The 45,589-nt window shown below is 39.4% G+C and carries 40 protein-coding genes and 1 pseudogene; all 41 read right to left on the reverse strand.

The window, feature by feature from the left end:
- Nucleotides 1-273: 273 nt before the first annotated feature.
- Complete coding sequence (locus tag ACTQWB_RS17150; RefSeq protein WP_416330348.1) at nucleotides 274-861, reverse strand: sigma-70 family RNA polymerase sigma factor; 588 nt, start codon at nucleotides 859-861, stop codon at nucleotides 274-276.
- Nucleotides 862-1,421: 560 nt separating this feature from the next.
- A complete protein-coding gene (locus tag ACTQWB_RS17155) occupies nucleotides 1,422-2,147 on the reverse strand; it encodes an ImmA/IrrE family metallo-endopeptidase (protein ID WP_002594700.1) in 726 nt (241 codons plus the stop codon).
- Between the two features lie 130 nt (nucleotides 2,148-2,277).
- Nucleotides 2,278-2,853: a transcriptional repressor LexA gene (gene lexA / locus ACTQWB_RS17160; RefSeq protein ID WP_229027227.1), complete on the reverse strand. Its 576-nt coding sequence runs from the start codon at nucleotides 2,851-2,853 to the stop codon at nucleotides 2,278-2,280.
- Nucleotides 2,854-3,368: 515 nt separating this feature from the next.
- Nucleotides 3,369-4,382: a PDDEXK nuclease domain-containing protein gene (locus ACTQWB_RS17165; protein ID WP_441502722.1), complete on the reverse strand. Its 1,014-nt coding sequence runs from the start codon at nucleotides 4,380-4,382 to the stop codon at nucleotides 3,369-3,371.
- Between the two features lie 108 nt (nucleotides 4,383-4,490).
- On the reverse strand, nucleotides 4,491-5,585 hold the full coding sequence (locus ACTQWB_RS17170; RefSeq protein WP_441502721.1) for a helix-turn-helix transcriptional regulator: 1,095 nt from the start codon (nucleotides 5,583-5,585) through the stop codon (nucleotides 4,491-4,493).
- A 222-nt stretch (nucleotides 5,586-5,807) separates the two neighbouring features.
- Nucleotides 5,808-6,932 carry a cysteine desulfurase family protein gene (locus tag ACTQWB_RS17175; RefSeq protein ID WP_055062753.1) on the reverse strand — a complete coding sequence of 375 codons (1,125 nt, stop codon included), beginning with the start codon at nucleotides 6,930-6,932 and terminating at the stop codon, nucleotides 5,808-5,810.
- Nucleotides 6,933-6,941: 9 nt separating this feature from the next.
- Entirely contained in the window at nucleotides 6,942-7,139 is a 198-nt protein-coding gene (locus ACTQWB_RS17180; protein WP_055062752.1) for a hypothetical protein, read from the reverse strand.
- Nucleotides 7,139-8,575: a BREX system Lon protease-like protein BrxL gene (gene brxL, locus ACTQWB_RS17185; RefSeq protein WP_055062751.1), complete on the reverse strand. Its 1,437-nt coding sequence runs from the start codon at nucleotides 8,573-8,575 to the stop codon at nucleotides 7,139-7,141. Before brxL ends, ACTQWB_RS17180 begins: the two co-directional genes overlap by 1 nt.
- 12 nt (nucleotides 8,576-8,587) lie before the next feature.
- On the reverse strand, nucleotides 8,588-10,876 hold the full coding sequence (gene pglZ / locus ACTQWB_RS17190; RefSeq protein ID WP_055062750.1) for a BREX-4 system phosphatase PglZ: 2,289 nt from the start codon (nucleotides 10,874-10,876) through the stop codon (nucleotides 8,588-8,590).
- A 17-nt stretch (nucleotides 10,877-10,893) separates the two neighbouring features.
- The gene (locus ACTQWB_RS17195) at nucleotides 10,894-15,078 is read right to left on the reverse strand and encodes a hypothetical protein (protein ID WP_055062749.1); all 4,185 of its coding nucleotides are present in this window, start codon (nucleotides 15,076-15,078) and stop codon (nucleotides 10,894-10,896) included.
- A 13-nt stretch (nucleotides 15,079-15,091) separates the two neighbouring features.
- On the reverse strand, nucleotides 15,092-17,521 hold the full coding sequence (locus ACTQWB_RS17200; protein WP_081023751.1) for a phosphoadenosine phosphosulfate reductase domain-containing protein: 2,430 nt from the start codon (nucleotides 17,519-17,521) through the stop codon (nucleotides 15,092-15,094).
- Nucleotides 17,522-17,526: 5 nt separating this feature from the next.
- Nucleotides 17,527-20,268 (reverse strand): hypothetical protein, encoded by a 2,742-nt coding sequence (locus ACTQWB_RS17205; protein WP_055062748.1) that lies wholly within the window; start codon nucleotides 20,266-20,268, stop codon nucleotides 17,527-17,529.
- 1 nt (nucleotide 20,269) lies between these two features.
- Complete coding sequence (locus ACTQWB_RS17210) at nucleotides 20,270-20,473, reverse strand: helix-turn-helix domain-containing protein (RefSeq protein ID WP_055062747.1); 204 nt, start codon at nucleotides 20,471-20,473, stop codon at nucleotides 20,270-20,272.
- Nucleotides 20,474-20,693: 220 nt separating this feature from the next.
- The gene (locus ACTQWB_RS17215; protein WP_441502720.1) at nucleotides 20,694-22,397 is read right to left on the reverse strand and encodes a lysozyme family protein; all 1,704 of its coding nucleotides are present in this window, start codon (nucleotides 22,395-22,397) and stop codon (nucleotides 20,694-20,696) included.
- A 39-nt stretch (nucleotides 22,398-22,436) separates the two neighbouring features.
- On the reverse strand, nucleotides 22,437-23,204 hold the full coding sequence (gene srtB, locus ACTQWB_RS17220) for a class B sortase (RefSeq protein ID WP_055062745.1): 768 nt from the start codon (nucleotides 23,202-23,204) through the stop codon (nucleotides 22,437-22,439).
- A gap of 6 nt (nucleotides 23,205-23,210) precedes the next feature.
- Complete coding sequence (locus ACTQWB_RS17225) at nucleotides 23,211-23,612, reverse strand: DUF6075 family protein (RefSeq protein ID WP_002594682.1); 402 nt, start codon at nucleotides 23,610-23,612, stop codon at nucleotides 23,211-23,213.
- 13 nt (nucleotides 23,613-23,625) lie between these two features.
- On the reverse strand, nucleotides 23,626-25,956 hold the full coding sequence (locus ACTQWB_RS17230) for a VirB4-like conjugal transfer ATPase, CD1110 family (RefSeq protein WP_055062744.1): 2,331 nt from the start codon (nucleotides 25,954-25,956) through the stop codon (nucleotides 23,626-23,628).
- Nucleotides 25,957-26,030: 74 nt separating this feature from the next.
- The gene (locus ACTQWB_RS17235; protein WP_055062743.1) at nucleotides 26,031-26,681 is read right to left on the reverse strand and encodes a hypothetical protein; all 651 of its coding nucleotides are present in this window, start codon (nucleotides 26,679-26,681) and stop codon (nucleotides 26,031-26,033) included.
- Between the two features lie 102 nt (nucleotides 26,682-26,783).
- On the reverse strand, nucleotides 26,784-27,152 hold the full coding sequence (locus tag ACTQWB_RS17240) for a PrgI family protein (RefSeq protein WP_118049505.1): 369 nt from the start codon (nucleotides 27,150-27,152) through the stop codon (nucleotides 26,784-26,786).
- Nucleotides 27,136-27,273, reverse strand: a complete 138-nt coding sequence (locus ACTQWB_RS17245; RefSeq protein ID WP_017144064.1) for a hypothetical protein — start codon at nucleotides 27,271-27,273, stop codon at nucleotides 27,136-27,138. Before ACTQWB_RS17245 ends, ACTQWB_RS17240 begins: the two co-directional genes overlap by 17 nt.
- A gap of 14 nt (nucleotides 27,274-27,287) precedes the next feature.
- Nucleotides 27,288-28,124, reverse strand: coding sequence for a hypothetical protein (locus tag ACTQWB_RS17250; RefSeq protein WP_002594677.1), 837 nt, complete (start codon nucleotides 28,122-28,124; stop codon nucleotides 27,288-27,290).
- A 73-nt stretch (nucleotides 28,125-28,197) separates the two neighbouring features.
- Entirely contained in the window at nucleotides 28,198-28,560 is a 363-nt protein-coding gene (locus ACTQWB_RS17255) for a hypothetical protein (RefSeq protein ID WP_055215118.1), read from the reverse strand.
- Between the two features lie 19 nt (nucleotides 28,561-28,579).
- Nucleotides 28,580-30,388 (reverse strand): VirD4-like conjugal transfer protein, CD1115 family, encoded by a 1,809-nt coding sequence (locus ACTQWB_RS17260; protein ID WP_441502719.1) that lies wholly within the window; start codon nucleotides 30,386-30,388, stop codon nucleotides 28,580-28,582.
- Nucleotides 30,375-30,578 (reverse strand): hypothetical protein, encoded by a 204-nt coding sequence (locus ACTQWB_RS17265; protein ID WP_008789327.1) that lies wholly within the window; start codon nucleotides 30,576-30,578, stop codon nucleotides 30,375-30,377. Before ACTQWB_RS17265 ends, ACTQWB_RS17260 begins: the two co-directional genes overlap by 14 nt.
- A 12-nt stretch (nucleotides 30,579-30,590) precedes the next feature.
- Nucleotides 30,591-31,475: a hypothetical protein gene (locus tag ACTQWB_RS17270; protein WP_055215114.1), complete on the reverse strand. Its 885-nt coding sequence runs from the start codon at nucleotides 31,473-31,475 to the stop codon at nucleotides 30,591-30,593.
- A gap of 6 nt (nucleotides 31,476-31,481) precedes the next feature.
- On the reverse strand, nucleotides 31,482-32,276 hold the full coding sequence (locus ACTQWB_RS17275; protein WP_055215113.1) for a PcfB family protein: 795 nt from the start codon (nucleotides 32,274-32,276) through the stop codon (nucleotides 31,482-31,484).
- Nucleotides 32,260-33,645: a relaxase/mobilization nuclease domain-containing protein gene (locus ACTQWB_RS17280; RefSeq protein ID WP_044681629.1), complete on the reverse strand. Its 1,386-nt coding sequence runs from the start codon at nucleotides 33,643-33,645 to the stop codon at nucleotides 32,260-32,262. The genes ACTQWB_RS17275 and ACTQWB_RS17280 overlap by 17 nt, the downstream gene beginning before the upstream one ends.
- Nucleotides 33,636-33,977 (reverse strand): plasmid mobilization protein, encoded by a 342-nt coding sequence (locus ACTQWB_RS17285; protein ID WP_002594670.1) that lies wholly within the window; start codon nucleotides 33,975-33,977, stop codon nucleotides 33,636-33,638. Before ACTQWB_RS17285 ends, ACTQWB_RS17280 begins: the two co-directional genes overlap by 10 nt.
- On the reverse strand, nucleotides 33,940-34,098 hold the full coding sequence (locus tag ACTQWB_RS17290; protein WP_087203228.1) for a DUF3789 domain-containing protein: 159 nt from the start codon (nucleotides 34,096-34,098) through the stop codon (nucleotides 33,940-33,942). Before ACTQWB_RS17290 ends, ACTQWB_RS17285 begins: the two co-directional genes overlap by 38 nt.
- Nucleotides 34,099-34,233: 135 nt before the next feature.
- Nucleotides 34,234-34,653, reverse strand: a complete 420-nt coding sequence (locus tag ACTQWB_RS17295; RefSeq protein ID WP_441502718.1) for a DUF3846 domain-containing protein — start codon at nucleotides 34,651-34,653, stop codon at nucleotides 34,234-34,236.
- Entirely contained in the window at nucleotides 34,650-35,612 is a 963-nt protein-coding gene (locus ACTQWB_RS17300) for a DUF3991 and toprim domain-containing protein (protein ID WP_441502717.1), read from the reverse strand. The genes ACTQWB_RS17295 and ACTQWB_RS17300 overlap by 4 nt, the downstream gene beginning before the upstream one ends.
- A gap of 20 nt (nucleotides 35,613-35,632) precedes the next feature.
- Nucleotides 35,633-37,198 carry a helicase-related protein gene (locus ACTQWB_RS17305; RefSeq protein WP_441502716.1) on the reverse strand — a complete coding sequence of 522 codons (1,566 nt, stop codon included), beginning with the start codon at nucleotides 37,196-37,198 and terminating at the stop codon, nucleotides 35,633-35,635.
- Between the two features lie 61 nt (nucleotides 37,199-37,259).
- Nucleotides 37,260-37,448: a hypothetical protein gene (locus tag ACTQWB_RS17310; protein ID WP_015533651.1), complete on the reverse strand. Its 189-nt coding sequence runs from the start codon at nucleotides 37,446-37,448 to the stop codon at nucleotides 37,260-37,262.
- A 122-nt stretch (nucleotides 37,449-37,570) separates the two neighbouring features.
- Nucleotides 37,571-38,836, reverse strand: a complete 1,266-nt coding sequence (locus tag ACTQWB_RS17315) for a plasmid recombination protein (protein ID WP_347991143.1) — start codon at nucleotides 38,834-38,836, stop codon at nucleotides 37,571-37,573.
- Nucleotides 38,837-39,017: 181 nt separating this feature from the next.
- Nucleotides 39,018-40,037 (reverse strand): AAA family ATPase, encoded by a 1,020-nt coding sequence (locus ACTQWB_RS17320; RefSeq protein WP_195371352.1) that lies wholly within the window; start codon nucleotides 40,035-40,037, stop codon nucleotides 39,018-39,020.
- Nucleotides 40,018-40,209, reverse strand: coding sequence for a hypothetical protein (locus tag ACTQWB_RS17325; RefSeq protein ID WP_195371354.1), 192 nt, complete (start codon nucleotides 40,207-40,209; stop codon nucleotides 40,018-40,020). The genes ACTQWB_RS17320 and ACTQWB_RS17325 overlap by 20 nt, the downstream gene beginning before the upstream one ends.
- Nucleotides 40,210-40,486: 277 nt before the next feature.
- On the reverse strand, nucleotides 40,487-41,572 hold the full coding sequence (locus tag ACTQWB_RS17330; protein WP_195371356.1) for an SdpI family protein: 1,086 nt from the start codon (nucleotides 41,570-41,572) through the stop codon (nucleotides 40,487-40,489).
- On the reverse strand, nucleotides 41,565-41,840 hold the full coding sequence (locus tag ACTQWB_RS17335) for an autorepressor SdpR family transcription factor (protein WP_177964253.1): 276 nt from the start codon (nucleotides 41,838-41,840) through the stop codon (nucleotides 41,565-41,567). Before ACTQWB_RS17335 ends, ACTQWB_RS17330 begins: the two co-directional genes overlap by 8 nt.
- A 307-nt stretch (nucleotides 41,841-42,147) precedes the next feature.
- A complete protein-coding gene (locus ACTQWB_RS17340) occupies nucleotides 42,148-42,525 on the reverse strand; it encodes a TnpV protein (protein ID WP_302198862.1) in 378 nt (125 codons plus the stop codon).
- Entirely contained in the window at nucleotides 42,450-44,570 is a 2,121-nt protein-coding gene (locus tag ACTQWB_RS17345; RefSeq protein ID WP_195371360.1) for a recombinase family protein, read from the reverse strand. The genes ACTQWB_RS17340 and ACTQWB_RS17345 overlap by 76 nt, the downstream gene beginning before the upstream one ends.
- A 194-nt stretch (nucleotides 44,571-44,764) precedes the next feature.
- A pseudogene (locus ACTQWB_RS17350) lies at nucleotides 44,765-45,478 on the reverse strand (hypothetical protein); the annotation flags it as partial.
- Nucleotides 45,479-45,589: the final 111 nt, after the last annotated feature.

The raw sequence follows: 45,589 nt of genomic DNA on the forward strand, positions 1-45,589 counted from the left end.
CCTATACCTGAATAATCATCCATGCACTGATGACCGGAAAGCGTGCACTGTATCGGCGGAAGCCATGCACTGAAACGCCGTGCAGTGTGCTCTATCTGGTCGGTATATACAGTTATCTCCAAAGTCATAGTAGAATAAATCCCCACGACAAATCATTTTTTCTTTCATATACATAACCTCACAAGAATCAAATTTTTAAAGTGTCATTCGTATCCGGAATGAAATAACCCCTTCACTCATTTGGACAAAGGGTGCTGAAATGCACACCCAAAATCAGAGATTTTCATAAAATTTGATAAAGTTTTTCTTTGCCGCTGCAATAGACTTATCTACGGAGCTGTAATATACACCCTCCTGCTTTGCAATCGCTCTGGAACTCAGACCGCAACACACATTCTTCATAAGGCGTTCCCTTTGAAGTGGCTGCAACATTGAAAGTGCTATTCTTGCTTTTCTAATTTCACACTGACACAATTCTTCTCTTTCCAGTTCAAGCCTTTCTTCTTCTGCTCTTTCAAACGGGTCGTCAAACATAATGGCAAGTTCTTTATGGAACTGTGATGACATTTCATCGTCATATCCATAGCAGTCAAGTGTGCGACTGCTTCTCTTTGCATACTTGTCCTCATTTCGGTTTGCATCATCAATTACCTCTCCCTGTGCAATGGAAAGATGAACAAACGGAGAATATCTTTCTATAACAAGTGGATACTTCTCCCAAAGCTCTTTTACCGATAATTCCGTAATAATCGCCCATCTCTCATCTCCGGTATAACCGTTATATTCGTATTTAAGATTTATCAGTTTACAATCCTTTGCAAATAATTCTTCTTGTTCTGTTAATGTAAGTTTGTTTGTCATTTTCGTAATCTCCTTTGAATTTTCTAAAATTGCTTTTTTATATAGAAAATTCGGAGATTACGGGTACTCAGCTATCTGGCACTGCCATGCGTTATAAAACATAAAAGTCCTTTCCCAAGTAAGGGAAAAGACCTAATACTGCACGAAGCATAATCGAATAAAACAGCAACAAAAAAAGCACCGTCGAATCTGGACAGCAAAGAATACTTCTATTCTTCACTTATCCGGCTTCGTACGGTGCTTGGTAGTTTAGCAAATAAATTGCTTATCTCCGCTTACTCGATTAGAAATCGTTTCGATATTTACTTGTAATATTCATCGCCTGCAATTCCTACTATATCCGTTCCTGCGGATTCTGCGGAAGTAAGCGAGATTTAAGATATGGACATTCTTGCATTTCTGACACTTCACACTCAAATGTCCGGTTGCATCTGAAAAAACTCTTTGTATCCTGAACCCGCAAGTCGGGCAGAGAATATCACGCTCCTTCAGACTTTCTGCTTCCACTCTTGACAGAAGCAATCTCTTTTGTATTTCAGGTGCTACCTGAGTCTGTAACCTCATTGTGAAACACCTCCCAAATTTAACTCATTGGAAATGTACTCAAGGATATTGTGATACTCAAATAGCCCCATATCTCTCAATCTGATAACCAAGGCTGTATAAGATACTCCGATATAAGCTGCCATTCTGCGGATAACTGCTTTATCCTTTGAAGTAATGGTATTATCGCCATAAACTCTTATCGGATTTGACTGATTATATTTCGCCAAGGCATTTTCAATAATTCTTCTCGGCATAAGAAGCGAAGCTCCCATTGTATCTGCCTGCCACTCAACAGACGCAAACATCTGAGCCAGTTCCTCTTTGGAATAACTACGCTCACTGTCATACTCTGCATGAAAGCGTCCTTCACTCGGCATTGCATACATCTTACTCAAAATATGATGTGACGCTTCGTGTGCCATTGTAAACCTGCGACGTCCCTGCTCCTTTTCAGCAAGAAGAAATTTATCAAGTACGATGGTATCTTTCGGGAAAACAAAGGGAATAATTTTTCCGTCCTGATGTACCAGCAGTGGTGTTGCTCCATCTGCCAGAAAACCAATCCTGCCTGCATCATCTTCTGCGAAAGAAGCGTATTCAATTCGTAACATAAGAAATTCTGTAATGAAATGTTCTATGTCGATGGATTGAATCACTCGATTGCTAAACTTATTAGCATAAGCTGTTATCAAGCCTTCGCTGATTTCTTCCAACTCGGCTCTTGACATATAAATACTCAAGTTGTGTCCACCTCCGACTCCACCTTGTCCGGTGGTGCAACTCCTCCGGCAAAGTTCTGTTGTATTTCCGCACTATCCAAATTGATTAGATAGCGAATTCCTTCAAGTGTTCTCATTCGTCTGTCCTCTGTTATAGTTCTTTGATGATGTGACAAGCCACACCCTGAATGCAGCACTCATCTACAATGATGTCTTTCATCCTCTTATTTTCCGGGTGGAGAATGATTTTCTGATTCTCATCATCTCGGAAGTAACGTTTCAATGTATTCTGATTATCCACAAGAGCAACTACTATATCGCCCTCATTGGCTTCTACCTGCTTTTTGACAACCACAAGGTCGCCGTCATCAATCCCTGCTTCAATCATAGACTGACCGCTTGCTCTTAATATAAAGAAATCTCCTTTGCCGAAAATAGCAGTAGGAAGTGATACATATTCTTCAATATTTTCTTCCTCATACTGAGGACTACCACAAGGAATAGAACCTACAATCGGTGTCTGTGTCTGTTCGCCACTGTACTTACGGGTCACATTGGTACTAATCTCTTGCCCGTCGTACTCAATCATATTCTTCTCAGCCATCTCTACCAAATATTTATATGCTGTACCTCTGGCAATGCCAACAGCTTCAGCAATCTTTGTAGTCGATGGGGATTGTCTGTTTTGCAGGTAATAATTCTCGATATATTTTTTTATCTCACTCATAAGTTCAGGACTCTTGCTTCTCATACCTGCACCTCGCTTTCTTTTCTATCAGAAGCACTCTGCTTTCGATAGTTTTATTATACCTGATACGAAAATTTTTTCAAGTAGGTTTTTCGCAAAAGAAAAGAGGTGTCGCAATTTGCTAACACCTCTGCACCTTTTAACTCAACAATGTTAAAAGTAAAGTTTTTGTTTTCATTGAAAATTACAGCCTATAAAGTTTTTTTGTTCAATGAACTTTTATCCTGCAATTTGTGCAGACCGTCTGCACAATTAGATTGTTGCCACACTGGGACAACAATCTAAGAAATATATAAATCTTTAGTAATAGCCGCATTTATTTTGGATTCACTGAGTCCAAAATCTTTAAGAACTCTTTTACTATGTATTATCCTTCACTCCATAACACTGATACAACATATCTGTCATTTTTATTCCATTGAAAAGTTCCGCCCATAAAGGCTTTTTGTTCAATGCAATTTAAATTTGCAATTTGTGCAGACCGTCTGCACAAATTACTTTTTCATATCAATTCTACTTCTAATATCTTCTACGGCAGGTAATGCATTTCTCAAATTTAACGGTAAATCCGTGCATAAGTGATATTCACTGACACCAATCGGTTTTGACATATCTCTCAATGCATACTCTGCAATTGTTCTATTTTCATCTCTGCACAAAATAAGTCCCACTGATGGATTATCCTCTGGAGCTTTCACTAAATCGTCTAAAGCAGATAAATAAAAATTCATCTTTCCTGCCTGTTCTGGCTTAAACTCGCCAGTTTTAAGGTCTATTGCTACATAACATCTAAGCTTTGTGTTATAAAACAGAAGGTCTATATAAAAATCTTTTCCTCCAACTTCAAGATGATACTGCTGTCCCATAAAAGCAAAACCAGTGCCTAATTCCATCAGTAGAGAAGTAACATTTTTTACAAGTTCATTTTCTATATCTGTTTCCAACATTTCTTCCGTATAATTGATGAAATCAAACATATATGGGTCTTTCATTGTGCTTACTACCATATCCTTTTGTTCAGCCGGTAATCGTCTTTCAAAATTTGATATTTTGTTAGCAACCACCTGTCGCTCATATAATTGACTCTTAACTTGGGAAGTCAAATCATCAACTGACCACTTATATTCCAAAGTTTTTTCCAGATACCATATATATTCTTCTCGATTTGACACTTTACTCATCAATATCTGATGATGACTCCAAGTAATTCTTCCCAATCCGTACTCATCTACATCATCTTCCGTAAAAATCTGTGCAAATTTCTTCATATATTTTAAATTTCTGACAGAATAACCTTTTGCACTTGGAAATCTCATCTTCATATCCTTAGACAGATTTTCCACAAATTTATTTCCCCACTCAGAATTGCGGATAATAACATTTCCAATAAATATATTTGTTTTCATTATCTCACTATTTACACTGACAGAAGCTCTGCATTTAGCCTGATTGACATAATCATTTATTTCTTCTACTGCCTGCAAATATTGATTTGACGGTGTAAGCATATTGACTCCTTCCTAATTGTGCAGACCGTCTGCACAATTTAAAAACATATCATTTTCATATTCATAATAATTGATTTTTCACACAAATTCTAAATCATTTACGAATCACTACTCACTCTCTTGCATATCCTCATCGGCTTTTGCAATCATCTGTCTGTACTGTTCTTTCACACTTTCCGGTGCAAGTATCTGTACTTTTCCATTAAAGCCAAACACCCAACCGAAAAAGGTAGGACTGGCTGATACTTCGGTCTGTACTCTGAAAGAAGTCATATCATACGCAAGGGTTGTCACATCTTCTCCGAAACGGTCAACCACTGTTTTCATCAGGCTGTTATCACACCGCAAATCCACAAGAACTTTCTCTCCTGAGAACATAAAGAACACTTCTTTTGTAAAATTCTCAATATCAAAATCATCGGGCATAGGAATAATATCCTTAGCAAGTATATCTGGTCTCAATGCAATGCGGTCTACTCTAAAATTTATAACTTTTCTCTGCTTTTCAGAATATCCGAGAACATAATAATAGTCCCCACACCAGATAAGTTTATACGGACTGAGCTTATACACCTCGCCTTTATTCTTAAGAACTTTCTTCTTTAGTCCTGTATAGTCATAATACTGAAATGAAATCTGCTTGCCGCTATTTATGGCTTCATTTATCGTGTCAATAATATAATAAATCTGCTCGTTGTCCGGCTTTATTCGATTAACAACATAGTTGTTTCTCCTGAGTTTTGCCACCTGCCCTGCACTTGTCATTGTATGTATCTTCTCAATCAGTGCGTCGCTTTTCTTACTCGTAATAAATTTGGATGATTCTACTGCGTCAATCAACAGTTTCAGCTCAGGTAGCTCAAACTTACGGCTTGCCACAAAGTATTTACTTTGAGTGGAATGAATAACAACAATATCCATTCCAAACTCCTGAAGAGCCGCAATATCCTTTGTTATGGTAGTCCTATGAGCAGATATCCCATATTCATCATTTAATATATTGATTAACTGCGTTGTGGAAAGCATATTTTCCTCATCTGTTCTCTCAAGCAGTATCTTTTGTAAATATAAAATCCTTGGTTTTGATTCCATTGATTTCCTTTCTGAACTACTCCTACATATCTCCAAACACTTCTCCCTAACTCTCTCATTCGTCATATAGGGATAACCGTTCCATCTGTCATTGTCAAATTCTCTTATCATTCAAACCCAGAACTCATCTAGTCAGTCATTTTCTTTACAATCAATCTTACTTTATCATAATCATAAGGGCAGTAAAGCACCTGTCCGAAGCTTGCACTGTTCTTTTCCGCCTTATATGTTTTGACCAGTTTCATTGTGTCAGACTTATATTCCAAAATGTGGTTAATTAAAGTAAATGATATGTCCGTGTAATTTACCAATTACTTTCCTTATGAATCCATCTTATCCTTTAATGACTTTAACTAGAGCCTTTGCAATCATAATTGCGTCTTCTTCTGTATTGTCTCTACCAAACGAAATACGAATAGTGCCTTCTGAATACTCAGATGGTACTCCGATTGCCTTAATAACATGCGAGACTTCTGTATTTACAGAATCACAAGCCGAACCCGTTGATATACAAATTCCCATCAAATCCAAACGATGCAGTAACATTTCCCCACTCGTTCTGCGGATAGACAAATTTATATTCCCCGGAACATGATTATTAGAACCATTTCTAATAAAATCTATCTTAGACTTCAAAAGAACATCGTTAAATGCTTCATCTAAAGCAAGTAGTTTTTTATTCACTTTTTCCATTTCATCGCAACTTTTTTTCAATGCAATGGACATTCCTACAATCGAAGCAATATTTTCAGTTCCTGCACGCTTATGGAATTCCTGAGCACCACCATCTGCAAATGAAGATATTTTTGTACCTCTCTTAATGTACAAAAAACCAATTCCCTTTGGTCCGTTAAATTTGTGTGCCGAGGCAGAAAGCATATCCACACATAAGTCACTGACATCAATTGGAATATGCCCAACTGCCTGAACTGCATCTGTATGAAATAAAATACCGTTATCATGAGCTACGGTTGCTAACTCTTTTATTGGTTCAATCGTTCCAATTTCATTATTAACCATCATTACAGAAATCAGCTCAGTATTACCTTTTATAAATTTCACTAAATCTTCGCATGATACAACACCTTGTTTGTCAACTGGAAGATAATCCACTTGAAATCCAAAGTGTTCTAATCTTCTACAGGCATTCAGGATTGCATGATGTTCAATCTGCGTTGCAATTGTATGATGTTTTTTCCCCTTCTCAGCAATCCCCTTTATTGCCCAGTTATCACTTTCCGTGCCTCCTGATGTAAAATAAATTTCATCTGGTTGAGCACCGATGCATTCTGCAATTAAAGTTCTAGCTTCCATCAAGGCTTTTTTCGGTTTACGTGCAAATGAATATGGTTGCGACGCATTGCCATATTCTTCTTGAAGCCATGGAAGCATTGCATTAAATGCATCTTTATCCAATTTTGTTGTTGCTGCATTATCAGCGTATATAAAATGCTTCATAGCTATTCCTCACTTAAAAAGTGTACACCCTTCATCCTTAAATTCTTCTATTTTGTCCAGCAAATCATCAACAGTACATCCTAAAAAATCAGCCAAACAGTCCATACAATAAAAATTGGCAATGTCTTTTCCAAGAAGCTTTTTGTTTATGCCTACAGTATCTTTATCCAATTGCTTTTTTCCACAAGCAATACACTCTTTACTCATTATTCTCTCACCATTAAACATGGAACATCTTTATTTTTATATTCACTGTCAATCATGCCTTGCTGAAGTTTGATAATTCTTCGCATTTTCATAGCTGGCGTTAAACAGTAGTCTCTAAATTCCATCTTGTCAACATCAAACTCATTTCTAACATTTGGAAACAGCAGCTTTAAATATGCAGTTGCCAACCTTTTAATTGCCTCTGTATCACGAGTATCCGCATGCTCGGGAACTTCTACAATCTTTTCCACAATGGCACGATAACTCATATCATTTCTGAGTTCATGAAGAATAGAGCAGAAATATTCAGAGTTAAGTGCCCATCCGGTTAGTTTAAGACCATCATTCATTCTAGGTATATCCCACCCTTTAACGAATCCGTGAATACGGTCAAGAAGTGCCGTTTCCTGAAACAACGTAGGTAATTCTCCTAACATATAACCATACTCATCCATGTTTTCTTCTTTTATATTACCAAGGAATACTACACCAGCATCCGATTCTCCATTATAGCCATTGGAATTAAATGTACCGTACTCAAGATATCCTTGAAGTATGGAACGCATTTCATTTTCGTCGCCGAAATTTACAAGCTTTACTTCATCAATCGCTACATAGTCCGGACCACAAATATAACCCGGTTTTCTTCTGTTAGCATCATAAAACATTTTTGAACGGGTAACTTTTCCACCGTCTGTCAGCAAGCCGTTTTTACTGATATGACCAAAAACATAACTTTTTCCAGTTCCCTTAGGAGCTAGTTCAATAAGGTTTATTCTTTTCTCTACAAACGGCAATAGTCTAGTAAGCATTGTCAGCTTTTGAAGTTTCGTTTCATATCCGTCAGCATTATAGTCGATAGCTCCTAATAAGATATCTATCCATTCATCCGTTTCAAAGTTTGACCTCATTTCTTTAAAATACTCAACATCTACCGTATAAGGGCGAAAATTCTTGAAACCAGTCAACTTTATTTTTCCCGGAATCTTTGGCTTTACTGTATCGTCAGGTTGACGATATCCTAATTTTATAATTCCCCAAGTTTCTCCTGTATTTATCAAATCTTCTTTATAGACATCCCAAATAGCCGGTTCAATCAAAGTTTCCTTTTCAGTAACTCCAAAATCAGGAATAGCAAATGATATTTCTCCGGTCTTTATATTGATATCTACGGAAATTTTTGTCAGGATTTGAACACTTTCATTCTCATAGATGATTTTATTTTTTATACTCATCCAATCCTCTTTTTTGGGTATGAACTTCTTAACAAATGCAGATACTTCATCCACATCAAAATTCCCAAAATCATCGCTGAACATTTTCAAAAGATAATCTCTTAAAAATGCAGGAAGTCCAAGAGAAGAAAAGAAATTATTATTTTTTAAATCTTTATAAACAACCATTTCATCAAAATAGTCTCTAAGTTTATCAGTCATTTATTTTTACCTCTAAAAATCGAACATATTATTCTGTGACATTCCCTTTTTCTCAATTTCAAACTGCTGTCCAGATGCGAGAACACTGCCACCATCAAGGATATCAATAGAAAACTTGCCTTTTTTGCTGTAATTTTTCAATTCTATGCTGTATATATAAGGTTCAGCAGTTTCTTCAGCATTGTAATAATTACCATCCAATTTAATGGAAATATTATTACTTCTAATTCCAACATAAATTTTAATGATTGCGTATTCCTTTGCACCTAATGTTAAAACTCTTGATTCATCGACGATAAAGGCTTCTATATTAGATGCTTTTTGTGTAATTTCAATAATTGGAACCGCAACTTCCTCCATAGAAGCTCCACCGTGTACTTCTACATTTGCACGTCGGCTTCCCCTAAATCTGTCATAATTCGCCAGAATCCAGTATCCAGACTCTTCAATTGCAAAATCTGGTTTATCGTCAATTTCACTTATCTTGCAACATCTTCCTGAATGCTCGCCTTTTGTCTCCATATTCCATATATTTTCAGTTTCATGAAGGACAGCAAGTCGGCTAGCACCATGGTCAGAAATAATAATTGCTTTATTATATGACCCAGCAAGTATGCTTGCTTTAATTTTCGTCAATAAATCATCTATTATTTCGAGCTCTTTTATGAGGTAAATTGGTGTTTTTTCTTTCTCATAGTCGAAGCTATCTTTGCCATGATGCTTAATATCATCTAAATCCTTTATATCTGATATTAGACATCCTTTATCTTTTAACACATCTACAAATTCCTTGTTAAATACAGTTAATGATGGCAACTCGCATCTTGCACAAGATATATTTGCCGAAAGTCCGTATTCGCTACACTTCTGTTGAATAAAGCTTAAGTATTCAACTCCCATTGCATCAACAAAAAATACTTGTGCATTTTGTGTATCAAGTTTATCTACATAGGCTGTACGTGGTTTTAAGATTGTAACAAAATCCATTTTTATTGCCTGCTCTTCAACAACTTTATCAAAAGATGGCAGAATACGATTTGTTATCTTTTGATATTTGTAATTCTCAAAATAGGTATTCAAAAATTCATTTCTATATCTATAACTTGACAAATAATACGCTAAATCGGGATAGACATTCATCAAAATAGAAACCAACTCATCCTTTGAATACTTCACACCATAATTGCTAAGCCATTTGATGATTTTTTCTTTTTCCGGTTGTGTTAAATCTGTCAGATAGTAAATTTCATCTTCTCCTTTGGTTGATAAAATTTTACAAAAATCTATCGTCTCAGGCAATGGCTTTTTCAGCTCACTAATTAAACTTTTTCTTTGCCTATACAATTTCTGATAGTTTTCACTCTTCCAATCAATATCAAGTACAGACCGAAAAATATTCTTTATCAATTCACTGGATTTTGACGTCTTATTTAACGCAAGTTTAAGGTAATCATTATTCTTAACACCGCAAATCAGAAGTGCAATATAGTAAAGCCATCTCTTTTCAACGTCAAATTTCGGATATTCTCTTATTACATGTAAAAGATTATTTTCTGACCCAAAATTGTCTACAATAACCGTAGTCCACGTTCCTGATTTTCCCATTTGATGGAGCACATAATCCCATTGTTCCGGCAATCCACATGCTTGAGGAACAATTCCTGTTCTTGAATCTTTATTTCGGAGAATATCATAACTATTATTTACTTGTGAAATATGAAAGACTGATTCAGCAAAAGAGCTTTTATCTATTGCTGTTGCAATATATGCATCTCTATTGAAGCAACTATCTATGGCTGTTCCAATGTTCTGTATCCCACTATATGAATCCGTAAAAATATCGGAGAGCGTCGGAGAAATGAAATTTATATTGCAAATATTGTCAGGATTTCCATCAACGATAACCAATCTTCCGCTCTCAGATATTCTAGGATCTGTAAATCTGAGATATTTCTCACATTGATATGTAATAATTACAACATGACCAGAAATGCTTGTTGTAATCAGTGTTTTTAAAGCCTGCTTTGCCACATTTTCTCCAAATAGCATAAGGAATCCAGACAATCCGGTTATAAATGTATTACCACTGTTACTTGATACAGATGCGTATAACTCATCCAGTTTTATTGCCTCATCTTGGTTGCAAAACTCCTCTATAGCCGGGAACTTGTTACTACCCACCTTAAAATATTCTGCTATATTTGCTAAATCTTCCCTTGTTTGAACATCAACAATCAAAGGATATCTTTTATTAGAGTTCAGATATTTTTGAACTCTCTTTTTTGTGTCATCCAGATTCATATGTTTTATCCTCCGAATCACTTTTGTTTCTTTATGATTTCCAACCCAACAACAAAATTATCTTCTATCATTTTCTTCAGATATTCTTTTACCTGTTCAGCTGGCATTTCGTCTATTACTTTTTTTGCTTTTCCATACCCTGACTCATTATATTTTGCATTAGCCATCGTCTTAATCTTTGCTGTAACCGCTTTATTTCCAAGCCAATGATACGGCGAATCTGAGATATGGTTCTGAAGGTAAGTTCTAACTTCATCAACATCATCAAACAGTTCAGAGAACTCTTCAAGGAAAACATCTCTAAATGCTTTATCTCTATCTTCTTTATTATTCAATTTCTGCACATAGGTCATTTTATCAAGATAGTCTAGTGCTGTTGTAATGGTATTCTCATCTTTAGTTTTAGAATTTATAGCTCCAAATACCTTTCTTGCTGTTGCGACTTCATCATCGGGAACCATGGCAAGGATAGGCATATGATACTTATTCGACCACATATATGGTGAATCAGTATCGGTCAAATCGTTCCATTTCTTTTTGAGTTGAGTATACAACTGAGCATTCTTATATAAATCGACTGCTTTTTGAACCTTGCCGGTATACTTATCTCGCTCAAGTAAATAAGAACCTCCAAATCCATATGTATCATCATCAAGAATGGACTTAACATCTTCCTCTGAAAGGTCGTCTAAATAGAAACTACACGCTTTAATAAATAAACTGCTCTGTGAGCCCATAAAATACTTAAAGTTTTCTATATTCTCACGAAGTAAATCAAGAAATGGCTTCTTTTGTGAATCAAGAAGATTTCTTTGCTTATACAGGTTGTAAAGCATCTCATAAAATGCTTTGCTATCGCCAAGCTCATTTTTAATCATTGAATAAGCTAATCGAATCTGACCAATCTTATCAACCCATGCACGAATCGCTTCCATATAGGTTGCATTTTTAGATAAAACACCATTGCTTATTTCAATAATTTCATATTCACAAATAAGCTCATCTATTTTTGCATTGACTGTATCTGTATTCCATACCCAATTGGCAGCATCTGAGCTGAATTTATATTGCAACTGATTGATATACTGACCGCCGTCATTGATTTTTTCAGCAACAGCAGGAAGTTTCCCTCCATCGTATAATTTTAAATACTCAAGCATACCAGATTTGCAATTGTCCTTTGTGAGTATACTCTTCAAGTCATCTACAACGCCCTCATTATCTAAGCATAATTTCCCAATAGTAAGAGCAATGTCATTATCAGACTTCTCGCCTTCCATGTTCTTGTTATTCGCAATGCCACAATAGTTATCAATAAGTTTTGAAACGACATCTTTATCTGTCTTAAAAGTCTTATCGTCAAGCACATACTTGATTACCCAAATAGGGAAGGAAAAACCTTTCATCTGTTCTCGGATTCGTGACCTTGTTTCCGTAACAGAAACACAATACATTTCTGGAATATCGAAAGCAACTGATGTAGCCTTGTTAAAGGCACGTTCTTCTTCCGTCAATGTTACGATAAACTTATCTTTATAACGTTTTTCCGGCGTGTTGTCCTGCTTAATAATTTCAGAAATCATACTGGCAAGCTTTTCCGCATCTAACGGTACTGTTGTTAAATTGTCACTGTAAGAATAAACGCCTTTCGTGTATTCCTTTAAAATAAATCCAAGAATAAAAGCCGTCAGGTTACAAGGCATAAATCCGTATGGTTCTGCTTTCAGCATCTCATATATTGAAGCAATAGAAATACGGTCACTTTTATTAAAAGTTTCGTTAATAAACTCATCTACCGTTTTCTTCAAATCTGCAATATAAGAATGAGAGTTATTCCAATATTCTGGAACTTTCCATGCGCCCTTCAGAGCATTTTCAAGTTTAGTTGCTTCATTACCGGAACGGAATGTCCCTTTTGTTTCTTCGTTAATACCACATGTTGCACCATTTCCCAACGAATTGGCATCATACATTGTATTCAAAACACTTGTATAAGCACCCTCAAGACATTGTGGGTAATGGAATTTATCTATATCAAGCAGATAGATAAACAAATCCTGAATATTCGCCACTCGTTCTCCATTTGTTGCATAGCGAGAGTATACATAGAAATCGCCGCATTTAATTCTCTTCGCCCAATTTGAAAGCACCTCGATAGCATATCCCTCGTATGTCTTTCTCTGGTCTAAATCGCTGTTTCCGATTGCAAGAGACATGGCATAGTTTTCAACAAACTCATTATACTCGCCTTCACCGAGAACACATGTTGAACTATCGATTACAATTGCATTTGATTCAGGATTATTCACAAAGAAATTCTCTATCTTTTTCTTCAATGCACCGCTTTCAGCCGAATCTCTGCCAATAGTTGCAACGGCATAAAGTTTGTTATTAGTTGCACTTGGATTGTTTGCCTTTTTTATTTCACTATCAAAATCTGAGAGCGTAGCATATGCCAATGAATAACGAAGCTTTAATGCACCCGTAAATTCAATAGTAGTACGCAAATTACTACCTGCCATAAATGACATATCTTTTGTAGATTTACCTTTAGCCTGAGCAATGAACGGACCCGGGTCTACACTTGGTCCCATGTTTTTGCAGCAATACGAGAATACATCGCCAGTCAAAGGCGTTCTGGTTACTACATGGTCGTTCAAAAGTTTTTTTGCAATATTCTGTGCCGTAAATTCAAGGTCAGTGCCCTCGAAAGCAAGTGTCAAATTTTTGTTGTTTGGAAGAAAAATATCACGGTTTCCACTCATTCTTTCAGATATAGCCTGAAGCAACAAGATAACCTTGAGTACACGCTTTTCATCTTCCATAAGCTCCTTATCCATTTTCTGAGTATAACAGCTTAAAACCTCTCTTATGCCATCAGCCAATTTCTGGCTGCCTGTTTCATAAAAGAAATTCCATAACATATCAATCGTGACAAATGGATTTTGAGAACTAAAATCATATCTGTCAATAAACCACTGAAATGCTTTAACATCCTCGCCTTCATCATTCTTAATAAAATTGAACATGCTACGGGCTGTAGATGTGTAGTAAATCGAAATATGCTGCAATATAAGGGCTGCATAAGGATGAATCGGTAAAACATTACTTAAATCTTTGTCTGTTAAACCAATTTTTTTGCTTACAGCAGAACGGCTCTGCATAGTACGGTCTTCTAAACTTTTCCTGTGCTTCTCCCATTTCGCAGCTTTATCAACATCATCTGTTACCTTCAATGCCTCATGCATCAATTCAAAAGCTATATTTTCAGGCAATGAAATGTGAATTGGCGAAACAAATCTGTCGAGGATTTTTCGCTTATCTGGGTCTCCATCAGAAAAATAGCCTTCAGCTTTATGTGTAACAATCAAAAGACAGAACGGTGCCGTAGCAGCAAGCTCTGCAACTTGCTGAAAACCAGTAAGATGATGCATGTTATTCTCAAAATACTCTGAAAATTCATCCCAAATGAATACAAGTTCCTTAAGGTTATTCTTTTCGATAATTTCACGTATCCAATCGCAAAGTTCCCCTGTAGTCATGGAAAAGCTTCCCTTTACAACCGGAACTTTAAACACTTTTTTAACCAAAGTATTCAAAGCTTCTTCCTTGAAATTTCTTAATTTTTCAAGAATACTATCCGCAGTATCTCCGTTCAACACTGTCTGATATTTACCCTTAGCATAAATGTCAAAACTCTGCTTATTTTCTTCATCTTCAAAATATCTGATAAGCGAATTCTTCAAAGAAGTACTGGCTACATTTTCAATTCCCGCATCAGCCAATGCTTTCTCTACACCTTCCTGAATAGCAACAACCAAATCCGTATCACTTTGAATATCAGATGAGCCATAACGATGACAAACAAGAATTTTACCTTCGTTTTTCTGTGCAATCAGTTTTTGACAAAGAAAATTATCAAGATTATAACGCTCAAAGTATGCGTTTGTTTCCTCGTCTGAAGCCTCAATGAGTTTCTTTAATGTCAGAACAGCATGAGATTTACCTGTGCCATATGCACCGTCAACCCATACCGATAATTTCTGCTTGCGTGATAGAACATCTACCATTGACTTCAATAGCTTAATGAATGTAGGATGTGGGTAGAATTTTTTCCACAAATCCGGCTGTTCCTCTATTATTTTCTTATCTACCTGTGGAAAATACTCCGGGTCGATATCAAAATACTCTCTGTAACTCATTCTCTTTTCCTCCTCAGAACAGCTCGTTTAAAATTTCATTAGCCGTCTTATCACTTTTGAGTGTAATATTATCCAGACCAAGCGTAAATCTTGCTTCAATCAAATCAGGATAATTAAATGTAAGACCATTCAGGATTTTCTCCATTGTTTCTCGGTTCAATCCAAAAATCTGTGTTGGACTAATTCCAGCACTTTCAACAGATGTATCAAGTAATCTGGTTAATGTGAACTGTCTGTAATTTCCGCATGCCTCAGCAAATTTATAAAGTGCATATAGTATCACTTTTTCGTCTGGATTTTTCCATGAACCTCTAACAAAATAATTCAATGTAATAGTTTCTCTTCCGTTTGATGATACTTTCTCTTCATAATCTATAACACTACCAAGACCAAGTTGCTTTCCAAACGGTGTCTTAATCAAAAACGATTTAAGTGCATCACAAATATTTCTCTTTCCTAAACCAGATTTATCATTTTCCATGACTTCGTCTAATCTAAGTTTTATAGACTCTGGTGTTGATGTCTCACTGAAAGGTATATTCTTTATAAACCATCTAAACTCTTCTGAATCCTCTGCATATACTAAGTTACACATTAGATAAGCCCACATACTCTCATCATCTACTCCAAGAGAAAACATTTTTTCTGCGAACTTGTTCGGTTTATATTTTATATACTTATACTCTTTTCCTTTCAAGGATTTATCTTCGTCTACCAATCCCGCATCTTTAACAAAATTTAAAAATGCATCCTTTTTCTTATTTGGTACTTCGCCATCTCCATCTGATTTCCAAAACGATGACGTTCCCTCATAGTCAAAGTACACTCTCAACCAATTTTCTTTAATACCAAAGCTATAATATCTATCAAGTCCAGTCATGACCTTTGCTCCTATTCTATTTTTTATAGAGTTATATCTCAAACAATGAGAATATATATCGTGGCAGCTAAAGCAATGCTTACACTGATTTGAAATATGCACTCCATTTGCCATATCAATACAACCACTTTTACATTCGGCTGCACAATACCCACAATTAACACAATAAACGCTCTTTATAATCACACTCTTAAAAAGCGACAAAAATTTTATATCTGATTTACTATTTTCAATATTAGGAAACGTAAATTGCTCTCCACCTTCTTGAGTACTTATAGTACGAATTGCATAAGATTTTCCTTCATATGCTATGCTAAATTCACCATCCCCCAAACTAGTAACCTGACCAATAGTCTTTGCCCATTCTTTCCAGTATTCATTCTTTTTCTGTACAGTTATAACATTTTGTCCCTTGACTATTTCAAACACATGCTTATCATGACCGAAACTTAATTCTCTGCCACTTTTTCTAGTACGCCAGTATCCTTGTTCGACAAACCTATCATAATTTTCCTTTGAGAAGTTTTTTCCACTAGTAGTTATTATTTTATTGATAAACAAGTCTGTATCATCGGGATAATTTTTATACTTCATGTAATCATGTTTCCCTTGAGACATAGGACAAACAAGGCAGCCAGCTCTTGTATTACCTTTTTTATATGCATTATTAAAGGTCAAGCCATTTTCATATATGTATAGAAAAAGTTCTGCCGTGTTCCATTCCAGAATAGGATGGCAGCTATATTGCCCAGAATGCTTACCTCCATAACTGATTGCATCATACTCACTTCTAGATAAGCTTTCATCTCCACGAACACCAGTGAATGCCATACCAGTAAAATCAGGTTTTTGTAAAACTTCTCTAAGTTGCATTATCTGCGGCGTAGTTTTATGCACACTACAACACCAACGTATTGTTACAGCTGGCGGTCCAAAGATTTGCCATGTATTCTCAGGTTTTAATTTTGATTTTGCCTGCAAAAACTCAATTTTTTCTTCAGCACAAATTTGTTTTATTTTTTCAACAGTCTCATATGTATCGGGGAATTCCATTCCAGTATCCCCAAATAACACCTTAAAGCAGTTATGAGGAAGTGCTCTTTGAACCAAATCCAAGGCAACGACACTGTCCTTACCACCAGAAAAAGCTACATAAAAAACATCCACCTTGTCTTGATACTCAATAAAAGTATTATATATTTTCTTTATAGTTTCCTGTACAAGCTGCTCCATTAACTGTCGATTCTTATCGACCATAGCAGGTATATCAACAAATCGAAGAGGATAACCTTCCGGCTCCGGGTCTTCAATAAGAACTAATTCCGGAGGTGTATAAAGAGATCCTCCCTTGGTTTTTGCAACGAGTCTTCCTCGATAATAATAATTATTGGCTTCTGCCCACATATATGGGAAACTGTCATTTTTATCATAATCCCAATATTTATCAAACCCTAAAATATCAAGTTCTTTATAATAAACGGGTCTGGGTTCCTTTGAAAATGCCAGTGGCATTGGGGTTAATATATAACCACCGGTAGAACTATCCCATTCGTATGCATACATCCTGTTTATTCCTTCCTGTTCCGAATTTGTGTTGCTTTCCGCATAGCAGTATCTAAGTCCTTATAACTACGCCTTGTAATCATATTAACATCTGCAAGATAATTCAGTGCTTCGCTTTTCTTTAATTCAATTCGGCTTTCAGAAAGCACTGCTGCACAAGCATCCTCAAATTCTTTAATTTTTCCATCTTTTTTAACAATAGCTCCTGCCACATTGTGCAGGGATTGTCCATTATTCAAAAGTACAAACTTTTTGCTATATGAAATCAAAAAGCTCTCTAACATATACTCATTCCATTCATATCCAACAGATGGGAATGCAAGGAAAGAGTCTATCTCACGAATTCTGATGTAATCCTTTGACATAAAGCTCTCAATAACTTTATCGACTGAATCCACATCAAAATTTATCCGTTTTTTTGAGACAAATAAATCGTGACTGACTCGCACTGAAACTTCTGATAAAGCGTCGAAATAAATTACAGTATCTAATTCTTTTGAAAGTATATATATTTCGTCTGCTGTAAACTCTGCATGATGTTTAGCATACAACTGATATACATCTCTCATAGAAAAACTGTCTTTTGGCAGGCTGATAACAGCACCTTCAAAACGAAACCTTCCGCTAAATCGTTGTTCGATTGCATTTCTAATTCCAAGACCTGAAAGGTACAGATTATTTTCAACAAATAATGGAAATTTATCTTGAATCATATTCCAGACATTCGTCCAAATTGCATATTCGTCCTCACTGATAAAACCCTCAATAATCTCTGCAATATTCTCCAGTTCATCATCAGTGATTTCAAAAATATCTGTATGAAAATACTCGCCCTTAGAATTTCGTAAAAATCGAGAATCCGTTTTAATGATTCTGTCAACTCGTTCTTGTGGGATATGTGATAATGTGCTAAAAACATCATCAAGTCTCATTGGTTTACCGGCGGAAAGAAAATATTCTTCAATTTCCTCTGTGTGGTCAATTTTTACATTTCTATCAACCGACATATAATCTGAAAAATAATAATATTTATCTTTCTCAGCCGAATACTCAATATAAGCTTTCAACATTTTTTCGTCTGCCAGTGTAAAACAACTTGCAAAAGCATCTGATAAATCCTGATAAATCGCCTTATAATAAAGCACCGACTTTCCAGTAGAGAAGCAGTTATCAATGTATGCAAACAAAGTTTCCTTTGTGTTGTTATCAATTATTCCCTCAGCAGGAAAAAGTCTGTCTTTATATAGCACTCCACAATAACGCAATCTTTCTTCCAAGGCTTCATCATCAAAAGTGAGAGTTTCATCAAAAAGTGCATCATACATTTCTCTGAAATTTTCAAAATCAATAGAATCAAATTGCATTCCGTTGCGGTATCGTCTTAAAAGAGTGATTTCAAATTTTGACTTATCAAAATCTTTCGGCTGTACTTTTTCAATCTCATTAGCAACCGGAAGTGATGTTTTTTTCACTGATAAAGATTTTCTTTCTTTTGCAGGAAGTTGACCTCCCATTTTTAAGTATTTCTTAAATGCTGCTCTAAATCGGTTATGCTGCTTAGCATTAAACTCCAGAAACTCATTATCTCCCATGAGCTCTCGAATCAGCGTTGATGCGTCTTCAAAACCACAATCATAAATCATGTGCGAGGCATAATTATGATTTTTTGCATATTCCTCGGCTGTTCTTATTGCTGAAACATAACTTCGGCACGAAGCTTCTGCCATTTTCTCATAATTATACAAAAAGTCGAAAAATTGACCATCTGTAACTATGTCCTTTTCTTCTATCTTATATGGTTGTACCTGTTCCCGTAAAACTGAATTGGCATTTTTCCCAAACGAATAAATATCATCCGCCAATTTTGTTGCCCAAGATACATCATTTAGAATACTTATTACCAATTCCTCATCAGTACCATTGCCTAACATGGACATTATTTTTTCTAAAGTCATTCCATTGGGGTCATCGTATACCTTGGAAATATAATAAAGTTTCTGATAGATTTGAGAATATTTACTGTCCGAACTTTGGTTATCTTTAGCTTCAACATTGTCGCCTGAACCCTCTGTTGAGATTTCTACATCAGGAATCTTTATGCCAGACCTCTTTTCGCTTTGCTGCAAAAATTTCTTATATAAAGGTACTGCTTTATCAAGAACAATTGCTGTCTTTTTATGCATCAACCTATATATTTTCATTCCAAGGAGCTTTGATGCAACGGTTATAAATTCATTTTTATTATTCATATCCCAAAAGCTCACTTTACTCAAGCTACGAGAGCAGCAATACTCCGAACCTTCATCAAGTGCATTAACTATTGTATTAGAACTATATTTGCTTATTGGATTAGATGAAAGCCATTGAATAAATTTTTCTCTTGTATTCATATTATTCATAGCCTCCTTGTATCCTATTTGTTCTTTTGCAAGTATGAGTATTTTCTCAAATTCATCTGAATTTAATTTGCTCATTTTTGCCATTTCAATATATAACTTACTAGCTCCCGGTAATCCTTTTTTCCCATCTGTCAAGAGATACTCCATTTTTGTCATCTGAAGTGCAATTCCGTTTTCATTGCGAAACACTTCATCTATGTTAATCCCATTTGCCTTTGCACGTTGTCTAAGCAAATTTGATAATTTATGTACGCACTCTGCTTTATCAATTTTATTGTCACGAATTCTGTTACAAGCATCTATCAACAATGCTACTTCATACTCGTCCCATCCTATCCGAACTGTCATATCAATCCTCTATAATTTGACAAATATCCCCGATATCACAATGGAACACCTTACAAATCCTCATCAGCACTTCCATAGATACCGTTTCATCTTTATTAAACTTTGTTGCAACAGATGATGAAATATCTGCTGCACGCATTAAATCCTGTCTATTCATCTGATTATCAATCATAAGTTTACGAAGCTTATTATAGCTTATTTTCATCTGTAACGCTCCTTTGCTGTACACTTCATTCTTAGTTACAGTTACACGGATACTATTTTATCACATCATGTTCATTTTTTCAAGATGTGTGTGTTGCAACGCCTCATTTCAAGCTATAGTTGTCACTTTTTACAAACACCTATTATTCAATCCCTATGTACCCGATGGCTACTCAACTGAGCAGCCATCTTTTCAATTTTCCAGACACCGTCTGGAATTTTTAATATGCCGGAATACCGTATCCATAGATATTGCTGCTTCCGACTGTGTACTGTCTTTGCTTGCAGGCGTCGCCTGAGTTGCCCTCTACGGTATAAACTGTGCCATTCTCACATTTCTCTACAATACCAACGTGGTCTGTTGTACCGTCGCCTTCCCAATCAAAGAAGATAATATCTCCTACCTTTGGTTCATAAGTGCGGTCTTGCCATTTCCCATTTGACTTAAACCAGTTTGCACCATCCACGCAACCTGCAAATTTCGGAACAAGTCCGCTTTCAATATACCCGCATTGGTCAGCACACCAAGATACGAAGCAGGCACACCATTCCACTCGACTGTTAAAGCCGTACCAACTCCAGTAAGGTTGTCCGCCCTGATTGCCTAGCTGTGTCAAGGCAACCTCAACAATCGCCTGATTACCTCCGGCAGTAAAGGCTCGCCCATACGGATAGTACCTCAGAACGTGAGCCGGATATTGGGTATCTCCATAACTGTCCCAACCAAGCCTTTGTGCCTGCTGAGTGGAAAACTCCACTGCATTGGCATAAGAATAACCGCCGTAATTCGTTTTTGCCCAAGAAATATACCCATTACCGAAGTTGTAGCCTTGCAAGGCAAGTTTGATATGCTCCATATCTATCGGACTTTCCACTTCTGCCGAAGTAAGAGCCGCTTTCAATTCCTGAACTCCACACTGGATAGAATATTCAGGGTCTTTAATTCCATTAGGTTCGTGCGGATACCTTGTATTGAAACTTCCCTCTGCTGCCTGCATAGGGTCAAGTCCTCTGCCGCCGCTTTCCTGCATCATAACCGCCTTGATAAGTTCTACATACTCAGGAATGCCGTACTCTTTGGCATACTTCTGTATGATGGGTTCATAGGCTTCTACCTCTGCACTTACCGGAGTATAGGAATTACTGTCACTCCCTCCTCCGAACATTGCTACGGCAGCACCAAACAACACAACAATCATAATAATCAGCACCGCTATCCAACCGCCTGCGGCGATTGCTGCTACAAGTGCTTTTGTCCCTGCAATAATCGCTTTGACTGTCGCAACAGTAGCTTTCGCTGTGGCTTTGACGGTATCTGCTGTGGCTTTCGCCGCTTTCTTTGCCGTCTGAGCCGCTTTCTGTGTTGCTTTGGCTGTTGTTTTTGCTGTTTTCTGTGCTATAATGGCAGCTTCTTTTGTGGTCTTAATAGAAGTCTTTGCCGTTTGTTCTGCGGTCTTGACCGACCTCTGAACAGTATTGGTTGCACCTTTCGATACGGTCTTGACTGTCGTATTTCCTGCCGACCTTGCAGACTGTTTAATTGTTTTCTCCGTACTCTCCAGAGTTCGGATGCTCTGTTTTCCGACAGGATTGACCGATTGTTTTTGAAGCTGCTTCTCTGCACGCTTGGTCTTAAAATTCTCAATCCCCGTTTTGGCTTTCTGATAATTCTGCCTTGTTTCACGCACACCCCATCTGCCAACTTTATCCGCACGGTATGCAGTTTCGTGAACAGCCCTATCCGTTGCCACTTCGATTTTATCGGAAGCATATTCCTCTGCGGAATTTTCCGAAGCATTCGTGGAATGTTCTGCCTTATCTTTCGTCATCACATAGGCTTTCTTCATTCGCTCCGTTGCAACTGCTGCCTTATTTATGGTCTTGATTGCACCTTTGCTTGTATCTCTTGTTTTTATATCAGCCATCGGTTTCCTCCTTTCTCGAAAAATAATAGAGAGTGGGGTTTAATCCACTCTCTTAGCGACAACAACAAGCCTGCCATTGTTTCTTGAATATTCACAAGTAGAAAGAGAAATAAGCTTGTCGCCATACTCTGCCGATACTCCGGTATCATACAGAGAAAGTTCCTTGCACTTGGCAACATACGCATCAAACTCTGCCGCATTTTCTGCGTCCGTAAACTCATAATACTTAAAGCTGTCAGAGCTGTTTGTATAAACAACCGTCTTAAAGACTGCAATCACTTCATACTGGTGTCTGTCCGTCAGTGTATCAAAGGTAATCATCTTATGACCTTCCCAAAAGCTCTTGTTTCTGTACTTCATCAGTCCCGTAAACATCGAGCCGTCATTCATATGGTGTCCGTATATAATGATGTTATCTGAAGGTTTCTGCACATCACAATTTTCCTGCACATATGGACAGCCATAAGCGGAATCGGTCTTATCAAACTTGTGCTTCAGGTAAAAGTTCGGCTCATTTACAGACTGCACGACCGGATAGTTGATATTGGTATCCTCAACCTTTATCCACCCCACCATATCCTCATTCTGCCGATAGAGTTCAAGATATTCCGCAAGATAGTCCTTATCTTCCGAAAACGTCACTCCCTCATTTTCCTTTGGCGGCTCGTCCTCCACAATCTCCGCAAGGTTATCATAGACTTCATTCTGCTTGGCAGAGTCAATGTGATTACGGATAATAAAGAAGGTGCTTACAGACAACACTACCGTAAACACCATCGCAATAATAATATAGATTTTTCTGCTCATTTTCTCTTACCTTTCCATATCGTTTCTCTTAGGTGGAGTCAAATCTCTGCAATACTCCGGATACCTCAACTTGATACCCTCCATGAAATACGGAGCATATCCACAACAGAACAGTTCCTCCGGTGTATAGAGATTTTCCCTGCCTTCTTCCGTAAATCCATTCCAGAGATTAAAGGCAAGGTGGCAGACCTTGACTGTGCCACTGGTCTGCCAACCGCCATGCATACCTTCCGGTATGATACAGTCCCTCTTGAAATCAAACATCTTTCCGATATTCATTCTCGTTTCTTCTGAAATACCCATCACATAGAAAAATGCTCTGTGATAGCAGTCGTTGACTTTGCACTTATCCAAATTTTCTAATACAAAATCTCTGTGTGCAGCATTGCGAAATTGAATTTTAGACATTGTAAATCCCTCCTTACGCTTCGCCCGGCTTGGTCGTCATCAGTTTATAAAGTTTCGTGTTCTTAGGGAATTTGTTTGCAAACGGTACAAGCGAGCTTCCCACCTTGATAAGTCCGTGTCCTGCTTCCACATTCGTGATATAAGACATCTGAAGGTCGGAAATATTCAGAAGTTTTGCAAGCTCAAGCCTGTCTGTGGAAGCCTGATTCAGCATAATGATAAACTCTGAGTTTGCAAGCATTGTTCTCGCTGTGTGGCTCTGCAAAAGGTCATCGACGTTCTGGGTAATTCCGCTTGCGTATGCACCGTATTTTCTCACACGCTTCCACAAGGTAAAGAGAAAGTTTGCAGAGTATTCGTGCTGGAACAGAAGATAAATCTCATCAATGAAGATAAAGGTATTCTTACCCTTTGCACGGTTCTGTGTGATACGGTTCAGGATAGAGTCAAGGACAACAAGCATACCAATCGGCATAAGCTGTTTACCCAAGTCAAGAATGTCATAGCAGATAAGGCGGTTATTGGTATCCACATTCGTCTGCTTTGCAAAAGTGTTCAGAGAACCATGCGTAAAAAGCTCAATAGCAAGTGCCAGTTCCTTTGCTTCCGGTTCGTCCTGCTGCAAAAGTTCTGCCCTGAAATCCTGCAAGGTCGGTATATGTCCCTGATAATCATTCTGCTGATAACTGCGGTACACGCTTGCCGTGCAACGGTCAATGATAGACTTCTGCTTTGCTCCGAGATTTGTTCCGCCGATAAGCTGTTCACAAAGGGACATAATAAACTCGGATTTCAAAATGACAGGGTTTGCACCGTCGCCGTAATCCTTATTCATATCCATTGCATTGATGTGATTGTCGGAAGTAGCAGAAATATTGATTACTTCTCCGCCCATCGCATTGACAAGCTGTGAATACTCTCGTTCAGGGTCGATGATGATAATATCCGCATCTGAAGAAAGCACCTGATTGATGATTTCTCCCTTTGCCGCAAATGACTTACCGCCACCAGATACACCGAGAATAAAGGAGTTACCATTCAAAAGCTGCTTACGGTCTGCGATAATCATATTTTTGCTGATAACATTCTGACCGTAATAGATACCGTTCTCGTGGAAAATATCCTGCACCCTGAATGGGATAAATACCGAAAGGCTCTCTGTTGTAAGTGTTCTGAACGCATCAATCTTTCTTGTTCCAAACGGCATTACCGTGTTGAGTCCATCTACCTGCTGAAATCTCAGTGTTGCAAACTGGCAAAGATGTTTTCTTGCTGTGGTAAGCAATGCTTCCGTATCATTCTCAAGCTGTTCCTTACTGTCTGCTGTAATAACCATTGTGATAACAGCGAACATCATTCTCTGGTCACGGGTCGTAAGGTCATCGAGGAACTCTTTCATTTCTTTCTTCTGCTGCTCCATATCATACGGAACAGTTGCAGAGAAGTTGTTATTGGCATTCTGCCTACGCTGCCAGTTTGTGATATTGGTTTCCACACCAAGCAGACGGTTCTCTGCTTCCTTTACTGCTTCATCAGTTGGAACGGGAACAATATCAATGGACATCATCAGATTTCTGTTCATATCCGTAAGTTCCGCTACCATACTGTCTTTGATATAGGACGCATATTCACGAAGAAAAAGGACTCTTCCATAACGGTTTCCCATCTTGAAATAGTCCTTTTCAAATTCCATTGTGTCAGGACAGATATAATCCTTAAAATCGTGTCCTTTTTTTCTTGTTTCCTTAATATCAAAATGGAAAGAGCTTTCCTCTCCCACACGATAGAAGTCGTGGAAAATACGAAGTCTTTCGTCTGTTTCCAGCTCCACACACTTACTTCCGAGCCTGCCGAAGTGAGCAATCAAATCTGCACCGACACGGGCGAAATAAGTTCTTGCGTCCTCCACACTCTTTTTGTTGATGGAAATGGTAATATACTTATCCTGAACAATGGAGTTTGCACCCGTTGCCTTATCAAGAAGCATTTTGTTGTATTCTTCTCGATACTCATCCAGATTATCTCCGGTTGTCGGAATAAGAATTGTCTGCTCAAAATCCAGTCTGTTGAGCCGACGATTATTGATTGTGATTTTTGTCGTTGCACCACTATCAAGAGAGTTCAGAAGTTCAGAATATTCAAGGAACATCGCTTCCTTATCCTCACGGCTTGCCACTGCATAGTTAATATCCGTAAAGCGGTAGGTCTTTGAATATTTATCCTTTCCCACTTTGAAAATGCCATCATCAAAGATAGCTGCCACGGGAATAACGTCCTGCACACCTTTCGGTACAACAAATTTTTCTTTATCCTGTTTAAACAGGTTCGTAAGAGTCTTAATCATAAAAACTCATAACCTCCTTTATGGTAAAAAATATCGCCACTAATTTTAGTGACGATACATCAAATTGGTTTTATTTAGTTCCAGTGCTTTCTTGAATTATATACATTATTGACTGCTTCAATATAGCAAATGAAAGAGGAATGGTTGTAATCGTTGGAAGTCAAATACTGATTTTTTATTCTCAGATACTGCTCTCTAACTGATATCCATTTTCCTTTTTCTTTGATACACTTCGCTTTCTCTCTAATGTTTCTTGAATTGGGTGCTTGATTCCAGAAATATCTGTTTGGAAAATATCGCTTATCGTGAATAAGACGATGATAGTTTCCGTCTGTATCCTCGCAGACAATACAAATATCCATTGAAAATTCTGTACTATTTCCCTGATTAAAGTGTCGCTTTTCCGTTGTCAAAGATGAGGTAGAATCTTGGCAGTCGCTCCACCCATATTCTCTAAGAACAATATTGAAAGCCTTTCTGACACATTCTTTGATTTCTTTGCAATCTTCCCAATCATCTATTTTTGTAATTTCAAGATTATAATCCAAATCAATCGGTCGATTAGCATTTTGTAATATCAGGTTTCTTGCACCACTACCCACGAGATAGAATGAAGCACCAATATCATATTCTTCTTTAAGCGTATGACAAAGGTCTTGCATTATTTCTCCACATAACGAACGCATACGGCTCAGAAACTGTTTGTCTTCCACATACTTATACATATTAACATTTCTCCTTTCTTCCCAAGCCGCCCATCTAGTCAAATGCTAAATCATTATAGTATATTCAGAAAGCACTTGTCTGTCAATAGCTTAAATCTCATTTTATGTTTTAGATTCTCGGAAATGGTCTTTCTGCTTCTGTTCAATGCTTGGCTTCATCAGTTCGTAATAAACATTGGTGGAGTGAAATACCAACTTCTTCGGCATTAAAAACTCCGACTTTATCCACGCATAAATTGCTTTCTCTGCGGTCATACCGTTATACTTCACAAATCCAAGTGCCGCAAACGGGGCAGCACCCAAAATGCACACCCACGATACGGTTTCCGTGCCAACATACGGTCTGAGCAAGAAATACAGTCCTACCGCAACGCCACAAGCGAGAACAGAAAAAATGAACTGTCTGAGCGACAGTCCAAAAAACATTGACTCTGTATAATTTCTGATTTCTCGGTTAATTTTTACTTCCATATCTGTTTCCTTTCCTGCGGTTTCGGTCTTTCTCCCTCACGCATTTATCATTCAGGCAAAAGACTTTGCCTTTCCGTTTACCGCCATAGTAAACACATTTCTTACAATCTCTTTGGTTCATCTCAAAATCTCTCCTTAAAGTCCCATCATCTCTCGGATAATACGGTCAGACATTTTCACTGCACCGACAAGAACGAGCATATTAAATACCAGTTCCCCGATATATGCCCACACCTGCGTAACTGCTGCTGCATCAGGATTCACTACTGGCGGCGATGAAGCAAATACAGAGAAAATAATACAAGCAAGTACAATGACTGCCCCTTCAAGCAGAACTGCACAATAGCTCTTGATAAAACTCTTGCCGACATTCTGTGTAGGTTCTCCTGCAAATGTGGAAAGCGGTATCGGTGCAAGTGCTGTGTACATATACAGTTTGAAAAATCTTCCGTACACCGTCATTATCAGAATAAACGACAGCACCGTGATAAATAATCCTCCGATAAGCGTTACCGCCCACAAGGGGATACTTTCGAAAAATCCGCAATCCTCTATGGTCGTTACCATCTCTGCGGGCAAGGTCGTCTGTTCCGGAGTTCCAAATCCGGCAGCATTCATAATGGTTGAAATCGTACCCTGCACGATATTAAATAGTGCAAGCATAAGTTCCATTCCGTATGTGATAACACCTTTCGCCAGTGCAAAACGGACAAAGAGTTTTAAAGCGTGTTCCGGTTTCTTCACATCTGTAAAACTTCCGCAGGTCTTTACCATACCTATCACGAAGAATAATACAAGCAAGGCAAGCCCGATAGCCTGAACTGCACCGTTGATGTCAACGATAACCTTCCAGATGTTCCCGCCCTTAAAGTTCTGCGGTGTAGTTGTGATGAGCGTCCATATTTCCGACAGTTTTTCATTCCAAGTTTCAAGGGCATTTTCAAGATTTTGAACTACCCAGTTATCACTCATTCAAAGCACCTCCTTACAATTAAGGGGTGTACCTTAACTTGGCACACCCCTCGATAACTGTGTAACTCTTATCTTAGCCTGTGATAAGAGTAAGGATTTCTTTCGCAAAAGTGATAATGACACCACCCGCAAGAGTCAGGAAGCCATTGGCTCTCTGAGAAGGGTCGTGAGATTTGAGTGAAAGACCGACCTGCACGATACCAAAGCCAAGCAAAATCATACCGATGGCACGGATAAGTCCGAAGATAAAATCGGACAGATTATTGACTACGGTAAGCGGGTCATTCGCTGCAAATGCAGTCGTTGTCATTCCAAGTGCCAACGCACCGACAATGACCATTGTGCAGTAAGCACGGAAGCCTTTCTTAACCTTTCCGGTCATAGGCAGTTTCTTTGTTTCCTGAATGTCAGTTGCTTTTTTCTTAAAAATAATCATAGTTGAATACCTCCAAAATTTAATTTGTTTGATTTTTTATGAACAGAGCTTCCATCTCCTCATCGGAAAGAAGTTCCCAGTTCGTTTCTTCCATTTCCTTTTCAGGAAGTGTTGCAGGGTCAATGTCCCAAATAGCAATCGAAGCAATATCTTTTGTGACTTCTCCGTGTTTATAAGGACTTGCCTTTCCGTCTGTGGTAAGTGCCACATTCGGGTGTTTCATAATGTCATATTTGAAATCCATAATGGGTCTTTCCCCACGGATAAATAAAATAGCGTACTGATTATCGAGCATACGCACCTCATCAGGGGTAAGTAACTCTCTGCCGCTAATCTGATAGTTGGTGGAATAATTACCGCTTCTTCCGGTACTCTTTCCGAACGTGTTGGTATCAATGGTTTCCTTGCCCAACAGCTCCGACACATATTTATGGGTTGACTGCTCATTTCCACCAAGGTAAAGAAATTCATCGCAGTTACTCACAATGCTCTCCCACTGTTTTTCAAACAAGGCTTTAAGCTGTGCCAAGTTCTGTAAGATGATGCTTACCGATACCCCACGGGAACGCATAACCGACAGTATCTTGTCGAAGTCGTCCGGCAGTGAAACATTGGCAAATTCGTCCATCATAAAATGAACAGGCATCGGCAGACAACCGCCGTGGATATGGTCGGCTGCATAAAATAACTGCTGAAAAAGCTGTGTGTAAAGAATGGATACCAAGAAGTTGAAACTAGAGTCGTTATCCGGTATCAGTGCAAACAGTGCCACCTTTTTCTCTCCGAGTGACTGCAAATCCAGTTCATCGGCAGAAGTAAGAGCAGCAAGACTTTCCAAGTTAAACTTTTCAAGCCTTGCTGCAAGGGTTATCTGTATGGATTTTAATGTTTTGGAAGAACCGGAATGATAAGAGTGGTAATACTTCAAAGCAATGTGGTCAGGATTATCTATCATCAAATCCGAAAACAGATTATCAAGCGGAGAAGGACTTGGGTCGTCCTCGTCCTCAATCGCCCCGGCTCTGAGCATTTCCATTACCATCGCAAAATTCTGTTCTTCCGGCGGTGCTTCATAATGCAGATAAAATACAAGTGCAAGCAGAAGCATTGACGCTGCCGTATCCCAAAATGGGTCATTGCTCTGTGAACCTTTCGGAGTGGTACTCTTAAAAAGATTGGTTACGAGCTTCTGCACATCATTGTCATTCTGCAAATAAACAAAAGGATTGTAACAATGGCTTTTCTCCATTGAAATCAAATCAAGCACACGCACTTCGTAACCTTTCTTCTCAAGAAGATGTCCCGTATCTCGCAGGATTTCCCCTTTCGGGTCTAATATCACATAGCTGTTTCTTGCAGCGTTCATAATATTAGGCTTTGCATAAAATCTTGTCTTACCTGCACCGGAGCCACCGCACACAAGCGTATTCAGATTTCGTCTGTGCTTCTTGGCATTAAGTCCAATGCACACATTCTGAGTCATCAGCTTATTTTCTGACAGCGGCTTTTGTCGGTACTTTTTATCAATGGCTCTGACATTGCCCCATTTGGCAGAACCGTGTTCCTCTCGTCTGCGGTAATTCTTTCTTGTTGAGAAATAAATCCCGATACCCATTCCATAGCATAAAAGTAAAATGAGGACAGTTTTCAGGCTGTCCCCACATAATTTTATGGAAAATGGATTATCAAAGAGTGTCGCAAGATTGGCTGCTATCTCCGGCAATCCTCCGCTTATGGAAGGTGCAATCAGAAGTGCCAACCATATGACCGGAACGATACCGACAATGGATAAAATAATGGCAGTCTGCCTGTCATTATCTCGCTTCATCTGAGCGTTTCCTTTCAATCACTTTGAACTTTTTCAATGGGGCATTTCCGACTTTTACAAGCAGGTCGTCTACTGCGTCTGCGGACTTGCCTTCCTCCATCAACTTTGTTTTCTCATCGTTTAAGGAGCGAATGACAACACCGTGTTCATAATCGTCCAAAGCAATGTGGTAGAGTTTTTCTTTTTCCATATCTGCCCTCCGTTATCTCTCATAGTCCTTTGAACGCTCCTGCTTCTTGCGGAACATTTCATCAGAGATATGACTGTGAATTTCTGCCATTGCATTTCGTGTCTTGGAAAGCTCCGCACGGATTTCTTTCGGCTCTTTGGAAGCCAGTCCCTCCGGAATACGGTTAATTGCAAAATTCTGTGTATCTACGCCATACTTCTTGCAAATCATATATCCGATACACACTGCCTGAAAGCCCATATCCCTGCGGCTGTAACTTTCGCTGTTGATGGAAAGCTGTGCGTGTCCAAGTTCCTGAGCGACACACTGAGCAACTGCTACGCTGTCGCCCACATTACGCTTCACATACAAGGTCTGCTTTTCATTATTATAGAAAGCTGCCATATTCGGATACGGAAGTTCATCGGTTGCCGCAACCTCCACCGGAGATACATCAAGCATTGTCGTGATAAGTGCTTTCGGGTCACGGTTTGCTGATACTGCCGGAGCTTTTCTTCCATTTGTCTGCGTAACATCAAATACCTTTTTGACATTGTAGGAAATACCCGGAGAACCATCTGCTCTTGTGTATTCCACTGGTTCAAGGATAGAAATACTCTTTGCCCCTTTGGTAATCTTCACATTGTCCTTACCCCAATCATCAAAATCTTTAAGCTGTGTCGCCTGCGGATACTGACTGTAAATAAGGAGAGCATTTGCTGCGGAATATCTGTCCATTCGACTCTGCGTATCAAGAAAGTTCTTGAACTTCTCAGGGTCACTCACAATCTCACGGGCAGCATCATCAATCATCTGATAGACTTTTTCTTTTTCTGCTCGCTTCTTTTCTGCATACTCCTCTTTGGATAATCTTGGCTGATTACCGCCAGCCTTTGCGGGTTTGAAATCATTTGTCATAGTGAATTACCTCTCTTTTGTTTTGGGTTTCTTCTTCGGCTGACGGTGTAACGTCTGACCGTTTTTCTGCTGCGGCTTCTTGCCGTCTTTCTTAACCTCCGGCTCTTTACGCTCTGCTTCTTTTTGCTGTTTTGCCTGTGCCTTGTAACGGTCAAGTTTCTCTTTGACCGATGGCTTTTCCACTGGCTTTGCAACACCCTTATCAGATTGCGTTTCTACCGGCTCTAAGTTTTGCCTTGACAGAGGGCTTTTGTCTGTTTTGGCGACTGAGGGGTTTGCGTTTGCTCGCTCCTCTTTCTGCATTGGATTTCTGACCGCTTCTTCCATAATGATTTCACTCTTGGATTTAGTCGGCTTTTCTTTTTCAACCGCTTCACGGTCTGCGATAGCTTTCTCTGCTTCACTGACAATCGAAGCCTTATCCACTTTGCCAAGTTCAAATCTTTCAACGATACGCTGAATTTTAGAAGCGTCCTCTGCTCTTGCGATAATATCTACCGGAGCGTTCTCTCCCTTTGTGTTCTTATCTCTGAGGACACAATAAAGAACACCATAGCGTTTTGCCTGTTCGGTAAACTTCTTCAAATCCTTTTGCGGAATGGAAAAGACTTTCAGCTCCTTGCCTGACTTAATCATATTGGTAAGCCTTGCTTTACCCTTCGTCTTTTGTTCCTGCTTCAGAACCGATACCAAAAGCAATGCGATATTCTTCGCCGCCGAACCGCTTAATCTTGCAGCGACTTCAAATCCTTCAAGCGAAAGCCTAACGACCTGCTCTGCTGCGTCACCACCGTTGTTCATAGCGTGATTTCTCCTTTCTCTGCTGTTTTTGTTCCTCTGTTTCGATATGCTCAAGGTTTTCTTCCATAACCTTTGACCTCTCCGCAATATCCTCGCAGAGTTTTACTTCCCGTCGGAGTTTTTTCAATTCTCCATTGATAGAAGCGATTTCATCTTTTGCCGCCTGAAGCTGACCATCATCAATATTTGTTCTTATCTTTTTTCGGAGATGTGTTCTTCCGGCAATCAGATTTTTCATCTGCTCCTCTAAGGAAGTCTTATATGAAAAAAGCTGTTCGTCCGTGGAAATATTTTCTCGTCCGAGCAGCCTTACTTCATCAGTAATCTTATCGAGCTTCATCAAATCATCTTTCAAAAGATAATGAAGCCTTGCGTTATTCTGTTTCTTATACTTGGGCAGATAACCGAGTCTGTAACAGTAATACAGATACAACCCATAAAGTCCGCCTTTCTTTTTCAGCTTCTGCCCTCTGGTCTGCATACGGTACTGTCTTGGTTTATAAGTTGCCCTCTGGAACGGCTCAATCTCTGCCCATCTGTCACGATTTTCTTTGATACGCTCTACAATCCGGTCATTGGTATAATCTGCTCCGAGATTTTTCAGTCGTATCGGCTTATCGTATCCCTTTGGAATGACCGTCCAGTATTTTCGGCTTGGACTTAGGTTATAGGCATATCCCATTTCCTTGAGAGCAAACTGAAATTCTTTCAGGGTCTTGCTGTGGTCGATAGCATAATCAATGGCTTCCTTTGCAACCGAGTAGCGTGTCGGCATACCTGCCTTTTCTTTCATCGTCAGATACTCCGACTGCTTACTGCGGTTCGGATTCGGGTCATAGTAAAGTCCGTACTTCTCACAAATTCTGTCTGCAACTTTTCGGAATTTGAACCACGCTTTTTCCTCTCCCCACAAATGTTTGCCATCGACAAAAGAAATAGAGTTGATGACAAAATGACAGTGCAGGTGCTTTGTGTTCAGATGGGTTGTCACAACAACCTGAAATCTTTTCCCCCACACTTCATTTGCAAATTCCATTCCGATTTTCTGTGCCATCTCAGGAGATATATCTGTTTCCTTGAAACTCAAATATCCGTGATAGGCTTGGATACCGTCTGTCTTTTGGTACTGTTCCTTAACCGTTATGAACTGGTCACGGGCAATCGCCACATTACAGTTGATACCCTCAACATAAAATTCTCGCTCTGTTTTTTCTTCATCTTTTGCATAAGCAATAACATCAGCAAGAGCCTGATACTGTTCAGGTGAAAACTCCCTTTTGATATTTGCAGAAGTCTTTTCGGGATTGGTTGCATAGTCAATGACCTGACCGAGCCTTTCTGTTACCGACCACAACTTTGTTACTGCCATTTCATTTCGCTCTGATTTGGACGAAGATATGTCCTCTCAATCTCTGACTGGAACTTATTCCACTTTGCAGCTTCATTCTTCAGCATAGGTGCGTCAATGAAACCAAGTGTATTCGCTTTAGCCGCAAGCTGATTGATGTTATTACCGATAGAGGACAGTTCTCTCATCACATCATAGAAGCGGTCATCGGGTTTCTCTTTCGGCTCGTAACCTCTGATAAGTAAACGGATAAGTCCTGCTTCGGAAAGACAAGCCTTCTTTGCCTTTGCTGCCAAGTCCTGTGCTTCCTTGCGGTTAAAGCGTACAATCTTCTGAATGTTTCTCTTTCTCATAATCGGTATCTTCCTTTCTCTTTACTCTGCAATCTTTGTTAATCTGGAATAAGCACATCATCGTAACGCCAAGACAACTGCCGAGCAGTGTTCCGGCGGCAATAAGTAATAACTCTCTCAAATCAAGTTCTCCTTTCTCACGGGGTATTAGGGGCAACCCCTAACGAGCCTTTTACCGTTTGGGAAACTGTGTTTATCCAAATGGTCTGCTCGCTAAGAATAAACATCTCCTCCGGGTTGCCCCGTTCTCAGGCTACTATCTCTCATAATCCTTTGATTTCGGCTTAAAAGGTTCAGCCACGATATTGCCGCCCACATCCTTAGAAAAGCGTTCAGGATACTTGAACTGTTCCTTATACTTCTTCATCATATCGTCCGGCAAGCTCTGAAAGCTCTCACTCTCAGGCGGTGCATAACAGATAAAGAACTTGCCGCAGATAATATCAACCATCTCTTTCTTATCGTTGTCCTGCACATAAACAGCACGATTAAGCGGAAGTCCTCTCATCTTTCCTTCCTCATTACAGATGATTGCAACGTCATCATCAAAGGGCATATATTCCTCAATATCCCCTCCGATAACCTCCTGCATTGCTTCCAGAGTGTCGTCGATTACAATTTCCTTCGGGTACTTTTCCGGTTCTACCAAGAGAACTTTAATCTTTGTATCATTCATCGTTCTTCATTCCTTTCGTGTGTTTTTTTATTGTAAATTCCCATCCGCATACAAAGAAAATCGTTGAAGTCCTTACCTGCTTTTGGTGGTTCATCAACGATTTCATACTTATCCGGCAGAATGGTTTTTAAGGTCTGTGCTGCCTTTCTGCCCGCTATATCATTGTCAAAATGGATACGGATTTTCCTGACAGATGGATTACTGTCAAGATACTTTTCCAGTGCAATCGGTACTTTGCTGTCCTCAATTTTCTTTGCCGGAGAATACACCCCGGACAGCGAAACAAAGCTCATTTCTTTCCAACCCTGCCCGTTCAACTTCGCAAGCGTGGCATAGGATAACAGGTCTATGGCACACTCAAAGAGGTGTACTTCCTCCAAGTTTTCCTTACCAAGCCGAAAAGAATAATCTTTTTTACTGCCACTGCAATCGCCCATAATCCTACGCTTATTCGTGGAACGGTAGGCTGCATATTTCGGCTCTTTCTTCTCGTCATAGCCTACAAACACAACATTGTGATACGGCAGACTCTCAAAGATAAGGTCATTAGAGATACAGTAATTGATGATTTCAAAATCTATTCCTCTCCCGAAAAGATACTCTGTAATCACTCTGTTGGAAGCACATTTTTCAGGGAGAAGAAGCGGTTTATTTTCCTCTTTTGGCTGTGGCTTTTCATAGACCGGAGCCTGAATCGCTGTGTGTCCGATAATGGTTTCCACCGCTTCAAGGAAGCTGTACCCTTTGACCTTAATCAGATAATCCAAAGCACTCCTGCCACCGATACCTCTCGACCACCATATCCATTTCCCATTTGAAATCTTCAAACTGTCGTGGGTTCTGGTGCAATAGGTGTTACCTGAAAACTTAACCAGCTCATACGGTTCATAATTTCTCAGATAGGTTAATAAGTCCATCTGCTTCGCCTGAATGATTAACTCAGGTGCGATAAATGGCATATCGACCACCGCCTTCCTGTTTATCTCTCATACGATTTCTCCTTTCTGCCGCCGACTGCTTCGCCCTCATCAGGCTCTCCGCCGACAATCTCATTTTCCTTTTTATCCATATTGAGCAGGATATTCAGCTCGTCAAGTCGGGCAGTTTTTGCCCTCAATTCTTCCTCCTTTGCAAACGGCTTTTCGATTTCCTGCTTCGCTGTTTCAAACTGTTTCTCCGTATTTTCAAGGCTGTTTTTCGTATCAGCAAGTGCTTCCTCAAAGCGTTCTATGCCGTTATCTATTCTCACGATATTACCATGAGCATCATCGCCAAGCGGTACATCTCTGCTTGTTTCGCCTTTTAATTTCACAACATAATTACGCTGCACCGTATCAAAATACAGTTCCATTTGAAAGCCACGGTACTCGCCAAGTGGTATCGCATCGGGACTGTTCATTGACTTGCAGGCATTGATGATTGCCTGACCAGCTTCGGCTTTTTCGGAATAAGAAACACCCGATACCATCATTCCAAGCGGCTGCTCGTCTATCGGTTTCGGGTGTGATTTTGCTGTTTCAACATCTTTGGTAAGTCCCTCTACACGGGATTTTAAGTAAGCAATCTGTTGTGGGTAGAACTTGATGACCTTATCCTCCAGTCCATATTTCTCCGATAAAAAATTGGATTTTAACATCTTTAGCTTCTGTACCTGAATGTCTAAGTCCATCTTTTCTTTGATATACGGATTGCCTGTTGCAAGCATTTTTATCTCCGCATAGGACAGTGCGGTTTCATCAATATCCTCTGCCGACCTGACCGGAGATTTGCTCGTCATAATCTGACTTGCGAACTTCTGCTTACCTTCCACAAGCTGATAGAGGTATGCATCAAAGGTCTGCTCTGTTACATAGCGGTAAATATCTACCTGCGGATTTTCATTGCCCTGACGGACAATTCTACCGGAACGCTGCTCCAAATCTGAAGGTCGCCACGGACAATCCACATCGTGAAGTGCGATAAGTTTGTCTTGCACATTCGTTCCTGCTCCCATCTTTTGAGTAGAGCCAAGAAGCACTCTGACCTCTCCCTTGCGTGTCTTTTGGAACAGTTCTTTTTTCTTCATATCCGTGTCGGCTTCGTGTATAAATTTTACTTCACTTTCAGGAATACCTCTCTCAATCAGCTTCTTTCTGATGTCGTTATAGACGGAAAATGTTCCGTCATTCTTCGGCGTGGAAAGGTCACAAAACACAAGCTGTGCCGATTTCTTGTCGGCATTTTCTTTCCATATCCGATAGATGTTATCGACGCAGGCATTGATTTTACTGCCCTCAAAATCAGGCAGCATATCGTTGAGCATACGCTGGTCAAGAGCCAGTTTTCTTCCGTCATTTGTGATTTTCAGCATATTATCTACGCTTGAATCCACACCGCCGCCACGCACCTGCTCGGCTCTCTCTGCAAGGGAAGCAACCATTTCCTTCTGCATTTCCGACGGCTTTACTGCAATGTTATGGTACTTTGCTTCCGGTACTGGCAGGTTCAACATATCTGCTGTTTTAATGTCCGCTATCTCCTTGAACATCGCCATTAGTTCAGGCAAGTTATAGAATTTTGCGAACCTTGTCTTTGCTCTGTATCCTGTTCCTTCGGGAACGAGTTTGTCAAGATGATTTTTGCAAATTTTCTAAATTCAAATAGTTATCTGCTGAAAAATCTCCCAACATCTCGTGTCTGCATATTTCTTGAAATACCGTATTCAAAGGCTTCTTTGCTCTTTCCGATTGCTTCACATTGACAATAAAAGTTGTTTTGCCTATTCGTGTTGTATAAGATAAAGTGTTTTCTTTCATATAGTCCGTTTCTCCTTTTCATAAATTGACTGTGGGGCATTCCGTTTGGAACACCCCACAAATACATCTGCTTCATCTGAACATATCAAGAAGTCATTAAGTCGTGAGTGTAATGGAAATGGTTATCTTTCCATACCACGCTTGTTTCTTCGTGCCTTGATACGCTCCTGTCTTTCTTTTTCCCTTGCTTCTTTTTCGGCTCGTTCCTGTGCTTCCTTAAAAGAAAAAAGGTGCTTCACTTTTTCGGTAAAAAGTTTAGCAACTTCGGGGAAATGTTCCAACGCTTCAAGAAAAGGTCTGCACTTTTCTTTCAGTTCGTTGTATTTGGTTTTCATTCGTTCCAGTGCGTTTGCACTGTCCATATATTTCTGTCGGTAATAGGTGGCACTTTGCTCAAATTTCTTGATTTCCGCACGACTGGTAATGCCCTCTTTGGCAAGGGCAGTCAGTTGGGAATAATCCTCCTTGGAGATTGCCATTTTACCTGTGATTGTTTTCTGCCCCATACTGTCAATTTCGTTTAAGGTTTTTGAAATATGACGGGCAGGCTCATACTTAACCTGTTCCTTTTGAATACGCTTCTGCAACTTCTCCAATCGTTCTTTGTCCTGTTGGATTTGATATTGCAGGGAAGTTAAATGCTCTGCTGTACTTCCGTATTCGCCACGCTGAAAGCCTTTGAACCCTTGTTCCGTCATATAGTTAAACAGTTCATCTTGCAGTATGCTGTATGAAGCTCGAAACATCGGCTTGCCGTTCTTCTTTAACAACGGATTTCCTTTTTCATCGGTCATCGGAATATCCGATTTCCATTTCTTTGAATGGCTTATCTGATTGACCACTTCCTTGACCGTTCCACGCAGTTTTTCGTCTTTGCAACGCTTGCTCCACAGGATTTCTTTCTCCACAACAGGCAGAACCATTGTGTGAAGATGATAATGGTAAACCTCTTTTCCCAGTTCCTCGGTTGCGGCTACATTGATTTCATCAGCGTGCATTACTGCCGATATTACATTATCAGCACCGAATTTTTCTTCAATGAAATGATAGGCTTCTTCATAAAACTGCTTTGCGTATTCATAGCCACCGTTACGCTCGAAGTACATCGTGTTCACATCAATCACAATCTCATCAAACAGCGTTGCGTCTTTCCTCAACCCTCGAAGCGATACCATACCGTCTGTTTCCATCTGCTTTAACTGTTCCATATAGGTCGGGGCAGTCGGCTTTTTGAAATGCACATTAAAGGGTATTCGCTCTACAATTACATTCATATTTTCGTAGGTTTCATTCTTGCGTTCGTTGTGCCTTTCCGCCTTGCTCACATCAGAAGCGGTGTACTGTTTTACCCTTGCACAACTCATATCCGCCTTGTCGGTTTTTGTCATTTTGCTCTCCTTTCTCGGCAGGGGCGAAGCCATTACACAACATTCTTTGAATGTGTGTAACCCACTATGACACTTTCAGACTTCGTCTGCAAAGATGTCGTGGGCAAGGGAGTTCCCCCTTGACCTCCTTTTGATACCTCCATCATAAAAACAGACTGTCCTCCCATCAGACAGCCTGCATTTATTCTCTCGGTATATCGCCCATCGGCAAAGACCAGTACCACAGAAAGCCTTTCTTTTTGGAGATAACTCCTGCTTTCTTCTTTGCCTTTTTGATGGTCGATTTCTTGAACCCTGCGGCTTCAAGTCTTTCTTCGCAATCCGAAGAAAGCATTTCTCCGTCTTTCAGAATTTCCAAAAGAAATTCTTTCGCCTTGATTTCCTTTTCGTTCGGTCTGCCCATTTTAGGGGCAAGGGACTGGAACGCTTCTTCTGCTGTCATTTCCATTTCAGAGATAAAGTCCACGCCCTTTTCTGCCACCTCAAAGAGAATTGCCGAGCCTGTCGGGGCAAGGTTTGATTTCACCTGCACCATATATCTTTCCGCAGGTGCTTCCTTGTTCGGTGTGCGTGTGATTGCAAGAATACTTCTTGCAGCACCCGCAATATCAATCGAACCGTTGGTGCGATAAAGAGGGTTGGTATCTCTCATCTTGTTCATATGAGCGATAATCACAATGGCACAGCCAGTATTCTTCGCAACCGCAATCAGATGATTAAACTCTGCTCGTGTTTCGTTGGCATTGTTCATTGAACAGTTCTCTCCGATATAGGAACTCATCGGGTCAAGAATTAAAAGTTTTGCGTGATACTTTTCGATTGCTTCAGCAATACGGTTATCCCCAAAGGATAAAGATTTTTCATCTTCCTTGATGAAGATAAGGTTTTCTCCGTCTCCACTGGCAGAATTAAATCGGGGTACTACCGTATCGTCTGCGTCATCTTCCGTTGTCTGATAAATGATAGTCATAGGTTCTGTTTCTTCATCGGTAAAGGGCAAGGCTTCTCCTTTTGAAAGCAGGGCGGCAATGGAAAGCATTAACTTACTTTTTCCATCGCCCGGATCGCCCTGCAACAGCGTAACTTTGCCGAACGGAATATACGGATACCACAGCCATTTCACTTCTTTCGGTTCGATTTCACTTGCCTTGACAACTTCAAGAGGTACATTTACATTCATTTCATTTTCCATTTTCATCATTATTCTTTGTTCTCCTTTTTGATAAATATTTAGGGCAATGCACTACGATACAGCGGAAACTCTGCTTGCAGTCATTACTGCATTTTCTGCAAAGTTCGTTGTAGGTAATGCGATTTCTTTCATTCAGAAACAACGCCCACTCTTGTTTCCGTTTCTTGCTCATCCTCGGCATATCAATCCTCCTTTCCGCCTGAAAACAAAAAAACCACAGGGAAGATACTTACTGCCTTGTTTCTGTCATTTTTCGGGGCGAAAATCGGGCAAAATTGCCTTTCTAAGCCTTTCAAAAAATCACACAAGGTATTCGTACTAACCTGTGGTTATGTATGAAATTGTAGGTTTTGGGTAACAAAAAACACCGTATTTCTACGATGTTTTTGTCTGATATATTTTTTGTGTGAGGCGATATAATGGGTAACTTTTCAGTTTTTCATTTGGCATCGCAGGTGTTACTCGCCTATTTTTTCAAGCATTGTATCATAAATTGCTTGAGTATCTTCGACATCGTTCATTCCAATAACAAGGGTTTTCGTTCCAGATGTTAGTACAACAAATTCTTTGGCACCCGTATATGCGTACAAGGTATAAGAACCAAACTCGTCATTCTGAAAAATGCCCATCAACAATCTTGCCGAGCCAAACCCGTTTGTTCGTACTCCCACATCTAAATCTTTGCGATACTCGATGGTATCTACCTCGGAATAATCAATCTCTAAATCTGACCAATAAGTTGCATTGATGGTAAACGAGGTGTCCTCACAATGAACTTCTATATTACCTGTAAACATCAAAACTGCAACGCCAATGAGAATGATAGGTACGATGATAGCGGATATTTTAACTGCAATCTTTTCTGCTTTGCTTCGTGGTGGTGTAGTATATACAATACCTTCTTTTTGATGTTGCTTATAAATGTAATAGGAATAAACAATAGGAACAATCACCATAACGGCAATCACGCAGACCATAATCCACACCATTGCTGTAAGTGGGAGGAAAACTGAAAACAGCATAATCAGTCCGCCGACAACCCAGACCTTACCGCCAAATCTATGTGTTTTATTCCAATTCTCCTCGTTATTCAAGGTCCAAGAAATCTTGATACCCAGCGTTCTGTTTTGCTTAACTTTGGGTAAGTAATTGCCTATAAAGATGAACATTACTCCGAGCAGAGCAGGCACAAAAACTGCTAAATCAAATTCTTTTCCAAATGCAGTACGATACATTATTCCATTTGTGAAAAGAGATACAACAGGCAAAATCCAGAAAATCATACCTAATGCCTTGGGATTCTGCTCTTTCTGCTTCTTGTCAAAAAGTGTAAACAACAAGCAAACAAAATGCAATATCAAAGTAATGGCTGGCAAACCGAAAACAGCGAAAACCTTTCCGCTGAACCCATCAGCATTTCCATCTGCTCCCCAGTGGGTTGTCATAGTATCAGGTAACTTATCCCACATAATGAGACCAAATATCATCGGCAGTAAAATAATGATGGATGAAATTATGATTCTTGATTTATTCTTTTTAAGCATTGTCGCCATCTCCTTTCAAAGCTGCAATCCAAAGCATTGTTTCCTCCAAAACAGAGGTGTTAATTTCGTAGAAAATGAATTTTCCCTCTCTTGTATCTCTGATTAAATCAGCATCTTTCAGTACCGATAAATGTCTTGAAATAGATGGGGCTGTTACGGAAAAATGCTCGGTAATTTCACCCGCTGACATTCGCCTTTTTTTCAGCATATTCAGAATTTCACGACGAATCGGGTCAGCAAGAGCTTTTAGTGTCTGCTGTAATCCCATTTATACAACCTCCTTTAACAATTAACCTAATTGTTAATTATTATTATATGCACAAAGCAAGTATTTGTCAATAGGTTTCACTGTCTTTGTTTGTAGCTTTTTTATGAATATCGACTCTGTAACGCTCAATTCCTAAAAATCGGTGGGGTGGTATGTTGATACCCCTATGTATGTTTTTAGCAGTCAAAATAAGTATTTCATTGTAGCTACTTCCATTACACTCACGACTTAATGACTTCTTGAATACTTTCCAAAAAAGAAAACTGCCATCAGTTAAGACAGCAGTTCCTTTTCGGTTGGTATGCTATTAAGAATACACAATATCGTTCAATACAATCTCGTCTGCACAGGCTCGGATATTATTCATCAATCCGACCCATTTCATCATATCCTCCGCTTTCAGTTGTTCCGTCACACCTTGTTTTCTTGCCATCCCCTTTATCAGATACTCCGCCATATTACACGCCGAAGTATCAATTTCAGTAAGGTGTTCATATAACTTTCCGCTTGTAAGCAGATTGAAATATAAGACTTTCTTGTGTTCCCTTAAATATCTTTCCCTCATTCTTCCGTATTTTGTGAGAGCAGGGGGTTCTTCGTTTTCTATCGTCAAGCAGGGATAGTAATAATCTCCGATGAGTTCGTACTGGATACCGGTTCTTTCATCTGTGATAAATCGTTGCATTTTGATTTCTCCTTTTGCTTCTTATGGTAAAATTCCAAAGATTTCTCGTTATGGTTCTGCTTTTGACATTCCTCGGAACATAATTTCTGCTGACTGTGTGTAGGCCAGTAGGTACTGCCACACACAGCACAGACACGCTGACGATAATAATGATTTCCTTTTTCTGCTTCTCTGTCGGCTTTTGTCTTGTCCTGCCTTGCCTGATAGCAACAGTCCTTTGAACAGAAAATCTGTCGGTTGCTTGTAGGGATAAATTCTTTTTGGCAATGAGGACATACCTTTGTCTTGACGATTTCTCCACCGTTTTCAGCGAGTTTTTTCGCCTTTCGCTTCTCTCGGTAGGCTTTTTCACGCTCACGCTGTTTTGCCAATCGTTCCGCTTCTATCTGTTCTTCCTGTGCCTTTATTTCAGCAAGTTCTTCTTCCGTATAGGCAATATCGACCTGCCCGACATAGTTGAAATAAATATCAACCTTTTGTGTCCTTGCTTTTCCCACTCCCTCTGCTTCATAAACCACAATCTTGTCAATGAGTTCGGCAAACATCAAATCGGATATTTCTGTCGGCTCTTTGCACTTGCGTATCAAGGAAATGAAATGCTTAATATCAACCGTATTTGCCTTTTCTTCGGTCAGTTCCTTTTGCATTTCCTCAATCTTCGTTTCCAGTTCAGCCTGCTCGTCATCGTACTGCTTCATCAGTTGCTTATACTGTCTTTCGGGCAGTAAACCCGATACAAGATTTTCATACAAACCACGAATAAGTTTGGATAGTTCATCGTATCGCTTTTGAAAACGGTGCAATTCCGATTTATTCTGCTTCGGCTTTTCTGTCTGCTTCTCATTCCAAAGTTCTTGAAGTTCCTTTGCAAAGGCTTCTTCGTCATTCAGAACAAATTTTGATAATCGTTTTACAGCCGATAATATCAAGGCTTCAACATTATCAACACTAATCGAATGGGCAGTACAAGAGTTTACTTTGCTTGCATATCCACCACAACGATAAGAATACTGCACCGAACGGTCTTTTTTGCTGTAATGCGTTTGCAGTGTCATTCTTCTGCCACAATCCGCACAGTACAGATAACCGCTTAAACGATTGTTATGCGTACCTTTTGCCGCTGTTCTGTTCGCTCGTTTCTTTCGCTTCTGAACGCTGTCCCAAAGTTCCTGCGAGATGATAGGCTCGTGCGTATTATAAAATACATACTGTTCATCTTCATCGGTATTCTTTCTTTTGTGCAGTTTGAAATTGGTGCTGACCGATTTACGCAAAACAGTATGACCGAGATATTCCTGTCTGCTTAAAATCGTTCTTATGGTTGACATTCCCCAAGTATATGGGTCTGAAAACTTCGTTCCATTATACTGCTCGGGGTGATATTCCTTTGCGTGTGCTGCCGGAATTAAAACTTTTTCTTCGGTAAGCAATTCAGCGATTGCTCTCGGACTTTTGCCCTCGTTGGCAAGCAGAAAGATACGCTTTACCACCTCGGAAGCCACAGGGTCAACGACAAGCGTTTGTTTATCGGTTGCCAGTCGGTTATATCCATAGGGAATAGAACCGCTACAACGCTTTCCGTCTTTCATACGGGCATCAAACACAGCCTTGATTTTATTGCTTGTGTCTTTGGCGTACCATTCGTTCATTATATTCAAAAACGGGGCAAAGTCATTATCCGAAGCATTGTTGCTGTCGATACTGTTATTTATCGCAAGAAAACGGACATCTTTCTGTGGAAACAGAACTTCCGTATAAAAGCCGACTTGCAGATAGTTTCGCCCCAATCGGCTCATATCCTTAACGATAATCGTTGCGACATTTCCTGCTTCTACTTCTTTAATCAACTCTTGAAAACTCGGGCGATTGAAATTCACACCCGAAAAACCATCGTCAGTAAAATGGCGAATATTCGTGAACCCATTTCTGCGAGCATAATCTTCCAAGTATTTCTTTTGGTTGGTTATTGAATTTGACTCACCATTGAGGTCATCATCTCTTGATAAACGCTCATAGAGTGCTGTAATCTTTGAAGTCCTTGACATTCTCTTATCCTCCTTTCTTTATGTAATCTGATTTAGCATTACAGGAATTACTCCCTCTGCTAATAGGAGAAAATAGGGGTACAAAGCGGAACTGTTTTTCAAAAAAATCAAAAAAATTTTTGAAGTTCTGAAACCGACTTTGATAACCTATTTTCAATTTAGGAACGCATTATTTATCGTCCTACTAAAGTATAGCCCTCCGGTGTAAGTTCCACTGCCGTAATGGTTTCTCCGAAAGTGGAAGCCCAGGCGTCAAAGTGCTGCAACCCATTTTTCACAAGCGTGTTGTACTGCAAATATCGCTGTATCGTATAGAGTTCCACCATACTGTTTGAGATAGGTGTACCCGTTGCAAATACGGTTCCTCGTCCTCCGGTAATCTCGTCAAGGTAACGACACTTCATAAAGAGGTCGGAAGATTTCTGTGCTTCCGTCTGTGCGATACCGCCCACATTACGCATTTTTGTATAAAGATAAAGGTTCTTGTAATAATGGCTTTCATCAACAAAAAGCCTGTCTACACCAAGTTCCTCAAAGGTTACAACATCATCTTTTTTCGTCTGGTCATTGAGTTTATCAAGTTTCTGCTTGATAGATTTCTTTGACTTTTCAAGCTGTTTTATGGAGAAGTTTTCCCCTCGGTTTCGCTTGAGTTCCGCAATTCCTCCGGTTATCTCCTCAAGCTGCTGTTCTAAGATTGCCCTCTGTCTTTCAATGGACATCGGGATTTTCTCAAACTGTGAATGTCCGATGATAACTGCGTCATAATCTCCGGTTGCAATCCTGCCGCAGAACTTTTTACGGTTTTTGGTTTCAAAATCTTTCTTTGTTGCGACAAGGATATTCGCCGCCGGATAGAGCTGCAAATACTCAGCCGCCCATTGTTCGGTCAAGTGATTTGGTACAACTGGTGTGGTATAAAAAAGTTGACATCTTATTCTCAAGGATTTCATGATAGAATCAAGAGAATAAGGAGGTACTCAAAATGGCACGTAAATATGACCATGAATACAAAGTAC

It is taken from the genome of Blautia sp. HCP3S3_H10_2 (assembly GCF_052122375.1).
GTDB lineage: Bacteria > Bacillota > Clostridia > Lachnospirales > Lachnospiraceae > Blautia_A.

Excerpts from the sequence above, each read along its gene's own strand:
- ACTQWB_RS17150 (WP_416330348.1), bottom strand. The coding sequence starts at position 861 with ATGACAAACAAACTTACATTAACAGAACAAGAAGAATTATTTGCAAAG.
- lexA (WP_229027227.1), bottom strand. The coding sequence starts at position 2,853 with ATGAGTGAGATAAAAAAATATATCGAGAATTATTACCTGCAAAACAGA.
- ACTQWB_RS17165 (WP_441502722.1), bottom strand. The coding sequence starts at position 4,382 with ATGCTTACACCGTCAAATCAATATTTGCAGGCAGTAGAAGAAATAAAT.
- ACTQWB_RS17170 (WP_441502721.1), bottom strand. The coding sequence starts at position 5,585 with ATGATAAGAGAATTTGACAATGACAGATGGAACGGTTATCCCTATATG.
- ACTQWB_RS17175 (WP_055062753.1), bottom strand. The coding sequence starts at position 6,932 with ATGAAGCATTTTATATACGCTGATAATGCAGCAACAACAAAATTGGAT.
- ACTQWB_RS17180 (WP_055062752.1), bottom strand. The coding sequence starts at position 7,139 with ATGAGTAAAGAGTGTATTGCTTGTGGAAAAAAGCAATTGGATAAAGAT.
- brxL (WP_055062751.1), bottom strand. The coding sequence starts at position 8,575 with ATGACTGATAAACTTAGAGACTATTTTGATGAAATGGTTGTTTATAAA.
- pglZ (WP_055062750.1), bottom strand. The coding sequence starts at position 10,876 with ATGAATCTGGATGACACAAAAAAGAGAGTTCAAAAATATCTGAACTCT.
- ACTQWB_RS17195 (WP_055062749.1), bottom strand. The coding sequence starts at position 15,078 with ATGAGTTACAGAGAGTATTTTGATATCGACCCGGAGTATTTTCCACAG.
- ACTQWB_RS17200 (WP_081023751.1), bottom strand. The coding sequence starts at position 17,521 with ATGTATGCATACGAATGGGATAGTTCTACCGGTGGTTATATATTAACC.
- ACTQWB_RS17205 (WP_055062748.1), bottom strand. The coding sequence starts at position 20,268 with ATGACAGTTCGGATAGGATGGGACGAGTATGAAGTAGCATTGTTGATA.
- ACTQWB_RS17210 (WP_055062747.1), bottom strand. The coding sequence starts at position 20,473 with ATGAAAATAAGCTATAATAAGCTTCGTAAACTTATGATTGATAATCAG.
- ACTQWB_RS17215 (WP_441502720.1), bottom strand. The coding sequence starts at position 22,397 with ATGGCTGATATAAAAACAAGAGATACAAGCAAAGGTGCAATCAAGACC.
- srtB (WP_055062745.1), bottom strand. The coding sequence starts at position 23,204 with ATGAGCAGAAAAATCTATATTATTATTGCGATGGTGTTTACGGTAGTG.
- ACTQWB_RS17225 (WP_002594682.1), bottom strand. The coding sequence starts at position 23,612 with ATGTCTAAAATTCAATTTCGCAATGCTGCACACAGAGATTTTGTATTA.
- ACTQWB_RS17230 (WP_055062744.1), bottom strand. The coding sequence starts at position 25,956 with ATGATTAAGACTCTTACGAACCTGTTTAAACAGGATAAAGAAAAATTT.
- ACTQWB_RS17235 (WP_055062743.1), bottom strand. The coding sequence starts at position 26,681 with ATGTATAAGTATGTGGAAGACAAACAGTTTCTGAGCCGTATGCGTTCG.
- ACTQWB_RS17240 (WP_118049505.1), bottom strand. The coding sequence starts at position 27,152 with ATGGAAGTAAAAATTAACCGAGAAATCAGAAATTATACAGAGTCAATG.
- ACTQWB_RS17245 (WP_017144064.1), bottom strand. The coding sequence starts at position 27,273 with ATGAACCAAAGAGATTGTAAGAAATGTGTTTACTATGGCGGTAAACGG.
- ACTQWB_RS17250 (WP_002594677.1), bottom strand. The coding sequence starts at position 28,124 with ATGAGTGATAACTGGGTAGTTCAAAATCTTGAAAATGCCCTTGAAACT.
- ACTQWB_RS17255 (WP_055215118.1), bottom strand. The coding sequence starts at position 28,560 with ATGATTATTTTTAAGAAAAAAGCAACTGACATTCAGGAAACAAAGAAA.
- ACTQWB_RS17260 (WP_441502719.1), bottom strand. The coding sequence starts at position 30,388 with ATGAAGCGAGATAATGACAGGCAGACTGCCATTATTTTATCCATTGTC.
- ACTQWB_RS17265 (WP_008789327.1), bottom strand. The coding sequence starts at position 30,578 with ATGGAAAAAGAAAAACTCTACCACATTGCTTTGGACGATTATGAACAC.
- ACTQWB_RS17270 (WP_055215114.1), bottom strand. The coding sequence starts at position 31,475 with ATGACAAATGATTTCAAACCCGCAAAGGCTGGCGGTAATCAGCCAAGA.
- ACTQWB_RS17275 (WP_055215113.1), bottom strand. The coding sequence starts at position 32,276 with ATGAACAACGGTGGTGACGCAGCAGAGCAGGTCGTTAGGCTTTCGCTT.
- ACTQWB_RS17280 (WP_044681629.1), bottom strand. The coding sequence starts at position 33,645 with ATGGCAGTAACAAAGTTGTGGTCGGTAACAGAAAGGCTCGGTCAGGTC.
- ACTQWB_RS17285 (WP_002594670.1), bottom strand. The coding sequence starts at position 33,977 with ATGAGAAAGAGAAACATTCAGAAGATTGTACGCTTTAACCGCAAGGAA.
- ACTQWB_RS17295 (WP_441502718.1), bottom strand. The coding sequence starts at position 34,653 with ATGAATGATACAAAGATTAAAGTTCTCTTGGTAGAACCGGAAAAGTAC.
- ACTQWB_RS17300 (WP_441502717.1), bottom strand. The coding sequence starts at position 35,612 with ATGCCATTTATCGCACCTGAGTTAATCATTCAGGCGAAGCAGATGGAC.
- ACTQWB_RS17310 (WP_015533651.1), bottom strand. The coding sequence starts at position 37,448 with ATGAAAGAAAACACTTTATCTTATACAACACGAATAGGCAAAACAACT.
- ACTQWB_RS17315 (WP_347991143.1), bottom strand. The coding sequence starts at position 38,836 with ATGACAAAAACCGACAAGGCGGATATGAGTTGTGCAAGGGTAAAACAG.
- ACTQWB_RS17320 (WP_195371352.1), bottom strand. The coding sequence starts at position 40,037 with ATGATGAAAATGGAAAATGAAATGAATGTAAATGTACCTCTTGAAGTT.
- ACTQWB_RS17325 (WP_195371354.1), bottom strand. The coding sequence starts at position 40,209 with ATGCCGAGGATGAGCAAGAAACGGAAACAAGAGTGGGCGTTGTTTCTG.
- ACTQWB_RS17330 (WP_195371356.1), bottom strand. The coding sequence starts at position 41,572 with ATGCTTAAAAAGAATAAATCAAGAATCATAATTTCATCCATCATTATT.
- ACTQWB_RS17335 (WP_177964253.1), bottom strand. The coding sequence starts at position 41,840 with ATGGGATTACAGCAGACACTAAAAGCTCTTGCTGACCCGATTCGTCGT.
- ACTQWB_RS17340 (WP_302198862.1), bottom strand. The coding sequence starts at position 42,525 with ATGCAACGATTTATCACAGATGAAAGAACCGGTATCCAGTACGAACTC.
- ACTQWB_RS17345 (WP_195371360.1), bottom strand. The coding sequence starts at position 44,570 with ATGTCAAGGACTTCAAAGATTACAGCACTCTATGAGCGTTTATCAAGA.